Annotated in this window: 43 protein-coding genes, 1 tRNA gene, 2 rRNA genes and 26 pseudogenes (1 of these 72 cut by a window edge); 43 read left to right on the top strand and 29 right to left on the bottom strand. The window is 59.7% G+C overall.

What is annotated here, in order from left to right; translation table 11 throughout:
- Positions 1-156: 156 nt before the first annotated feature.
- Positions 157-1407, bottom strand: a pseudogene (locus ACW4PC_RS14660) (glycosyltransferase family 4 protein).
- Positions 1408-1451: 44 nt separating this feature from the next.
- A pseudogene (locus ACW4PC_RS14655) lies at positions 1452-2022 on the bottom strand (MarR family transcriptional regulator).
- Between the two features lie 211 nt (positions 2023-2233).
- On the opposite strand from ACW4PC_RS14655, the pseudogene ACW4PC_RS14650 reads away from it, so the two are divergent.
- The 10 genes and pseudogenes from ACW4PC_RS14650 (at position 2234) to ACW4PC_RS14605 (ending at position 15092) form a co-directional block, all read left to right on the top strand.
- Positions 2234-4001 (top strand): annotated as a pseudogene (locus tag ACW4PC_RS14650) (type I secretion system permease/ATPase).
- Positions 4002-5410: pseudogene (locus ACW4PC_RS14645) on the top strand (HlyD family type I secretion periplasmic adaptor subunit).
- 283 nt (positions 5411-5693) lie between these two features.
- The gene (locus ACW4PC_RS14640) at positions 5694-6353 is read left to right on the top strand and encodes a calcium-binding protein (protein WP_455874261.1); all 660 of its coding nucleotides are present in this window, start codon (positions 5694-5696) and stop codon (positions 6351-6353) included.
- 66 nt (positions 6354-6419) lie between these two features.
- Positions 6420-8738: pseudogene (locus ACW4PC_RS14635) on the top strand (glycosyltransferase family 2 protein).
- Positions 8713-9525, top strand: a complete 813-nt coding sequence (locus ACW4PC_RS14630; protein ID WP_455875019.1) for a class I SAM-dependent methyltransferase — start codon at positions 8713-8715, stop codon at positions 9523-9525. Before ACW4PC_RS14635 ends, ACW4PC_RS14630 begins: the two are co-directional and overlap by 26 nt.
- Positions 9522-10773 (top strand): annotated as a pseudogene (locus ACW4PC_RS14625) (glycosyltransferase family 4 protein). Before ACW4PC_RS14630 ends, ACW4PC_RS14625 begins: the two are co-directional and overlap by 4 nt.
- A gap of 8 nt (positions 10774-10781) precedes the next feature.
- Positions 10782-11514: pseudogene (locus tag ACW4PC_RS14620) on the top strand (hypothetical protein).
- Between the two features lie 18 nt (positions 11515-11532).
- Positions 11533-12732, top strand: coding sequence for a hypothetical protein (locus ACW4PC_RS14615; RefSeq protein ID WP_455874260.1), 1200 nt, complete (start codon positions 11533-11535; stop codon positions 12730-12732).
- A gap of 91 nt (positions 12733-12823) precedes the next feature.
- Positions 12824-13663, top strand: coding sequence for a glycosyltransferase family 2 protein (locus ACW4PC_RS14610; protein WP_455874259.1), 840 nt, complete (start codon positions 12824-12826; stop codon positions 13661-13663).
- A gap of 105 nt (positions 13664-13768) precedes the next feature.
- Positions 13769-15092, top strand: a pseudogene (locus ACW4PC_RS14605) (glycosyltransferase family 4 protein).
- A gap of 231 nt (positions 15093-15323) precedes the next feature.
- Here ACW4PC_RS14605 and ACW4PC_RS14600 read toward each other — a convergent pair.
- Positions 15324-16281, bottom strand: a pseudogene (locus ACW4PC_RS14600) (hypothetical protein).
- 567 nt (positions 16282-16848) lie between these two features.
- On the opposite strand from ACW4PC_RS14600, the pseudogene ACW4PC_RS14595 reads away from it, so the two are divergent.
- Positions 16849-17017 (top strand): annotated as a pseudogene (locus tag ACW4PC_RS14595) (TauD/TfdA family dioxygenase); the annotation flags it as partial.
- A gap of 343 nt (positions 17018-17360) precedes the next feature.
- Here ACW4PC_RS14595 and ACW4PC_RS14590 read toward each other — a convergent pair.
- The 8 genes and pseudogenes from ACW4PC_RS14590 to ACW4PC_RS14555 all read right to left on the bottom strand — a co-directional run bounded on the left by ACW4PC_RS14590 (position 17361) and on the right by ACW4PC_RS14555 (position 25213).
- Entirely contained in the window at positions 17361-18983 is a 1623-nt protein-coding gene (locus ACW4PC_RS14590) for a GMC family oxidoreductase (RefSeq protein WP_455874258.1), read from the bottom strand.
- A gap of 162 nt (positions 18984-19145) precedes the next feature.
- Entirely contained in the window at positions 19146-20042 is an 897-nt protein-coding gene (locus ACW4PC_RS14585) for a dihydrodipicolinate synthase family protein (protein ID WP_455874257.1), read from the bottom strand.
- Positions 20043-20060: 18 nt separating this feature from the next.
- Positions 20061-21662 (bottom strand): annotated as a pseudogene (locus ACW4PC_RS14580) (dipeptide ABC transporter ATP-binding protein).
- The gene (locus tag ACW4PC_RS14575; RefSeq protein WP_455874256.1) at positions 21659-22243 is read right to left on the bottom strand and encodes an ABC transporter permease; all 585 of its coding nucleotides are present in this window, start codon (positions 22241-22243) and stop codon (positions 21659-21661) included. The pseudogene ACW4PC_RS14580 and the gene ACW4PC_RS14575 overlap by 4 nt, the downstream one beginning before the upstream one ends.
- Before the next feature lie 113 nt (positions 22244-22356).
- Positions 22357-22596, bottom strand: a complete 240-nt coding sequence (locus ACW4PC_RS14570) for a hypothetical protein (RefSeq protein WP_455874255.1) — start codon at positions 22594-22596, stop codon at positions 22357-22359.
- Positions 22593-23493: pseudogene (locus ACW4PC_RS14565) on the bottom strand (ABC transporter permease). The gene ACW4PC_RS14570 and the pseudogene ACW4PC_RS14565 overlap by 4 nt, the downstream one beginning before the upstream one ends.
- A gap of 459 nt (positions 23494-23952) precedes the next feature.
- A pseudogene (locus tag ACW4PC_RS14560) lies at positions 23953-24165 on the bottom strand (ABC transporter substrate-binding protein); the annotation flags it as partial.
- Positions 24149-25213: an ABC transporter substrate-binding protein gene (locus ACW4PC_RS14555; protein ID WP_455874254.1), complete on the bottom strand. Its 1065-nt coding sequence runs from the start codon at positions 25211-25213 to the stop codon at positions 24149-24151. The pseudogene ACW4PC_RS14560 and the gene ACW4PC_RS14555, both read right to left, overlap by 17 nt.
- 69 nt (positions 25214-25282) lie before the next feature.
- Between ACW4PC_RS14555 and ACW4PC_RS14550 the strand changes: the two genes are divergently transcribed.
- From ACW4PC_RS14550 to ACW4PC_RS14470, 17 genes and pseudogenes are all read left to right on the top strand, one after another.
- Positions 25283-25657, top strand: a complete 375-nt coding sequence (locus ACW4PC_RS14550; protein ID WP_455874253.1) for a hypothetical protein — start codon at positions 25283-25285, stop codon at positions 25655-25657.
- A 198-nt stretch (positions 25658-25855) separates the two neighbouring features.
- A complete protein-coding gene (locus tag ACW4PC_RS14545) occupies positions 25856-26629 on the top strand; it encodes an amidase family protein (RefSeq protein ID WP_455875018.1) in 774 nt (257 codons plus the stop codon).
- A gap of 274 nt (positions 26630-26903) precedes the next feature.
- A pseudogene (locus ACW4PC_RS14540) lies at positions 26904-27071 on the top strand (hypothetical protein); the annotation flags it as partial.
- A gap of 201 nt (positions 27072-27272) precedes the next feature.
- On the top strand, positions 27273-27395 hold the full coding sequence (locus ACW4PC_RS14535) for a hypothetical protein (RefSeq protein ID WP_455875084.1): 123 nt from the start codon (positions 27273-27275) through the stop codon (positions 27393-27395).
- A 28-nt stretch (positions 27396-27423) separates the two neighbouring features.
- A pseudogene (locus tag ACW4PC_RS14530) lies at positions 27424-28320 on the top strand (FAD-dependent oxidoreductase).
- Positions 28254-28490: pseudogene (locus tag ACW4PC_RS14525) on the top strand (oxidoreductase C-terminal domain-containing protein); the annotation flags it as partial. The pseudogenes ACW4PC_RS14530 and ACW4PC_RS14525, both read left to right, overlap by 67 nt.
- A 138-nt stretch (positions 28491-28628) precedes the next feature.
- Positions 28629-30165, top strand: a pseudogene (gene pdxR / locus ACW4PC_RS14520) (MocR-like pyridoxine biosynthesis transcription factor PdxR).
- Between the two features lie 164 nt (positions 30166-30329).
- A complete protein-coding gene (locus tag ACW4PC_RS14515; protein ID WP_455874252.1) occupies positions 30330-30536 on the top strand; it encodes a rubredoxin in 207 nt (68 codons plus the stop codon).
- Between the two features lie 78 nt (positions 30537-30614).
- The gene (locus ACW4PC_RS14510; RefSeq protein WP_455874251.1) at positions 30615-30728 is read left to right on the top strand and encodes an FMN-binding negative transcriptional regulator; all 114 of its coding nucleotides are present in this window, start codon (positions 30615-30617) and stop codon (positions 30726-30728) included.
- A gap of 17 nt (positions 30729-30745) precedes the next feature.
- Positions 30746-30994 (top strand): annotated as a pseudogene (locus ACW4PC_RS14505) (FMN-binding negative transcriptional regulator); the annotation flags it as partial.
- Positions 30969-31538, top strand: a complete 570-nt coding sequence (locus tag ACW4PC_RS14500; RefSeq protein WP_455874250.1) for an FMN-binding negative transcriptional regulator — start codon at positions 30969-30971, stop codon at positions 31536-31538. The pseudogene ACW4PC_RS14505 and the gene ACW4PC_RS14500, both read left to right, overlap by 26 nt.
- A gap of 48 nt (positions 31539-31586) precedes the next feature.
- A pseudogene (locus tag ACW4PC_RS14495) lies at positions 31587-31847 on the top strand (FAD-dependent oxidoreductase); the annotation flags it as partial.
- Entirely contained in the window at positions 31805-32137 is a 333-nt protein-coding gene (locus ACW4PC_RS14490; protein WP_455875017.1) for an FAD-dependent oxidoreductase, read from the top strand. The pseudogene ACW4PC_RS14495 and the gene ACW4PC_RS14490, both read left to right, overlap by 43 nt.
- A 127-nt stretch (positions 32138-32264) precedes the next feature.
- The gene (locus ACW4PC_RS14485; RefSeq protein ID WP_455875016.1) at positions 32265-32765 is read left to right on the top strand and encodes an oxidoreductase C-terminal domain-containing protein; all 501 of its coding nucleotides are present in this window, start codon (positions 32265-32267) and stop codon (positions 32763-32765) included.
- Positions 32765-33065: pseudogene (locus tag ACW4PC_RS14480) on the top strand (flavin reductase family protein); the annotation flags it as partial. The gene ACW4PC_RS14485 and the pseudogene ACW4PC_RS14480, both read left to right, overlap by 1 nt.
- 80 nt (positions 33066-33145) lie before the next feature.
- Positions 33146-34213, top strand: a pseudogene (locus ACW4PC_RS14475) (IS630 family transposase).
- 44 nt (positions 34214-34257) lie between these two features.
- The gene (locus ACW4PC_RS14470; protein ID WP_455874249.1) at positions 34258-34647 is read left to right on the top strand and encodes a hypothetical protein; all 390 of its coding nucleotides are present in this window, start codon (positions 34258-34260) and stop codon (positions 34645-34647) included.
- Positions 34648-34660: 13 nt separating this feature from the next.
- Here the strand turns inward: ACW4PC_RS14470 and ACW4PC_RS14465 are convergent, their stop codons facing one another.
- From ACW4PC_RS14465 to ACW4PC_RS14455, 3 genes are all read right to left on the bottom strand, one after another.
- Positions 34661-35191: a GNAT family N-acetyltransferase gene (locus ACW4PC_RS14465; RefSeq protein WP_455874248.1), complete on the bottom strand. Its 531-nt coding sequence runs from the start codon at positions 35189-35191 to the stop codon at positions 34661-34663.
- A gap of 20 nt (positions 35192-35211) precedes the next feature.
- Positions 35212-35364 (bottom strand): hypothetical protein, encoded by a 153-nt coding sequence (locus tag ACW4PC_RS14460; RefSeq protein WP_455874247.1) that lies wholly within the window; start codon positions 35362-35364, stop codon positions 35212-35214.
- Between the two features lie 376 nt (positions 35365-35740).
- A complete protein-coding gene (locus ACW4PC_RS14455) occupies positions 35741-36019 on the bottom strand; it encodes an ATP-binding protein (protein WP_455874246.1) in 279 nt (92 codons plus the stop codon).
- Between ACW4PC_RS14455 and ACW4PC_RS14450 the strand changes: the two genes are divergently transcribed.
- On the top strand, positions 36018-36305 hold the full coding sequence (locus ACW4PC_RS14450; protein ID WP_455875083.1) for a hypothetical protein: 288 nt from the start codon (positions 36018-36020) through the stop codon (positions 36303-36305). The genes ACW4PC_RS14455 and ACW4PC_RS14450 overlap by 2 nt on opposite strands.
- On the opposite strand, the pseudogene ACW4PC_RS14445 reads toward ACW4PC_RS14450, so the two are convergent.
- From ACW4PC_RS14445 to ACW4PC_RS14435, 3 genes and pseudogenes are all read right to left on the bottom strand, one after another.
- Positions 36264-36434, bottom strand: a pseudogene (locus ACW4PC_RS14445) (histidine kinase dimerization/phospho-acceptor domain-containing protein); the annotation flags it as partial. The gene ACW4PC_RS14450 and the pseudogene ACW4PC_RS14445 sit on opposite strands and share 42 nt — an antisense overlap.
- Positions 36382-36903 (bottom strand): hypothetical protein, encoded by a 522-nt coding sequence (locus tag ACW4PC_RS14440; protein WP_455874245.1) that lies wholly within the window; start codon positions 36901-36903, stop codon positions 36382-36384. The pseudogene ACW4PC_RS14445 and the gene ACW4PC_RS14440, both read right to left, overlap by 53 nt.
- A 222-nt stretch (positions 36904-37125) precedes the next feature.
- Entirely contained in the window at positions 37126-37797 is a 672-nt protein-coding gene (locus ACW4PC_RS14435) for a heavy metal response regulator transcription factor (protein ID WP_455874244.1), read from the bottom strand.
- Positions 37798-37983: 186 nt separating this feature from the next.
- Between ACW4PC_RS14435 and ACW4PC_RS14430 the strand changes: the two genes are divergently transcribed.
- The 3 genes from ACW4PC_RS14430 to ACW4PC_RS14420 all read left to right on the top strand — a co-directional run bounded on the left by ACW4PC_RS14430 (position 37984) and on the right by ACW4PC_RS14420 (position 40037).
- A complete protein-coding gene (locus tag ACW4PC_RS14430) occupies positions 37984-38589 on the top strand; it encodes a hypothetical protein (RefSeq protein WP_455874243.1) in 606 nt (201 codons plus the stop codon).
- A gap of 53 nt (positions 38590-38642) precedes the next feature.
- Positions 38643-39248, top strand: a complete 606-nt coding sequence (locus ACW4PC_RS14425; protein ID WP_455874242.1) for a cytochrome b/b6 domain-containing protein — start codon at positions 38643-38645, stop codon at positions 39246-39248.
- Positions 39249-39389: 141 nt separating this feature from the next.
- Positions 39390-40037, top strand: coding sequence for a molybdopterin-dependent oxidoreductase (locus ACW4PC_RS14420; RefSeq protein WP_455875015.1), 648 nt, complete (start codon positions 39390-39392; stop codon positions 40035-40037).
- A gap of 150 nt (positions 40038-40187) precedes the next feature.
- On the opposite strand, the gene ACW4PC_RS14415 is transcribed toward ACW4PC_RS14420, so the two are convergent.
- The 5 genes and pseudogenes from ACW4PC_RS14415 to hmpA all read right to left on the bottom strand — a co-directional run bounded on the left by ACW4PC_RS14415 (position 40188) and on the right by hmpA (position 42504).
- Complete coding sequence (locus ACW4PC_RS14415) at positions 40188-40475, bottom strand: nitronate monooxygenase (protein ID WP_455875014.1); 288 nt, start codon at positions 40473-40475, stop codon at positions 40188-40190.
- On the bottom strand, positions 40399-40770 hold the full coding sequence (locus tag ACW4PC_RS14410) for a nitronate monooxygenase (protein ID WP_455874241.1): 372 nt from the start codon (positions 40768-40770) through the stop codon (positions 40399-40401). The genes ACW4PC_RS14415 and ACW4PC_RS14410 overlap by 77 nt, the downstream gene beginning before the upstream one ends.
- A 101-nt stretch (positions 40771-40871) precedes the next feature.
- A complete protein-coding gene (locus ACW4PC_RS14405) occupies positions 40872-41153 on the bottom strand; it encodes a hypothetical protein (RefSeq protein WP_455875082.1) in 282 nt (93 codons plus the stop codon).
- Positions 41154-41190: 37 nt separating this feature from the next.
- Positions 41191-41235, bottom strand: a pseudogene (locus ACW4PC_RS14400) (hypothetical protein); the annotation flags it as partial.
- Positions 41236-41292: 57 nt separating this feature from the next.
- Positions 41293-42504: pseudogene (hmpA, locus tag ACW4PC_RS14395) on the bottom strand (NO-inducible flavohemoprotein).
- A gap of 139 nt (positions 42505-42643) precedes the next feature.
- Here hmpA and ACW4PC_RS14390 point away from each other — a divergent pair.
- Entirely contained in the window at positions 42644-43435 is a 792-nt protein-coding gene (locus ACW4PC_RS14390) for a LysR family transcriptional regulator (protein ID WP_455874240.1), read from the top strand.
- A gap of 95 nt (positions 43436-43530) precedes the next feature.
- On the top strand, positions 43531-44724 hold the full coding sequence (locus ACW4PC_RS14385; RefSeq protein ID WP_455874239.1) for a YbfB/YjiJ family MFS transporter: 1194 nt from the start codon (positions 43531-43533) through the stop codon (positions 44722-44724).
- An 87-nt stretch (positions 44725-44811) separates the two neighbouring features.
- Here the strand turns inward: ACW4PC_RS14385 and ACW4PC_RS14380 are convergent, their stop codons facing one another.
- Together ACW4PC_RS14380 and ACW4PC_RS14375 are read right to left on the bottom strand one after the other, a co-directional pair.
- Positions 44812-45405, bottom strand: a complete 594-nt coding sequence (locus ACW4PC_RS14380) for a LysR substrate-binding domain-containing protein (protein ID WP_455874238.1) — start codon at positions 45403-45405, stop codon at positions 44812-44814.
- Position 45406: 1 nt separating this feature from the next.
- Positions 45407-45688, bottom strand: a pseudogene (locus ACW4PC_RS14375) (LysR family transcriptional regulator); the annotation flags it as partial.
- A gap of 168 nt (positions 45689-45856) precedes the next feature.
- Between ACW4PC_RS14375 and ACW4PC_RS14370 the strand changes: the two are divergent.
- From ACW4PC_RS14370 to ACW4PC_RS14345, 6 genes and pseudogenes are all read left to right on the top strand, one after another.
- Complete coding sequence (locus tag ACW4PC_RS14370; protein ID WP_455874237.1) at positions 45857-46723, top strand: NAD(P)H-dependent flavin oxidoreductase; 867 nt, start codon at positions 45857-45859, stop codon at positions 46721-46723.
- 149 nt (positions 46724-46872) lie between these two features.
- Positions 46873-48399, top strand: a complete 1527-nt coding sequence (locus ACW4PC_RS14365; RefSeq protein WP_455875013.1) for an MFS transporter — start codon at positions 46873-46875, stop codon at positions 48397-48399.
- The gene (locus ACW4PC_RS14360) at positions 48323-48715 is read left to right on the top strand and encodes a tautomerase family protein (RefSeq protein ID WP_455874236.1); all 393 of its coding nucleotides are present in this window, start codon (positions 48323-48325) and stop codon (positions 48713-48715) included. Before ACW4PC_RS14365 ends, ACW4PC_RS14360 begins: the two co-directional genes overlap by 77 nt.
- 114 nt (positions 48716-48829) lie before the next feature.
- A pseudogene (locus ACW4PC_RS14355) lies at positions 48830-49156 on the top strand (alpha/beta hydrolase); the annotation flags it as partial.
- A 58-nt stretch (positions 49157-49214) separates the two neighbouring features.
- Positions 49215-49727: an alpha/beta hydrolase family protein gene (locus tag ACW4PC_RS14350; protein ID WP_455875081.1), complete on the top strand. Its 513-nt coding sequence runs from the start codon at positions 49215-49217 to the stop codon at positions 49725-49727.
- 138 nt (positions 49728-49865) lie between these two features.
- On the top strand, positions 49866-50030 hold the full coding sequence (locus tag ACW4PC_RS14345) for a hypothetical protein (RefSeq protein WP_455874235.1): 165 nt from the start codon (positions 49866-49868) through the stop codon (positions 50028-50030).
- A gap of 368 nt (positions 50031-50398) precedes the next feature.
- On the opposite strand, the gene pdxR (ACW4PC_RS14340) is transcribed toward ACW4PC_RS14345, so the two are convergent.
- Positions 50399-52057, bottom strand: coding sequence for a MocR-like pyridoxine biosynthesis transcription factor PdxR (gene pdxR / locus ACW4PC_RS14340; RefSeq protein ID WP_455874234.1), 1659 nt, complete (start codon positions 52055-52057; stop codon positions 50399-50401).
- Between pdxR (ACW4PC_RS14340) and ACW4PC_RS14335 the strand changes: the two genes are divergently transcribed.
- Genes ACW4PC_RS14335 through ACW4PC_RS14325 form a run of 3 tightly spaced genes read left to right on the top strand, consistent with a single transcriptional unit; the run spans position 52038 to position 54349 of the window.
- The gene (locus ACW4PC_RS14335; RefSeq protein ID WP_455874233.1) at positions 52038-52727 is read left to right on the top strand and encodes a B3/B4 domain-containing protein; all 690 of its coding nucleotides are present in this window, start codon (positions 52038-52040) and stop codon (positions 52725-52727) included. The genes pdxR (ACW4PC_RS14340) and ACW4PC_RS14335 overlap by 20 nt on opposite strands.
- A 57-nt stretch (positions 52728-52784) precedes the next feature.
- Positions 52785-53423 carry a LysE family translocator gene (locus ACW4PC_RS14330; RefSeq protein WP_455874232.1) on the top strand — a complete coding sequence of 213 codons (639 nt, stop codon included), beginning with the start codon at positions 52785-52787 and terminating at the stop codon, positions 53421-53423.
- Positions 53424-53440: 17 nt separating this feature from the next.
- Positions 53441-54349: a dihydrodipicolinate synthase family protein gene (locus tag ACW4PC_RS14325; protein WP_455875012.1), complete on the top strand. Its 909-nt coding sequence runs from the start codon at positions 53441-53443 to the stop codon at positions 54347-54349.
- Positions 54350-54897: 548 nt separating this feature from the next.
- Here the strand turns inward: ACW4PC_RS14325 and ACW4PC_RS14320 are convergent.
- From ACW4PC_RS14320 to ACW4PC_RS14305, 4 genes are all read right to left on the bottom strand, one after another.
- Positions 54898-55422: a hypothetical protein gene (locus tag ACW4PC_RS14320; protein WP_455874231.1), complete on the bottom strand. Its 525-nt coding sequence runs from the start codon at positions 55420-55422 to the stop codon at positions 54898-54900.
- A 28-nt stretch (positions 55423-55450) separates the two neighbouring features.
- Positions 55451-55527 (bottom strand) — tRNA-Met (locus ACW4PC_RS14315).
- A 111-nt stretch (positions 55528-55638) separates the two neighbouring features.
- Positions 55639-55753: ribosomal RNA gene (rrf, locus tag ACW4PC_RS14310) — 5S ribosomal RNA — on the bottom strand.
- Positions 55754-55859: 106 nt separating this feature from the next.
- Positions 55860-57671: ribosomal RNA gene (locus ACW4PC_RS14305) — 23S ribosomal RNA — on the bottom strand; it runs 1143 nt beyond the window's last position.

Here is a 57671-nt window from a genome sequence, read left to right as displayed (position 1 = left end):
AACAAAAAGCAAAGGCGCCGAATAATCAGATATTTATTCAAATCATCCCGCGCCATATACCGGGAGCCTAACAACTAACATTGCAGTGCACAATAATAAAAATTAGCCGTCGTAAAGAAAAATATTTCATATATACTTTAAAAATCAAAGTAATAATCATGAATTCATCTCTACATTGCGGCGAAGTAACTTTCCAGTCAATTTCTCAATAAGATACTGTTGGCGATCGAGGCAGTCCGTCGAGTCGAAAACGCCTCTCCACCGTCCGGCGCGCCGCGGCACGCATCCCGAAATGCCGTTCGGGACTCTTCAGGGCGCCGAGAATGGCCTCAGCGAGTGCGTCCGTATCGAAGAACGGCACCAACAGGCCGTTCCGGCCGGAGCGTATAACCTCCTGGACGGGCGCGGTGTCCGATCCGATGACCAGGGCGCCGCACGCCATCGCCTCCAACATCGACCACGACAAAACGAACGGATAGGTCAGGTAGAGGTGCGCGGCCGAGATCTGGAAAAGCTGCCGCAAAACCGAATGCGGCACCGCGCCGGGAAAGAGGATATTCTCCCGCGGTATATCAAGGGATTTGAGGAGATGATCCTTCCACGCCCCGCCGCCGGGCGGCGGCACACCATAGCTGACGCCATCCCCTCCGACGCAAACGAACAAAGCATCGGGGCGTTGGCGCACAACCTTGGCGGCAGCCTCCAAGACCTGTGGAAATCCGCGATACGGCTCAAGGTCGCGCGCGACAAAGGTGACAATGGGAGAACCACCGGCGCTGAGCACACGCCCGTCCGAAAGCGTGACCGAAGTTGATGGGTCCGGTCGAAACCGCGCCGTATCGATCGCCCTCGTGGCATACCGAAATGCGCCGGCTGGGCGTCGGCGGGGTACAGACTTCTCTGCCAATGGGTGGGGCTAATGCCGGCCTCGATGGCCTCAAGGGATAGGAGCTGCGCGATGTTGCGCAGCCGCAGCCTCTTGCGCGTCTCCAGATCGGGCTGATCGTCGGGGGAAAACCCGATGTCCGCCCCTTCCGATCGGTAAAAGAACTCGCAATACCCCAATGCGGGCACCCGCGGCAGCACGTCCTTGAAGAACATCATGCTTCCCCAACCGATATGGCCAACGACAACGTCGGGCACCAGCCCTTGCCGCGCCATTGCGTCGAGCGTTTCGGCAACGCGATGGCCGATTCGCGCATGGTGATCGGGAGTGCCCATGTGTCGGGCCATATGCGGATCTGCGCGCGGGCCCGATTCCGCTCGATGTCGAACGACGCGAACGGATGGGATCTTCTGGTCTATGGTCTCGGTGATGAGGCTAACCTCATTTCCCGCCTGCGCGAGCTGAGCGGCCAAGGCAGCGAACTGGCCGAAGCCCCGCCGATGAACAAACGCCACGTGCATCGCCTTTAGCCCGCCCCTGCCAGGTGCACGGCATCACTCACCGCTTAGACGCCGTACCGTGAAGCGCTGCCCCAGGCCAGTTCGAGCTGGTGCAGCGTCTGGAAAGCCGTCTCAAGCATCCGCCGGTCCTGGTCGCCACGATTTACCGCGCGCTCATAGGCCATCGCCGCGTCGCGGAGATTTGCCCTGAGCTGGCGTCCCTTCTCTGTCAACTTGATGCGCGCCGACCGCTTGTCGCGCTGGGAGGCAACGCGATCGATGTAGTCGCCGTCTGCCAAGCTGCTTCAGATAGTAGGAAACGTTGGAGCCGACATAATGCCCACGATCCAGAAGCTCGGCGACCGACAGTTCCGAGTCGCCGATTGCCAGCAGAATCATCGCCTGAGCCGGCCCGATATCGTCGACACGAAGCTTGGTCAGCTCCGCACGGATCAGGCCCGAAAAGCGCCGGCTTGCCCGCTCCATGAGGCGAGCCAGCTCGAAATATGTAACCTGCCGGAGGTCACTAAGCTCGGCATCCCTGAGGAATGCCGCGGGGTCCGTTTGTACTGTCTGGCCGTTATTTCGAAGACTTGGATCGTCATTCAGTTCTGCCAGCAAACTGAACATACTCATTTTCTTTCATTTCACTCTCCGATTTCAGGAAAAGTACTTCAAAATTTGAAGTAATTTTCAAATATGCTCATCACCGCCTGATCACCACGAGCTTGCACAAGCCCTCCGTTATGTGCCAGATTGGTCGACGCAATACTATCACTTAGGCTCAGTTACAACCAAATCTGCCCTCCAGACAGATGGCTCTAACGTTAACTCAAGGCAAATCACCATGCGTGATACTGTTCAAAATGAGACAAGAAGCAAGAGTCAAATCTGGGGAGGCCAAAGATCAAAACAACCCGAGGTTGCTGATTGTCGCAAGCAAAGCGTGTCTTTTTGTTCGGGTTGCTTTATGCGGCCGCGCTGAGCGTGTGTCTGAATATGCTACAACTCACGATGCCTCTGTTCATGCTGCAAGTTCATGACAGGGTACTCAACAGCCAGAGCATGGACACGCTCGTCAATGCTCACCATTTTGGCCGATCGGCGCCCTTGTGGTGCTCGGTGTTCTGGAATTCATCCGTGCCCTGTCGTTCCAAGCCATCGGAGGCGCGCTCGTGCGCCGGCTGAACATGCCAGTCCTGGCCGCCGCCGTTCAGGCTTCTGTCGATCAGGGCCTGTCGCGCGCGACCCAGTCGCTTCGGGACATCGCAGAATTGCGAAGCTTCCTGACCTCGTCAGCGGTCAGCGCGCCCCTCGACGCGGCCTGGTCACCGATCTTCCTCGGCGCCCTTTTCGCTTTTGCATCCGCTTTTCGGCCTTATCGGAGCCGTCTCCGCCGCACTGCTCATTTGCGGCGGACTGGTCACGGACATGTTGACGCGCCAACTCACCAAGGAAGCAAATCAAACAAATATCGAGGCCGTGTCCAAGATTGGCGCATCGCTGCGACATGCCGAGGCCATCGAGGCGATGGGCATGCTGCCAGCTCTGGCGAATCGTTGGCGCGCCCTGCAACTGCAGGCTCTCAGCGCCTTTGAAACGAGTGGGATGCAGGAGCAAGGCGATGTCGTCCATCACCCGCAGCCTGCGCTATTCCATCCAGGTCGTGACGCTTGGCAGCCGGAGCCTATCTGGTGCTGGAGCAGGAAATCACGCCCGGCGCGATGATGGCATCGAGCATTCTTGTCGGGCGCCTACTGATCCCCTTCGATTCGATCATCGAGAATTGGCGGCAGTGGGTGCTGGCGATCGCGGGCTGGCGTCGCCTCGAGGCCCCTCTCAAGGCGGATCTTGCAATCCGCCAAACGATGCCCACGCCGCATTCGTCGGGCGACATCGTGGTCGATAAGCTCGTCTACGCAGCCCCGGGACTGGATGTGCCGATCATCAAGGGCATTTCTTTCTCCCTCTCTCCGGGCGAAGTTCTTGGCGTGGTCGGTCCCTCCGCAGCCGGCAAATCGACACTCGCGCGGCTGCTGGTCGGAATCTTGCGCCCCACGTCCGGCGGCGTCTTCCTCGACGGCAACAACACCTATCTCTGGGAGCGCGGCTCGTTCGGCCAGGTGGTCGGATATCTGCCGCAATCCGTCTCGCTTTTGGAAGGCACCATCCGAGAAAACATTGGGCGAATGGCCGAAAGCGATCCCTACAAGGTGCTGGAGGCGGCGCGACTGGCCGACATCCACGACATGATCGGACGCCTGCCACTCGGCTACGACACGCCCGTCGGCGACGGACACCTGACCCTTTCGGGAGGGCAGCGGCAGCGCATAGCGTTGGCGCGCTGCCTCTACAACCAGCCTCGCCTCATCGTGCTCGACGAGCCGAACGCAAACCTGGACGCGATCGGCGAGCGGGCCCTCATCCGCGCGATCCAGCGCGCGCGCGACGACGGCGCGATCGTCATCATAATCGCTCACAGGCCAGCCATCATGCAGGTCGCCGACAAGCTGCTCGTGCTCGAAAACGGCCGCGTCACACAGTTCGGACCGCGAACGGCCGTGGTCACAGCCACGATGCCGGGCGAACCACACCGCGAGGTAGCCGCAATATGACTGAAAAGAAGCCCTCTTGCGGTCCGCTCCGATCTCTCCGAACGTCGCCTGCCAGCGGCATCAGCCGGCATCGCGGGATGTCAGCCCCTCGGAGCTTGGAGTTCGACCGGTTTGATACGCCGCTCGCCGCTTCGTCGTCTTGTCGTTGCGGGGCTCGCCACGGTCCTTGTGTCCTTCGGTGGATTTTTTGCCTGGGCCTTTTCGGTCGAGCTCAGCAGCGCGACGGTCGCCAACGGCACGGTCATCGTCGATTCGAAGCGAAAGACCATCAGCCATTTCGAAGGCGGCGTGATGAGCCGACTGCTCGTTCAGGAGGGCGACAAGGTTTCCGCCGGTCAGCCCCTGATCGAGTTGGAGGATACGCGCGCCCGCTCCAGCCTGCGGTCGCTCCAAATCCGGCGCATTGGCCTAATCGCGAAACTGGCGCGACTGAAGGCCGAGCAGACCGACATGCCCGCAGATCAGCTTTCCACGCGATTTCGGCTGACAGCCCGGGACGCCGCGGTCGACGACGCCGTCAGGGCGGAGACGATTTTTTTCGAAAAGCGGCGCGAGACCAAGGGCGGGCGCGTCGAGGTCCAGCAAAAGACCATCGAGGAGCACCTCGAACAAGCGAACGTCGCTCGGCATCCAGATCCAGGCGACCGACCAGCAAATCGATCTCATTAACGAGCAGCGGACGGCGATGGCAACGTTGGTGAAAAAAGGCGTCTGCACCGCGCACGCAACTCATCGACATCGAGTTCCGAGCTAAGCGAGCTTGCGCGGGAACGGGGCGAGCTCGTCGGCGACAAGGCCCAGGCAGAAAAAGCCGGAGCGGGCGCGCAGCTTGCGCTGACCGGGATCGAAAGTGACTTTCAGTCGACGATCGCCGGCGAAATCACGACGGCACGCATCGAGCTCGCGGATGTCGAAGAGCAGATCATCGCCTCGAAGGACGTGCTGCGGCGCCTTGAGATCCGCTCTCCGCAGGATGGCATCATCAGCAACATCTGGCTGCGCACCCCTGGCAGCGCGGTCACGCCCGGCCAGCCGTTGCTCGAGATCGTTCCGGAAAATGAGCCCCTGCTGGTCGAGATGCGCGTCAATCCTCGCGACATCGACAGCATGGCCGTGGGCTCGCAGACGCAAATCCGGCTGACGGCCTATAATCAGCGCTCCCGCCTGCCGATGGAAGGCGACCATCACATATGTCGCCGCAGACCAGTCGGTAGATGAAAAGTCAAACAGTGCGTTCTTCGTCGCGCGCGCCAAACTCGATCCGGCATCGCTCAAGGCAAACCCGGATGTCCGCCTCTATCCCGGCATGCCCGCGGAGGTGCTGATCATCCACAAGTCACGCCGTGCGATCGACTACCTTACTTCTCCCGTCCGTCGAGAGCTTCAATCGCGCCTTCAGGGAAGACTAGACGATCCAGGAAACTGGAATGCTGCATCAGCAGAAATTGTTTCAAATTTTGAAGTTATTCCCAAGTAAAATAATTTGCATATTACTTTATGATACCCGCGATATTATCGAAATAATGTGCCAATAATATTCACATTATGGGAAATATATTTCTCATGACAGGACGATTTTATATTCATTAGATATGTTGCACTTCGGTTTTTTTGCAGTGCACATTTCAGGCGCGCAATCGTCGCACCCTGCGCCGAAGACGCATGCATATCAAACCTGAAGAGGAGAGGCAGATGGCCACATTGGAAGGCGGCGCATACGACGATGCGCTGTTCGGCTCCCGCTTCAACGACTTCATTCGCGCCCATGGTGGCGCTGATTTCGTGAGCGGCGGCAACGGGCACGACCTCGTGTTCGGTGACGACGGTGACGACCTGCTGTTCGGCGGAAAGGGAAACGATACCCTGTTCGGCGGCGATGACAGCGACTTGCTGAACGGTGAAAACGGGAACGACAACCTCGTCGGCGGCTGGGGTGACGACCTTCTGTACGGCGACAAGGGCAACGACACCCTGCTCGGCGGCCAGGGAAGCGACCTCCTGTCCGGCGGCAAGGGCGCCGACATACTGCATGGCGGCGATGGCGCCGACATCATTGACGGCGGTGCCGGCAACGACGTCCTGGCAGGCGGTGCTGGCCACGACATCTTCGTCTTCGACGGCGGCGGCGGGAATGACGTCATCCTCGACTTTACCGCAGGCGAGGATCTGCTGCAGATCTCGAAGGGCATCAATGGCCTCGACGTGTCTTCGCCCGAAGACCTGGCCTCGCGCGTCACGCAGGTCGGCGGCAATGTCGTCGTGGATCTCGGCCATGGCGATACGCTCACATTGGTAAATGTCGATGCCGACGACATCCAGGCCAATCCCGAGAACTACTTCACCGTTCACTGAGCACTGAGCTCGGCGCGCCCTGCCTCCTCCCGTGGGGCGCGCTCATTCCGATTCAGAGGATAGCGTGTGACGTTCGACGATTCGATAGGCGCCACTGGCGTTTTCAGGAACGCAAAGATCTTTCGGCTCGGCACGGAGCTGGCCGTCCTTATCTGGGACCTCCCCCCAGCCCTTCCCGCCAATACGAGGTGCCTGTTGTCCATGGAGCAGTCGCCGGTACCGCTCGTCAGCATGATGCTGCCGCTTGGCAACGGGGGGCAACGCATGTTCTGGGCGATGAGACCAGAAAAGCGAGCCGTGAATGTCGGATATTTGCACGGCGCACGGCAGCACCATCGAAACCGTCGTGATGCAGCCGGCACGCGCGCTCTGCAACCCTCGATGTGGAGGCCCTGTTCGCCGATCTTGCGCCTGAAGCCCGCATCAAGTTCGTCAGCAACCTGCTGACTGTGTGGCGAAGCGCCTTTCGCATCGCCGGCGACCATCTTTTCAGCATGGTGGTCGAAGACGCCCTTCACGCGCTCGTGCCCGAACCGCAGGCCGCCAGCATCGTGCTGCCAGGTTGCGCAAGGGCGCCATCTGATTGAGACGGCCGTCAATCCGGATCTCGGGCGAGATCACAGCGATCTATGCGATCGGCGCCAGCTTCGATCACACGCGTGGCCGACAGGCTCGTCCTCGGGCGCAACGCGAAAAACGGCCTACAATCGTGCCATTTCATCGCAGGCGCGCCTTCCCCTCCGTTTCTCATCGTTCTCCTGAGCAAGAGCGGCCTCGCCATTCGCCAGCTGCCTGACGCGCAAGCCGCGCCATCCCAGCCTTCAGGGTTGGTGGAGCAAAAACCGCGAGGCGGTGGAACTGCGCGAAATGATCGTCCGTCAACTCGCCACTGTTGCCGGAGGGCGGCGCCGCCACGGCGATCGATCTTCAAACGTCGCGCCCCGCTGGCGGCGAGCCGGATTGCCAAGTCGTCGATGCACCCGTCCGGTGAGGTCGATCTCGCACTGGCGCTCGACGGCGGCCTTCTGGCCGGCGGCTGGTTCCATGCGCCATCATCGGCCTTCGCCGGCATCGACTATGTCAAGGAGGACGGCACGGCCGTGCCGCTCGACGGAAACAGCTACAAATTCCCGGCATGGGCGCAAGGGAAGGACGAAAAGAGCAAGACCGATGTGACCGGTTTCGTTGCCTGGATTCCACTCGCGGAATCCTCCCGGACCGCTGCTGCAACCGCGATTTCAGATGCGTCTCGCTTCAGGAGCGGTCAGGCCGCTGATACCGAAGCCACAGCCTTTCGAGCCCGCAACCCAACGAAACCACGTCCTGCGCGCCGTGCCGCCACAGCATGCAGTCGACGATGCCTTCCGCACGATTCTCGCCCCTGCCCTGCAGGACATTGAACGACGATTGGGCAAGACCATCGAGGTCGACTAGCACAAAGGACTACAGCCTGCCCAAAAGCGCGCCGCTCGTTTCCATTGTCGTGCCCCTCTACAAGGTTCTCGATTTCCTGCGTTTCCAACTGTCGGGGATGGCCACGGACCCTTGGCTCGCAGCCAACGCGGAGGTCATCTACGTCCTCGATTCACCGGAAATCCAGGATGAGACGGAGCATCTGCTGGGCGGCCTGCATCTTCTGCACGGGCTGCCGATGAAGCTGGTGGTCATGAACCGCAACGGCGGTTACGCGCGCGCCTGCAATGCCGGCGCGCGTTTTGCACGCGGCTCCATCCTGGTCATGCTCAATTCGGATGTCGTACCTTGCGAGCCCGGCTGGCTTCAAATCCTTGTCGCGGGCGCTGCTGGAAGACAAGACGCTGGGCGCCGTCGGCCCGAAACTGATCTTCGAAGACGGATCGCTGCAGCATGCCGGGCTTTATTTCGGCCGCGACCAGCGCGGGATCTGGCTGAACCACCATTTCCACAAGGGCATGCCTGGCGACTACGGGCCGGCGCAGCAGACCCGCGACGTACCCTGGCGTCACCGGCGCCTGCCTGGTGACCCGCAGGGAGACTTACGAGCGCGTCGGCGGTTACACCGAGGACTACGTGATCGGCGACTACGAGGACAGCGACCTCTGCCTCAAGATCCGCCGCCTCGGGCTTCAGATAGCCTATGAGCCGGCGGCGTGCCTCTATCATTTCGAGCGCCGCTCGATCCGCCGCAGCCAGGACTACATGCGCGGCGTTGCCAGCCAGTACAATTCATGGCTGCACACGCAGCGCTGGGAGGACGACATCACCGAACTGATGGCGAACCAGCTCGATAGAGACCCACGATCGCGCCCGCCGCCAGCGGGTGTGAAGAATCCGGAAGAGGAGCGCAGCATGACGCAAGCGGCACTCCTGCACGCCGCACCTGCAGCCGGCCCGGCTGATCGATGAAGACCGTGTTCGCTGGCTCATCGAATCTGTTCGGGGCAATCGTTTCCTGCCGCAACCGGAATCCACCAACGTCTTCGTGGGAGATGGGGATTTTCGCGCGATAGGAGCGGAGTTTCTCGGTTACTTCATTCGCATCGGCGGCCTGCGCGAAGACAGCCGCGTGCTCGACATCGGCTGCGGCATCGGCCGGATGGCCGTGCCGCTTACCCAATATCTCGATCCGCAAACGAGCCGCTACGATGGTATCGATCCAGTCGAGAGCGGTATTGGCTGGTGCCAGCGAACGATCACGCCTGCCTACCCCAATTTCGCCTTCCAGCAACTGGACATCGCTCACGAGCTGTACAATCCGAGCGGCAAGATCAGCGGCAAGGCCTTGACGCTGCCTTTTCCGGATCGCCATTTCGACTTCGTCATCATGACGTCCGTGGTCACTCATCTGCCGCCCGCGGAAGTCCTCGTCTACCTCGCCGAGGTCCGCAGGATCCTGTCACCCGGCGGGCGCCTGTTCATGACCGCCTTCGTGGTCGACCAGATCGCGGCGGCAAACGAACACGGGCGGCGCGATCCGCGTCTCGCCTTCCGCCGCTATGGCGAAAGCCCATGCTGGTTCGTACCCAACCAGCCGCCGCTTGCCGCAGTCGGTTTCGAAGACGGCTTTCTGGACAAGGCGCTCGAACGGGCCGGCCTCTCCGTCGCCTTGAAATCGCTTGGCCATTGGCGCGGCACCAAAGCGGGCCACCATCAGGACTTCATCGTGGCGAAGCGCCGGGGAAGCGGTCGATGAGCAAGCGCATTCTGGTGGCCGCCCACAACCATCCGTCCCTTCACCCGGGCGGAACGGAGATATTTGCGCACGACTTGTTTCGCGCCTACCAGCGCGAGGGGCACGAAGCCCTGTTTCTCGGCGCCACGAACCAGATCCACCGCGAAGCGAGGCCCGGCACGAGCTTTCAGAGCATCGGCTCGGCGGGAGACGAGGTCCTGCTTGTGGTCCGGACACTTCGATCGCTTCTTCATGAGTCAGATCGACCTTTATGGTGTTGTGCCGGACATAGCGGAGTTGCTGCGCGATTTCCGACCAGATGTGGTTCACCTCCATCACCTGCTGCTGCTTGGCGCCGAGTTCCCTCATATCGTCCGCCGCACCTTACCCCACTGCCAGATCGTCATGACGCTCCATGACTACTACCCCATTTGCCACCATGAAGGCCTGATGGTACGCACCGGCAGCAAGGAGCTTTGTCACCAATCCAGCCCGGACCGCTGCCATGGCTGTTTCAAGGACATTCCGCTCGATCGCTTTGCCTTGCGCGAACGCCACCTGAAGGCCCTGCTGAGCACGGTTGACCACTTCGTCTCGCCAAGCGCTTTTTTACGGGAGCGCTTCGTGCGGTGGGGACTGGACGAAGATGCGATTAGCGTCATTCCCAATGGTATCCCCACCCGAAATGCCGGCGCGCGAAGGGAGCTGCTCCAGGGCGGGAGACCGGTCTTCGGATATTTCGGAAATCTCAACCCCTGGAAGGGGGTGACCGTATTGCTCGACGCTGCTCGCCAGCTTCTGGCCGATGGCCTTGATTTCGAACTCCGCATCCATGGCGGAGCGCCCTTCCAGAGCGAGGCCTTCGTCGATGAGATCAATCGGCGCTTTGCCGAAACGTCGGAATCGGTGCAGTCCAGAGGCCCCTATCGACGCGAAGATATTGGCGATCTGGTGGCCGCGGTCGATTGCACCATAGTTCCTTCCGTCTGGTGGGAGAACGCGCCGCTTGTCATTCAGGAAGCCCAGGCTCAAGGCCGTCCGGTCATCGCCAGCAACATCGGAGGAATGGCTGAAATGATCGAGCATGGCGTCAACGGCCTGACTGTTCCACCCAACGATGCCCGAGCGCTCGCCGCGGCGATGCGGAACATAGTGGAAGAGCCGAACCTGCTGCACCAGCTCTCCGAAAACGCTCGCAAGCCCGACGACATCGACACGACCGCCCGCCGCTACCTCAAGTGGATGGAGACGGCACAGGCTCAGGCATAGGAGAGCTTATGACCAGTCCCGCTGAACGACCGGATGCCGCATCAGAACAGGACAACGCCAAGCCGATGAACGGCCGGGTGGATGCCGTTGACATGGGCCGGATCTTCGGCTGGGCATTCGACCCGATGGCGCCGGATCAACGGCTGACCATTCGTGTCCTCCTCGATGGCAAGGTGATTGCCGAGGCTGTTGCCGATCGCAATCGTCCCGACTTGCGTCGCAACGGTATCGGCGACGGCAAACACGCATTTGAGATCGCGCTGCCCGATCCCTTCCATTCTCGCGCGAACGATATTGTCGTCATGGCGCGGAATGGAAGCGGTTCCGAGCAGGCCCTGCGCGTTCCCCAGCCAGACGAGCAGGCCGCCGAGGCTCTTATCGCCGCACCGCTGGCGAAAGTGCTCGATAAGCTCGATTTGCTGATGGCGGCGCAGCGGCAATTGCAGGTCTCACAGCGCTCGCTGCAGCGCGCACCGGAAATCGACGCCGACAAGACCGAGACCGCCGGGCCCACCGATGTCAGCAAGGCCGTCGAAAGCCTCAAGGTGGATATCGAGCCAACGGCTGAATGATTTCGATGTCCACCTGATGCGGCTGGATGGGGTTGTGGCAGGAATGGAGAAGAACCTGAATGCGTTGCAGAAGCGTGCGAACGGCGAAATGAAGCCCCTGCTGCTGCTGCTGTTCGTTCTCGTGGGATTTGCCGCGGGCGCCAGCCTTACGCTGGTTGCCAGAATCTGATCCAGGGAGGGTAAAAGCGTGCTGGTGCGAGAACAATCCCCCGCTGTCATTAGTCCCTCGGCAGGCGGGCATGGGGCGAGCAGGGCAATGCGTTTTGGAAGGGTTATCGGTTGCCGCGTCGACGAGACAACCTGGCTGATCATCGGCCTCGGCCGTGTCACGGCCGGCGACGTGGTGGTCGGCCTCGGTGAGGATCAAGCAGTCACGCCAAGCTTGTTTGTCTCGGAATGGCGATTGGCCGCATCCTCACCGCGGGCCAAGCACGGCTTCGCGGCGCTCCTTCCGGATGTGGGCACTGACCTGGCCATGACCACGATCCGGTTCGGAAAGGAGGAGACGGGCGCACGCTACGTCTTTGCGCCCCGGCTTGCCTCCGCGGAGGAAGCAGCCGCGCTTGTGGTCGAATCCGCGGGATCTCAGTCAGCCGCGGTCCTCGACCGGCTCGTGGACGCTTTGATGGTCGGCAATGTCAGCCGCCGCAGACTTCTGACCATAACGGCGCTTTTGCAGTCAGCCCACGCCAGCGATGGGTTTATCGAGTTGATTGGTGAGAGCCATGATGGCGCGACATTCCTGCAGGGCTGGAGCCGCGCCATGGCGCCGGGGCCTTGCCGGGTGTCCGTGGTCGGCAACGTGGCACCGGTGGTCGCGGAGTGCGGTATCGCCATCTTTCCTCGCCCGGACGCTCCCGATGGCGCCTCTGGTTTTGTCGGCCTTCTCGAGTCCAGTCAGGCTGCCCTCGGCCTCGACATCCAAGGTCTGGTTTTTCGGGGGCGCGCCGGTTGGAGGTATGTTGCGGTCCACCCTCGAAAGCGCATCGCCGGCCCTCTGGAAACGCCCGAACATATCAGGTCGATTCTGCTGCGGACCCATGGCGCGCCGGACGTGCTCCTGTCCCTGCGAGCAGCCGCCAACAGTTTTGAGGGCAAAGAAACCGTCTCCAGCCTGCCGTATCCCGTCCGGATGGGTATAGACAGCACATTTGAGGCCGATGGAGGAAACCTCCTCGTCTCCGGCTGGCTTTATGACCCCGATGGCCACGTCGCAACGGTAAGACTGCGTCGACGCGATGCTGCGGCTGGCCTCGACGAACGCTGGACGCGCTTCGATCGCCCCGATGTCACGGACAGTTTCAACGACCAGCAGCACTTCACGCCGAGCTTTCGGAGCGAACAGCAGCGCGCATGGCTTCATCGCCCACGCCCAATTGCCGAATGAGGATCCTGGTGCGCCCCTCTACTTCGAACTAACCCTGCACGATTCGCGCCGTGCGTTTCTGCCAGTGAAAACAACGCGGGTTTCTGCGCGCTTGGCGGCATTGCGCCAGATCGGCTCCATCGATCCGGCAAACTGTGCGCTGCCGGCGATAGTCGATTCACAAATTGTCCCGTTCCTCGGACAATCCGGAAGGTTTACGCCGGTTATCGAGACAATCCTCGACGCCGGCTCCTTCGATGAGGAAAACAGCCCGCCAATCGTCATCGGCGCCGGGGAGGGCGAGGAGGACGTTTCCCCGCTGCTGGCCTTGCTTGCGCTCGATCCGGAGACGCGGCACACGCCGATCGTGATCGCCATGCCCGCGGAGCGCTTTCGCAGGCAGGCTGCTCGCCTCAGGGAACTCGCGCGGTTCTATAGCCTTTCGGCCAGGCTGGTATCGGTGAAGGGAACAGGCGACGTCCACGACATGCTGGAAGCAGGCACGCAAGCACTCTCCTGTGAAACGGTCGTGTCGCTCTCCGCTTCACTGATCCCGCGCGGGACAGGCTGGTATGGCAAGCTCTTGGCCACGGCCGCGACGCTCAAGGGAAGCATTGTCTCGCCCGTCCTGGTTTACGAGGACCATTCCATTCGCTGGGCCGGAAGCTGGATCGATGACGGCAACTGCGACGAACCGGTCGTGGGCCGCTATGCTGGATATCCTCTCAAAGCGGTTGCCGACATGAAGCTGACCCGTATCGCGGCGGCCTCGCTCGAGTGCTGCGTCATGCCCCGCGATGCCCTGTTGCGCGCCGGCGGCTTTTCCGGCGGCTATCTGGGCGCGCAGGAAAAGGGTCTGGATCTCGGCCTCCGTCTCAGCCGCTCCGGGTATCGACTCCTATTTGCTGCCATCGGTGCAGATGTGGGGCTGCGACGACGCAGGCAACGGTGATAGTCCGGCGATGGCGGCTCTGGTGGAGGAGATCGATCGAAAGATCTTCAAGAGCCAATGGTTGCCGATCCTCACCGTTGAAAAGCACCCGGAAAAGAGGCCCGCATGAACGAGCAGCTTCGCGTCCTTGTCGTCTCGCATGCGCACCCGACGGTTTCGCTCGGCGGGGCGGAAATCGCCTCTCACAACCTGCATCGCGGCCTGAACGCATTGCCGAACGTGCAATCGGTTTACCTGGCCCGGGTCGGCCATCCGGTCCCGCGGCATGCCTGCGTCCGCGCTGATGAGCCTTCGCCTTGCCGAGGATGAGTTGCTGTTCCACGCGGACGACTACGACCATTTCTTTTTGTCCAACGGCGATACCCAGGCGATCAGCCGAGACCTGTTGCGTTTCGCGCGCGATCTCAGGCCCCATGTCGTGCATTTCCATCACGTTCTCGGCATCGGCCTTGAAGCCCTCTACGCCCTTAGAGAAGCATTTCCGCACACGGCGATCCTCGTCACGTTCCACGAGTACCTGTCGATCTGCCACAATCACGGGCAGATGGTGAAACGGCCTTCCGGTCAGCTCTGCGAAACAGCATCTCCCGTCGCCTGCCACGGCTGCTTTCCCGACATCCCCGTCTCACGCTTCCTGAAGCGAGAGCAGTTTGCGCGCGGGATGCTTGGCCTTGCCGACGCTTTCGTCTCCCCCAGCCGGTTTCTGGCGGAGCGCTACGTCGCATGGGGGATCGAAAAGGACAAGCTCAGCGTGATCGAGAACGGCATCACCGTGGAAACAGCTGCGCCCGCGCGAGAAGCTGCAAGGTCACGAGCCCGCGCCGCAACCGCTTTGCCTATTTCGGACAGATGACGCCGTTCAAGGGGGCCGACCTCCTGATCGACGCCGTTTCGCGCATCCCGAAGGAGATATGGGGCGAAGACTCCTGCCTGATGATCTTCGGCGGCAACCTCGAGCGACAGCCGATCGAATTCCAGGAGCGGATGAAGAAGCTCATCGCAGACGCCGGCCACCGCGTCCGTTTCTACGGCGCTTACCAGAACGCGGACCTGCCGCGTCTCATGCGTTCGGTCGACTGGGTGGTTATGCCGTCCGTCTGGTGGGAAAACTCGCCCGTCGTGATCCAGGAGGCCCTGCTCCATCGTAGGCCGATGATCTGCTCCGACATCGGCGGGATGGCCGAGAAGGTGCGTGACGGAAAAGACGGCCTGCACTTCCGCGCAGGCAGCAGCCAGGATCTCGCGGACCGCATCGTCAGAGGTCTTGGACGATAGCCAAATCTGGGACCGGCTGCGCGCTTCCATGCGACAGCCCGCCGACCGCCTCGGCTGCGCGCGCGAACACGTCAAACTCTATCGCGCGCTGCTGCGGCGGAAGCTAGATGCGGCGATGACCGAGAGCCCCACGCTTCTCGCGCACTCGCTTTAACGACGGCTGGCCCTGTGAAGCGCTGAATGGGCTTCGACCAAGAGATGATCGATCAACCAAACTCTTGAGAAACCGTTCGCAAGGTCGCACCGGAAGGCTCACCTACATGCACTCGAAAGTCCGCAAGACCATCATCCCGCCGCCGGTTTGGAACAAGGACGCTGTTGGACCTGAAATAGGCTGTCACGCTTCAGCAAGGCCATCTGTCAAGTAGGCTCGGCAACATTCGGATCACAATTGCGCGGCGTCCTCCGCCCTGAGGCGGCGCGCGATACGGCCGTCCAGTTCCGCTATCCGGCGGGCGAAACCAGGATTTTCCGGCTGATATGTCATGGCGTCCACAAGCATGGTGCGCGCCGTCGCAAGCTCACCGTCGAGAATGTGGCGGTTGGCCCGATGATAGAGGAAGTTTGCTCGCTCGACCGGAGAGAAAGCCGATCCGAAGCGTGCATGAAACCGGTCGGCCCAGGCCCGATGCCGGGTGATCGCGGTCACAGCGATCTGATAGGGACGCATCGGCGCCGTAACTCGGGCTGCGCGAGCCAGAGCGCGTAGACCCGGAAGATCGTCTTCGCGGCAGGCTTCGATCAGCGACAGGGCGCGTGCCGTTCCGGTGAACGCCCGAACGGTGCCATGGCCTGTCATGTGGACCGGCACGAGGTGCGTCCTCGCCTGCAGCGTCGCGATTCGAACCGCGTGCTGGTGATCGACGGCGTGGAACGGATCGAAGAACAGATAGGCCCGGCCAGCTGCGTGATCGGGCGCGATCCTCATATTGGCGTGGAGGTCGGGCGAGAAATGGCGTGCAAACCTGCCATCGAAAGGAACGGCCTTCGGATCGATCGAGACTCTGAGGGCAAAAAGCGATGGCAACGGCAGCGTTGAAGCGCCTTCGGTACCGCAACGCCGCGTAGCCGCCCTGCGAGTGCCCGTAAAGGATCCGCTCCGGTGCTGCGCGGAGGATGGGCGCGGTCGCCTCGACCGCCTTGACAACGCTCGCCGCCGGAAACCAGTTCGGCCGTCGGCTGATGAAGCCAAGCGCCGAAATGTCAGCTTTCTCGCAGAACCGCTGCCCCCAGAAGCGGCTGCCGTTCGCCTTCATTTCCATCTCGTTAAAGGTGACGAGAAGATAGGGAGATGATCCTGAACGATGTATCACCTCCAAATTTTCATCTGAAAATACGAGCATGCGGCGATCCATCAGCAATTACGAAACAAATATACTTCAATATTTGATATATACTATCCATGATAGAAATATGCGTAAAAACAGGCTTAAAATCAACTCCGTATTTATTATACCCGCGCTTGGACGATATATTTCGTAATCGCTTACTCTGAGTTACAGAAGAGACTTATCCAGTTCGTCGTGGTATTACTCACGTCCAGCGTTCACGCATGACGTGTCTCTCCTGCACGCGGCTTTACTTGAGAAGAGAGACAGGCGTAGTTGCGACGACGCAGGAAAGCCCTCCCGCTGACCTGCCATCGCCAGATTGGGTATGCATCGCTACGTCGCTAACGACGTCGTTAAACACGTGTCTTACCCCATCACCCGGTCGTCCGGCAGGCGGTGGCAATCGGTCGTTTACTTTGGCACGCAAAATGGGCTCCGAGTTTCCTCGGAGCCCATTGAGTTTGTCGTAGTATTTGGTTGCGGGGGCTCACAACCAACGATTCCTGCGATTGGTCGAGCACCGCATACCGAAGTTAGCGGCATAGTATTCAAACGTATTGTGTAGAAAACTTGCTCCCTTCACTCTTCCCTAATCGCGCGACCCAGCACTACGCTGTCAACGAGTACGGCGACTAGCACCGGGTCACGTGCGCCGCGCCACCGTTGACGGTGACGTTCCGGTCAGTGTCGACGGCCGCCGTAGCGTGACCCATATAAAGACAGCCAACCGGCAGCGAAGGCAGCCTGAGCGAGCCAGAACAGGGAAAAGACCAAACTGAATATCGCTGCGGCGCTTGCCGCAGTTCTCGCCTAGAGGTCGGCTCGGTCTCTGCCGAGGAATTGACCATCCGCTTCGGCCACCCCGGAGTTGGCCTTTCGCGGGCCCGGGAGGTCGTTGAGAAGGAATTCGCCGCAGCCAAGGACATCAAGATTGAGTGGCACTTTCTTCCGCGGCGCCGGCCCGGCGATCAACGAATCAGTTGCAGCAAAAACAGCTCGATTTCTTCCTGCTCGGCGACCTGCCGGCGATTGTCGGCCGGTCATAGACCATAAAATGCTCCGTGGACTGCAAGGACGCGGTGGCCAACGCATCAGGCGAGGCCATCTTCTATGATCATGGCTGCTCCTTTTGCGGCGATCATGGCGGTCGGAGTGTTCGTATTGCCGGACGTGATCGTGGGCATGACCGATGCATCCACCACACGAAGCCGATCGATTCCATGAAAACGAAGGCGATCGTCCACCACGGCCATCGGGTCGCTCGCTAGTCCCATTTTGGCCGTTCCGACAGGATGAAAGATCGTCGTACCGATGTCGCCGGCGGCCTTTGCCAGAGATACTTCATCATCGCCTACCGCGGGACCGGGCAGATATTCCTCGGGACGGTAGGGCCGAAGCGTCTGCTGAGCCATGAGCTTGCGCGTGACGCGGATCGCATCGGCAGCCACCCGCCGGTCTTCGTCGGTAGAGAGATAGTTTGGTCTGATCTCAGGTGCTTCGGAGACCACATGCGATTTTAGTCGGACAGTTCCGCGAGATGTCGGGCGCAAGTTGCATGCTGCGACAGTGATGGCCGGGAACCGGTGCAGGGGCTCACCGAATTTTTCCAAGGACAGCGGCTGAACGTGGAACTGGATGTTAGAACGCTCCTGCTTGGCGTCCGAGCGGGTGAATATCCCAAGCTGCGATGGTGCCATCGTGAGAGGTCCGCGGCGGCGCAGTGCATAATCGGCTCCCATCCACGCGCGATAAGCCAGCGAGTAATAACTCTCGTTGAGCGTCCGGATACCATGAACCTTGTAGATCGCCCGCTGCTGGAGGTGATCCTGCAGGTTGCGCCCGACCCCTTGTTTGTCGAGACGAACGTCGATGCCGAGCGGCGCGAGCCACTCGCCGGGGCCGATTCCAGAGCGATGCAGAATTTGCGTCGATCCGATCGATCCCGACGAAAGGATGACCTCGCCCCCGGTCCGCACTTGGAGGACTTCGCCTCCGCGTGAGAATTCGACGCCGACCGCCCGTCCGTTCTCCAGGATGAGACGATTGACAGTGACATGGGTTTCGAGGCGCAGGTTCGGGCGTGACAATGCGGGTTTGAGGAACCCCCGCGCCGACGACCAGCGCCGTCCGCATTTTTGGTTGACGTGAAAGTAGCCGACGCCCTCGTTGTCGCCAGTGTTGAAGTCAGCGACCCTTTCAATGCCCATATCTGCCGCCGCGCTGGCGACCGCGTCCAATACTTTCCAGGAAATGCGGGGGGCCTCGATCCGCCATCCGCCACCAGTCCCGTGATGTTCGCTCTCTCCGAGGAAATGGTCCTCGAGCCGCCTGAACACCGGCAAGACGTCTTCCCATCCCCAACCGTTCAGTCCCAACTGCTGCCAATGATTGTAGTCTGCAGCCTGCCCACGCATCGATATCATGGCATTGATCGCGGACGAACCTCCGATCACCTTTCCGCGCGGATAGGCTAAAGCCCGGCCGTTGAGGCCCTGCTCCGCTTCAGTTTTGAACAGCCAGTCGGCGCGGGGGTTACCGATTGCGAACAAGTATCCGACCGGGATATGGAACCAGATCCAGTTGTCCTGGCCGCCGGCCTCCAATAGGAGCACGCGCTTTCGCCGATCCTCCGAAAGCCGGTTGGCGACGATACAGCCGGCTGTCCCGGCACCCACGACGATATAGTCATATTCGCCCTCGAGCACTTTCATCATGATTGTCCTCCCTCGCCGTCACTTCGTTATTGAGGGGAGCCCATCGGTGGCTCGCACCCTACAAGCTGAGTGTCTGGCTTCTATCCTGCTCTTGTTTGTTCGATTGCCGCCCGAAGAGGCGGGCGTGATGATATGGTCCGGCTCCGGATCAGTTCCGCCCGTTTAGCGAAGGCTGGCATGAAGCCCGGCGAGCGCAGCCTCGACCTTCGCTCTTGCCGGCGGCGCGAGGGGCAGGATCGGCCGAGGCGGCTTTGCATGTATAGCGCGATTGAACTCGGCTATCGTGTAGACCACCCGCAGGCTTGAGAACTCCTTGAACAGCGACCAAATCGGCTCAAGCGTGGCGTTAAGCCGTCGGGCCTCACCAGTGTCATTTCGTTGCGCCGCCCGAACCATCGAGAGGCAAGTGTGTGGGAATATGCCGCCAAGGACGCTGTACCAGGTCGATGCGCCGGCGATCAGACCCTCGATGGAATTCCAGTCGCCACTGTAGCCAAGGGAGAAGCCGCCGCGAACGGAAGCGGCGAGTTCACTGTGGTGCGACCCGATTTGCGCAGGGTCGGGCGCCGGGCTTTTGACGGCCACGATGCCCTCGGTTCTGCTCAGCCGACCGATAAGACCAGACGTGAACCTAAAATGTGTGGTCCCTGGGTTGTCGTATATGCACAGGGGCAGTCCACCCTCGCGTGCGACAGTGGAAAAATGCTCGAACACTTCGTCGTCGGTGAGTGGCGTATAGGAGACCGGTGCTAGAAGGCCGGCCGTTGCGCCTGCCGCCCGTGCATCCTGAGCCAATCGCACTGCGTCATCCGTTCGCAAGGCACCGATGCCGGCGATGATCGGTACAGGACCGGACATATCTGCTGCAACTTCAATGGCACGGCGTCGCTCTGCACGTGACAGGTACATGTAGGTTCCGGTGCTCCCCAGAAGCCCGATCGAATCAGCTCGGGCATCCAGGAGCGGGGAGAGCAGTTGACGAAGGGCACCCAGATCGATGCTGCCGTCGTCGTTGGCCGGAGTGATTGGAAACGCAGAGAGACCGTCTGGATATGTCATTTCGTAACCCCTTGGCGTTCATGCCGGTAGTAAGCTGGCGAATTCGAATGACTGACCGGGAGCGGCTTCGAACAGCGCTTTGGTGTATGGGTCCTTTGGAGCCGCAAAAAGCTCTGCTGTCGGGCCGTGCTCAACCACGCAGCCGCTTTTCATGACAAGGATGCGATCGCAAATTTGGGCTGCGACCCGAAGGTCATGCGTGATGAACAGCATGGCGAGGTTGAACCTCTGGCGCACGTCTTCGAGAAGCTCGAGCACCTGCGCCTGGACGGAAACGTCGAGTGCGGAAACGGCTTCGTCAGCGATAAGGATCTCCGGCTCCATCGCCAGGGCGCGCGCAATGCATATGCGTTGCCGTTGGCCGCCCGAGATCCAGCGCGTCGGGTGAAAGACCGACGAGAGACATCAACTCGCGCGCGCTGTTGCGGGCGTGGTCCGGCGTAGCACCAAAATTGATCGGGCCCTCGACGATGGAAGCGCCCACCGTGCGGCGCGGATTGAGGGATCGGTAGGGATCCTGGAAGACGATCTGACAGCGCTGGCGGTGGGCCCGCAATTGCCTTTCTGGAAGATTCGCAATGTCCGCTTCGCCAGTAATGATCGCACCGGACGATGGATCGACAAGTCGCGCGATACAGCGTGCAACGGTTGACTTTCCGGAGCCTGACTCGCCGACAATGCCCAACGTTTCACCGGCTCGCAACCTGAGGTCGACGGAATTCACCGCATGGACCCCGGCGCCCTTCTTGATCAAACGGGGTGCGCCGTAAAATTTCGAGAGCTTGACCGTCTCCAGTCGGATCGGCCCGGTGTTTTCAATTCGGTTCGGGGGATTGAGCTTCGGGACAGCGTCAATCAGCATCCGGGTGTACGGTTGGCTGGCGATACTCAACACCTGGGAAGCGGCACCCTGCTCCACCAGTTTCCCTCTTTGCATGACAACAACGCGGTCAGCGATGTCGGCGACGACACCGAAGTCATGGGTAATGAAAAGCACACCCGTGCCACGGCGCTGCTGCACCTCCGCGATAAGCTTGAGGATCTGTGCCTGCGTCGTCACGTCGAGCGCGGTCGTTGGTTCATCGGCGATCAACAAGGCGGGGTCAAGAATGAGCGCCTGGGCAATCATGATGCGCTGGCGCTGGCCACCGGAGAGTTGGTGGGGATAGGACGCGTACATTCGCTGCGGATCAGGAAGGTGGACCGCTTCCATGATTGCGAGCACTTTTTTTTTCGTTCAGTAGAATTGAGATCCGTATGAATTCGCAGGACCTCGTCAATTTGCTCGCCGCAAGGGACGACCGGGTTGAGAGCAGTCATTGGCTCCTGAAAAATCATGGCCATGCGAGTTCCGCGAAGCGCGCGAAGACGCGCGGGGGAGGCCTTGAGCACATCTTCGCCCTGAAGCAAGATTTCACCTGCTCCCACCGTCAATCCTTTCGGAAGCAGGCCCATGACGGCGTGCGACGTGACGGACTTGCCCGAGCCGGACTCGCCCACAACGCAAACGATTTCCCCTGGCCCGACCGTGAATGAGATGGCCTCAACAGCGTGCGGGCGATCGGCGGATTGCGGTAGATCGACCATGAGGTTCCTGATTTCAAGAAGCGGCTTGTTCATGCGCGTTTCTCCATTTTTGGGTCGAGCACGTCACGCAGACCATCGCCGAGAATATTGATTGCAAGAACCGTCAGGCCGAGAAAAATTCCCGGAAACAGAATGTTGTGCGGGAAGAGCCGGAACAATTGCCGTCCCTCCGCCATGATGTTTCCCCAAGTGGGTATTTCTGGTGGGATGCCGATGCCGAGAAATGACAGGATCGCTTCTACCAGGATTGCCGAGGCGCAGATAAAGGTGCCTTGGACAATCAACGGCGCGACCGTATTCGGCAGGATGTGCCGGATGAGCAGAGGGAGAGTACGGGTCCCGACCGTAATTGCTGCCTCGACATAGGGTTCATGGCGCGCAGAAAGCACAACAGAACGGACCAACCGGACGACGCGCGGGATTTCAGGAACTATGATGGCGACTATGACCGTCAGTATTCCCGCACTCGACAAAGAGACAAGCGCGATCGCAAGCAATATTGCTGGAATTGCCATCAGACCATCCATTATACGCATGACGATCATGTCGAGCCATGGGAAATAGCCGGCGATCAGACCGATGGCTAATCCGAGAGTAATCGACACGACCGCCACGGTGATACCGACGAGCAGAGAGACCCGGGCGCCGTATAGAACGCGGCTGTAAACGTCCCCGCCCGAGCGAGTCCGTGCCCATCAGGTGCACGACGGTTGAACGCGTCCCGTCGTCAAGCCGCTGACTGCTTTCCGCCATGGGGACGCGGTTTCTGGCCGTTTGGGTCGATCGCGATAGGATCGACGTTCGCTAGAAGCGGTGCGGCAAGGCCGATGACGAGCATCGCGAGCACGATAATCGAACCCGTCACAACAGAAGGGTTGCGGAGGAGTTTGGAAACGAGCGCGGAACGCACGCTGAGGGGCTTGATTTCCGGTTCAGGCAAGGAGCGGACTGAGGTGTGTGCGGTCAATGGGTTATCCTCGGGTCAAAGATCGTTGTATGAGAGATCTACGATCAGGTTGATCAGGACGTAGACAAAAGCGAAAAGAAGAATGATTGCCTGGATCACCGGAAAGTCTCTGGCGAGCACTGCATCCACGGTGAGGCGTCCGAGGCCGGGTATGGAGAAGACACTTTCAGTCACGACGACACCGCCGATGAGCAGCGCGACACCAAGCCCCACCACCGTAACGATGGGCACGGCGGCGTTTTTAAGCGCGTGTCCGAAGAGCACTTTCGCTTCTGTCTGCCCCTTCGCCCGGGCAGTGCGGACGTAATCCTCGGAGAGGACCTCCAGCATGCTCGTCCGCGTCATGCGAGCGATTAGCGCGATGTAAATAACGGACAATGTTATGGCCGGCAGAACAAGGCTCTTGAACCAGGGACCGATCCCTCCCGTAATTCTCTGATAACCCTGGACGGGGAGCCATTTTAGTTCGATCGCGAACACATAGACTAGCAGATACCCGATAACTTCGAACACCGGGATCGAAAATCCGAGCACAGAGACACTCATGACAACCCGATCCACGATCGTACCTTGTCGATATGCCGCTATCGCGCCAAGCGGGATCGCGACCGTGACCGCGAGAAGAATGGTCACGACAGAGAGTGATAGTGTCGGTTCGATCCGATCGGAAATGAGGTCCCAGACCGTTTTCTTAAAAAAGAAGCTGTCGCCAAAGTTGCCAGTGACGATCTGACCGAGCCAAACGAAATATTGGGTGACGACCGGTTCTTCCAGACCAAGCTTCTGGCGAATCTCCAGGAGCTGTTGCGGCGTGGCATTGTCGCCGGCAATGATGGCGGCAGGGTCTCCAGGTGTCAGCCGCAGCATCAGGAACACCAGCGCTGCCACAACCAGCATTACCGGCACAGTCGGCAGCAAGTCGACGAAGAGTATATTGAATTCATGGGAAATACGCCTTTCCACGGAGGGAGAGAGGATCGGCCTGATCGCCGGCCGACCGACTTTTCTCACTCGTCGATTTTTTCGATGTTCCAGAACACAGGCGCTGCTGCCGGAATCCGATCCCGCCACATTCGATCGAGCGGCCCCAGGCAAGTTGAATTGTCCGAGAACGATATGTGTCGGACTTTCCGCCTCCCGAAGCTGCACAGCTTCGGCAGTGCTTTTGCGTTCTTCCGGCGTGCCCGCGAGAGCAAATTGCCGACGCAGCTCCTCCATCTTCGGGTCGTTTGGCCAGCCGAAGGCCGCTTTGTCGCCCGAGGCATTGAAAAAGGCGCCCATTACGGGGTTCAGAACGTCGGCAGACGACCAATAGGTCACCATCGCGTTCCAACCACCCTGGGACGGCGGATCCTTCCGAACGCGGCGCGAAAGAACGGTCTGCCAGTCCATCGACTGCATATCGACTACAAAGCCGCCACGCTCAAGAAGTGACTTTGCCACCGGTGCGATATTGGTCAGCACCGGGAGATCGGTTGAATGAAGAAGAACGACAGGTTCTCCTTTATAGCCAGCTTCTGCCAAAAGCTGCTTCGACTTCTCGAAGTTCGAATCAAGCTTGTCTTCCATGCCTGCGGTCGTTTCGAGCGCCGTTCCGCAAACAAACATGGCTTTGCACGTTGTAGAAGTCCGGATTGCCGATCGCCGCTTGGAGGAAATCTTCCTGGTTCAGCGCGTAGAGTGCCGCTTGACGGACCTTCGCATTGTCAAAGGGCTTCACCGCGTGATTGAAGCGCAAATTGTACTGATAGCCGTACGGGTTCCAATCGACTATTTTGACCGATGGATCGTCCTTGAGCAGCGGAAAGAGGTCGGGCCCGGGCTGTTGGATGATGTCGATCTCGCCATTGAGGAGCGCATTGACCGCCTGCTGCTGATCGGCAATCACCCTCCACTCCACGCGCTTGACTTTGGCGACCTTCCCGCCGGCAAGACCCGATGGAGCCTCGGAGCGAGGCTTGTAGCCTTCGAATTTCGTGTAGACGGCCTTGTCACCGGGACGCCATTCGTCGGCCCTGAAAGCAAACGGACCGGACCCGATGAACTCGGAAATCTGAGTGTTCGGATCTGTCTCGACGATGCGCTTGGGCATCATGAACGGTACGTTCGACGACGGCTTGCCAAGCGCGAAGACCAGAAGGCCCGTCGGCTCCTTGAGCTTGATCTCGAAGGTCAGATCATCCTTGGCTTCGATGTTCGCCACGAAGGTCATCACGGTTTGCCCGAGCGCATCGCGTGCCGCCCAGCGCTTGATCGAAGGGATGATGTCAGCCGTTGTCACAGGCTGGTTGTCGTGCCAGAGCAAGCCGGAGCGAAGGGTAAACGTGTAGGTGAGCTTGTCCTCGCTCACGGTGTAGCGATCCACCATCTGTGGCTGAATCTCGCCGTTCGCGTCCATCGCAAACAGCGTGTCGTAAATCATGTAGCCGTGATCGCGGACAATGTAGGCCGTCGTCCAGATCGGATCGACAATCCGAACATCCCCCTGCATGACGACGCGGAGCGTGTCCTTGTCGTCCTCGCCCTCAGCGAGGACGAATGCCGGCACGGACATCATGCCGCCGGTAGCCGCGAGCGCAGCGATGAAGGATCTGCGAAGCATTTTCATTGATGGCATAGCTGGTTCCCCTTTTTATTTCTATGCGAGTGAAAATTTCTCGGTATTTTGTCTTGGTAGGCGCCTGTCTTGCGCGAGATTTCGCTCCTTGGATTGCGATTTGAAGCATCGATAAGGTCGCTCGATCATGAGCGCCATTGTTCTCCGGCGGCCGATCCTGATTGGAGGCAACGTCTTGCCGGGCTGCGCGCAAAAGCTGCTGGACATCGCATCTGGCGGTTCATTTGGGTTTCCAATTTCTGGACCGTAAAATCATCACGCTCCACCGCGTTTGGAGATAGGTCCAGAATCGCGCGTATTTGGCTCCGCCCGATCCGAATCTGGTCCATCGGCAGTGTGCTTGCCGCGTATCCGCAAAAAGACCACGGCTGCCGCTACGTGATGCAGGGCTTGCCACTGTTGGGATGCAAGTCTCTTCAACTCGCCCGAGTTCTGGCCCGGTGAATTTGCCGTTATCTGGTGCTGCAAATCATGGGGCCGGCCTGTCAGTTTCTAAGACTAGGCGGAGAGGGGGCATTTCTTCCAACTTCGACCTGTTGGAGTGATCTGCCGCCGTTAATGGGGAGCATGTTATGGCTGAATTGGCATCGATGTCCGCGCTTTCACTATCGAAGGCTTATCAGAGCGCGCGAATTGTCGCCCGTGGAGGTTTTGAGTTCTTGCCTGGAGCGGATCGAACGGTTCGAGCCAAAGGTCAACGCCTTCGTTGTTCTTGATCGCGAGGGCGCGTTGAGAGCCGCGCAAGCGTCGGAGTTTCGCTGGCGCCGCGGCGAGCAACTTGGTCCCGCCGATGGCGTGCCTGCGACGATCAAAGACAACATTGCTTGGCGTGGGCTTCCCAATCGGCAAGGCTCGCTCCTGACGACAGATGCACCGGCCGCTTTCGATGCGCCGGCGGTCGCCCGATTGAAAGAAGCGGGCTGCGTCCTCCTCGGGAAAACCACGATGCCAGAGTTTGGATGGAAGGGTGTGGGCGATAGCCCGCTGACCGGCATCACCCGAAACCCATGGGATCTTTCGCGAACAAGCGGCGGATCCTCTGCCGGAGCTGCAGTTGCAGCCTTGCTCGGCATGGGCATCTTGCATCTGGGGACCGATGGCGCCGGATCAATCAGAATCCCTGCAAGTTTTTGTGGGGTCGTGGGTTTCAAACCCTCCTACGGCGCGGTTCCATCTTATCCTCTGTCCGCAATGGGTGGGCTGGCCCATCTTGGTCCCCTCGCCCGAACAGTTTCAGAAGCTGCGTTGATGCTGTCGATCATTGGTCGACCGGACCATCGCGACCCGACAGCATGGAATGAAATCCTCCGGCTTACCACGAAGGCCTGGATAAGGGAGCGGAGGGCTTGCGCGTCGGTTACTCCGTTGATCTGGGCTATGCGGATCATCTCGATCCCGAAGTCATTTCCGCCGTGAGGCGCGCGGCCGACAGACTGCGAGCCCATGGCGCTTTCGTCGAGGAGGTAAACCCCGAGCTTGATGACCCAAGCGATGTGCTCGCGACACTTTGGGAGGCTGGTGCAGCACTCATTTTGCGCACCTTTTCTGAAAGAAGACCGGTCACGCTGTGATCCCGGTATGGCAAGAGCGGCAGAGCGAGGAGAAAAAGTCGACGGTGCGAGCGTTATCGAGGCGATAACCCGCAAACGGATAGCTCTTTCGGCCAGGCTGAACCAGCTGTTCGAGCACTATGACCTCCTCGTTACGCCACAAATGCCGACCGTCGCTCTTCCTGCAGGAGCGGATACGCCACCGCCCGGGTTTGCCGGCAGGCAGGAGTGGGCAACAGACTGGTATCGGTCGGAGTTCCTTCACCTACCCGTTCAATATCGCGCAGTTGCCAGCGATTTCGGTTCCGTGCGGCTTTAATAGCGAAGGTTTGCCAATCGGAGTTCAGATTGTTCGCCCCGATTGCGCGCGGACGCGCTTGTTCTGCGAGCAGCCTGTGCTCTTGAGGCCACCATGCCTCCAGCAGCATTCGATATTTCCAGGGGACAAACCCCCATGCGTCGCTTTAAGCGGCTGTCGGCGCCGCGGCTGCGGGAGCAGGAGGGATATAATGCCTGAGGGTCTGATAATAATCGGTGCGTCACATGCCGGCGTGCAGCTTGCGGTGAAGTGCCGCGAGATGGGCTATCAGCAGCCGATCACCTTGATCAACGGGGAGAAAGACCTCCCTTAATCAGAAGCCGCCACTCTCCAAGGGCTTTCTGACACAAAGCCTTTCGACAGCAGACATCGCGCTGCGCTCCGATCGGTTCTTTGCAGAGGCCAGGATTCGAGTTCTTTCCGGAAAGCGTTGTGTAAAACTCGACCGACAGGCGCGCGCCGTGGAGCTTGAGGGCGGACGGCAGCTTCGGTATGACGCACTCGCCTTCGCGACCGGGAGCAACGCGCGAAAGCTTGCCCCAACGCTTCGGCGCTGTGCCATCTGGCGTGGTCAACCTGCGAAGTCTGAATCACTCACGGTTCGTGCAGAGTATGCGCTGACCTCCCCCAAAAACGTGGTGATTGTGGGTGCCGGTCTGATCGGCAGGCTGGAGGTGGCGTCAACGCTTGCGAGCATTGGACGGCCGCGTCGCTCTCATCGAGTTTCAGAGTAGCCAGGCGTCATGGCTCGCTCATGCTCGCCGCATATGGCTGGGGAAAATCGAGCGCCTCCATCGCACCGCCGGTGTCGAAATGCACCTCCAGGCCGGAATTTGCAGAGATCCACGAGAGGGCGGGCCGACGTAGTAGGCGTTACACTTACGAACGGGCTAAGGCTGGAAGCGAACATTTGCCTGTTCGCAATCGGTGCATCCCCCAACATCCATCTGGCACGCGATGCCGGGCTTGCCTGCGAGAATGGTATTCTCGTCGATGAATTCATGAGAACGATCGGCACCCGGGTATTTTGGCAGTGGGCGATTGTACGGCGTTTCCCAGTATACACTTTGGCGTTCCGATACGGCTCGAATGTATCCAAAACGCGCATGAACAAGCGGCCTCGGCCGCCGCAACGCTCGTTGGAACCGGCAGACCCTACGTTTCTACACCGGTGTTCTGGTCAGATCAGAAGGTCTGCAAGTTTCAGATGGTGGGATTTCTTGATGGAGTGGATATGACGGTTAAGCGCGAGGGAAAGGCGGGCGCATTCTCCCTGTGGCACTTCGCTGATCGGCATCTGCGTGCAGTCGAAAGTATCAACAACACCCATGAGCACGCGCTGGCGCACCGGATCCTGGCAAAGCAAGCACACCCCACCCCCGAGCAACTTGCCGATCCGGGCTTCGAGTTACGCGCTGCCTTGCTGGTTAGGGATCATCGCTCTCCATTTCCATTGCATTCTTGCGATTGGAACCACTCTTCATCTTCAGGAGATCTTGGCCTACAGTCAATGCTCATATCGTCACAGAACAATGGACCAGAAAGCATGGCGCGGCGGCAAGACGTTATCACAATACCTTCCCTCAGGTCCTTCGACCGGACCACCGGCCGCATCGGTCAGCAATTCACGCAGGCGCTTCGCGACGCGATTGCAAAGGGGCATCTCTAAGCCTGGTCAGCGGCTGCCCTCGACCCGAGCTCTATCTGTCTCTCTCGGCATTGCACGGGGAACAATCGTTGAGGCATTCGACCAGCTCTACGCGGAAGGCTATCTCGCGACCCGCGCTAGAAGCGGAACCATTGTTGCTAATGTTCATGAAGGCGCTTCAGAGGTGACTTCACAGGACGTGACGGTTGACATCGCGGCGCCTGACCTGCCGCTTCCGGAAAACGTCGGCCGGCTCGCTGCCGTTGGGAAGGCATTGCGTCCGCAGGGATCCCTACCGTTCGCAATCGCACATCCGGCCGGTGCTGTTGCTCCCGACGACAAATGGCGGCGCCTGGGCAATCGGGTGCGAGCAACCCGCCCCGCGGCACCTTCGGGATACATCGACCCAAGGGGACTGCCTGAACTGCGCTTGGCGATAGCCGATTATGTCCGCAAGGCGCGGGCGGTATAGGTGCAGCGCCGAACAGGTCATCATCACTGCGGGAACGCAACAGGGGTCTGTTCCTGGCGGCAACGGTGCTGCTGACCAGCGGCGATTCGGTTTGGGCCGAGGATCCGGCTTATCCGGGGATTGAGGCCGTGCTCGGCAACTTCAGCGTCACGAGCCTGTCGGGTCCCCGTCGATGGCCAGGGCCTCGACGTCAAGGAGGGCGATCCTACGATGTCCCGGCGCGCGCGCAGCCTTCGTCACGCCCTCCCACCAATATCCGCTCGGCATGCCGCATCAGCATGCCGCGACGTACGTCACTGCTTTCATGGGCACGCAACAACAATGCCTGGGTCGTCGAAGACGACTACGACAGCGAACTGCGATACGCGGGACATCCGTTCCCCTTCCTTGCAAGGGCTCGACCCGTCCCGGGTCGTCTACCTCGGCACCATGAGCAAGATGCTGTTCTCATCGCTCCGCCTCGGCTATGCGATCGTGCCGGAGCCCCTGATCGATGCCTTCGCCGGGAGCGCGCGCGATGATCGACCGCCATTCCGCCACGCCCGATCAGCATGTCCTGGCGAGTTATATGCGCGAGGGCCTCTTTGAGGCGCATGTCCGCCGAATTCCGCGGCGTGTACGCAGAGAGGCGGGCAGCGCTGATCGAGGCAATCGAACAGGAATTTCCCGCCTGGGCGACACTGCAGCCGTCGGATCAAGGCATGCATCTCCTGCTTTGGCTGCCGCTCGGTGTCGACGATGTGAAGATTGCCGACGAGGCAGGCAGGATCGGCCTGGTCGTCAGGCCGATTTCGCCGATGTTTGCCAGTCCCCCGGCCCGGTTCTGGCCTGATGCTGGGGTTTGGCGGCTTCAACCCCTGCCGAACTCCGTCGCCGCCGCGCGGCGGCTGCAAGACCGTCCTCGATGCCTCCGTCGGAGCGATACGCTGGTCCGCTTACCAAGCCCCCACACCTTGCGGCTGAGGCCTAATGCGATCCTCGCGTCGGCTACGTCGCTGCCATGACAGCTGATGCTGGTTCAGCGAAAATGACGGATACTGGTCCTGTGAAATGGACCAATTTGGGTAAAGGATGCTCCAGAAAGTACGAGCGAGCCCATTTGGCGGGTCCGAGAAATGGAGCATCCGATGAGCGACCAAGCCATCCAGACGCTGGAAGAAACCGTCGGAACCCCGCCCTTCAAGACGTGGCTCTGCGTCCTATGCGGCCTCGTCTACAGCGAGCGAGACGGCTGGCCCGACGACGGCATCCCGCCGGGAACGCGCTGGGAAGACGTGTCCGGAGGACTGGTGCCTGTCCCGACTGCGGCGCGTCCAAAGCCGATTTTCAGATGACCGAGATCTGAACCCGCCTTCAGCCCCATACAATCCACCACAGGCAAGCCGCCGAAGCACTTGCCGCCAGGAGTTCACATGTACGTGCCGCCGCACTTTGCCGAAAACCGCCCGGAGGTTCTCTTCGACCTGGTCGAGAAGAATCCGCTCGGCATCCTCGTCACCAGCGGCCAAGTCCGGCCTCGACGCTAACCACCTTCCGTTCGAGAGTGAACAGGACCGAGGGGGAGAATGGCATCCTCCACTCCCATGTCGCGCGCGCCAACCCTGTCTGGCAGGACGTGTCGACCGGCGACGAAGTGCTCGTCGTGTTCCGCGCCGCCGACGCCTACATTGCTCCCAACTGGTATCCGAGCAAGCGCGAGTTCAAGAAGCAGGTCCCGACCTGGAACTACCTCGTGGTCCACGCACACGGCCGGGTCACGATCCGCGATGACGAGCGATATGTGCGCGGCCTGGTCGCCCGCCTCACCCGCACGCATGAGGCGGCACAGGCGGACCCATGCGAAGATGACCGACAGTCCCAAGGACTATATCGACATGATGCTGAAGGCGATCGTCGGCGTCGAAATCGAGATCACCCGCCTGACGGGCAAGTTCAAGCTGAGCCAGAACCGCGAGGCGCGGGATATCCTCGAGGCAGGGAGAGATGCTGCAGAAGCAGGGAGACGAGCTGATCGGCGAGCAGCATGGTGGCCTTCGGCACGGAAAAGGCACGTCAATCCTGAGGCTCGGCCCGAGTTCTGGAGTAGTCCTATCGTGAACGCGCAATCTGTAGTTATTGTCGGCGCCGGCCACAGCGGCGCGAAGGCGGCAGCCGCCCTTCGCAAACACGGTTGGACCGGAGAACGATCACGTTGCTCGGCGACGAGCCTCATGCCCCCTATGACCGCCCGCCTCTGTCCAAGGCTGTGCTTCTCGGCAAGAAGACCAGCGAACAGTGCGCCTTCTTTCCGGCCCACCTGGTTTGGCGAAAACGATGTCGGCCTTCATGCTCGATAAATCGGTCGCAAGCATCGATCGCCGGAACAAGCGCGTCGTGCTGCGCCGATGGTCAGGACCTGCCCTACGCGAAGCTTGCTTTTGGCGACGGGCTCGGCGATCAATCGGTTGACGACACCCGGAGCCGAGCTGGACGGCGTCTGGCCGCTGCGAACGCCCCAACACGCGGAGGCGATCGCGCGCTCGTTCCGAAGCGGGCAAAAGGTCGTCGTGATCGGAGCCGGCGTGATCGGGCTGGAAGTCGCCGCGGCTGCGGTCGAGCTCGGCTGCGTCGTGCACGTCCTCGAAATGGCGCCTCATGCCATGGCCCGCAGCCTGCCGTCTGGCCGTTTCGGAGGTACTGGTTTCCGGAGCATCGTCGTCGTGGCGTGGATCTTCGCTTCGGCGTCGGGGTGGCCGCACTCGGAAGGCACGGGCACGGTCTCGTGCCGTCCGTCTTCGAGGGCGGCGACGTCATCGCCTGCGACGTCGTCGTCTACGGCGTTGGCGTCCGGCCGCGAACCGAACTGGCCGAGGCGGCCGGGCTCGCCGTCGACAACGGTATCCTCGCCAATCGGTTCCTGCAGACGGCAGGACCCCGACATTTTCGCATGCGGTGACGTCTGCCGATACGAAAGCCGCCTTTTCGGTGGCTGCCTCTGCGACTTGAAAACTGGCGCAACGCCGAAGATCAGGCGGACACGGCGGCGCGCAACATGCTTGGTCGAAGCAAAGGCGTTCGACGAGGTGCCGTGGTTCTGGAGCAATCAGTATGATTGTGCGCTTCAGGTTGCCGGCCTGCCGACGCATGGCGAAATCACTCGTACGCGGCGACGTCCGGCGCCGCGCGTCTCTTCCTGTCCCTCACAGCCGACGCCGTACGCTTCGCGGCGCAAGCGCCCTCGGCCCGGTCCGCGACGTTGCAAGCCCGATCAGAAAGCTCAAGGCAGCGATCGCTTCGGCTCCAACGATCGACATCGGGACAAACGGGAGCCCGCCAGCGAGCGATCGATGCCCTTCTGGAGAACTAGCCAAGTTCACAAACTCCGCTGCAGACGAAGCAGCGATCCGGGACCAATCGTCAGCGCCGAAATAGGCCTCGTAAGGTGGACACGTGCCAGTTCGGCACCTGTTCAGCTTGGGCAGGAGCTACAGGCGGCTACGCCTCCGTCATTCTATGCGTCAGTAAGACGCCGTCGCATCACTGGCGAAGGCCAGAAGGCAGTCACAAATATGAGGTACCGGTAATGTTAAGCGGTTTACAGCCCGATACGAAGAACTTGACACCGTCCACGATTGCAGTCGACCCTGCGATTCTATACATGGGGACGCCTGTCGTTCTTATTTCCTCGTTGAATCGAGAACGGAACGGCAAACTTGGCACCCATGTCTTCGGCATGGTGGCTAGGGTGGGGCTGCATGCTCGGCTTGAATGGCAGTTCGAAGACCGTTGAAAATATACTGCGAACCGGGCAATGCGTCCTCAACTTGCCGTCGGAAAAACAGGTCAGTTCGGTTGATCGGCTTGCCCTCACAACAGGCAGTAATACCAAGGCCCGATGAAATTGACTCACGGGATTCCGTTTTCGGGCAAATCATGATTCAACATGGCGGAAGGAGATTTCGCCATGGGAACGGCCCTCAACATCCGTCAGGACTACACGGCAGATGATCTGCGTCAGCTTGCCAGAAAGAGCCGGGACGCGGACTGGTCCCGCCGATTGCTTGCTTTGTCGGTGATCTACGAAGGCGGCTCCCGGAGCCATGCCGCATCGATTGGTGGGGGGTTGGTTTGCAGATCATCCGCGATTGGGTCGAGCGTTTCAATCAGCACGGTCCAGACGGCCTGAAGACCGGAAAGGCCAAGGGCCGTGAGCCGTTGCTGAACGACAAGCAACGCAAGGCGCTCATCGAGGCGGTCGAGAAAGGTCCCGTTCCCTATCTCGATGGTGTCGTGCGCTGGAGGCTCGTCGATCTGGTGCAGTGGCTTTGGCAGGAACACCGTATCTCGGTGAGCCGTCGCAGACGCTCGGGCGCGAACTGAATGCGATGGGCTATCGCAAACTCACGGCCCGGCCCAAGCATCATGCGCAGGATAGCCAAGCGATTGAGGAATTAAAAAAACTTCCCTGCTGCTGTGGCAGAAATTGCCGCCGGAGCAGCCCGAGGAAAACAAGTAGAGATTTCCTTCCAGGACGAGGCTCGGATCGGCCAGAAGAACAAAATCACGCGCCGTCGGGCCAGGCGCGGAACGCGACCTTCAGCACCCCACGACCAGCGCACAAAGTCGGCCTACATCTTCGGGGCGATTTCGTCCGAAGCTCGGCAAGGCAGCAGCGTTGGTGGTCATGCCCTGGTGCGACACCTACGCGATGACACGGCATCTGACCGAAATCTCCCGCCATGTCGAGGAGAACGCGCACGCCATCCTCATCATGGATCAGGCGGGCTGGCACATGTCCAACAACCTCGTTGTGCCCGGCAACATCAGCATTCTGCCGCTGCCGCCGAAATCCCCGGAACTGAACCCCGTTGAAAACCTCTGGCAGTTCATGCGCGACAACTGGCTCTCAAACCGGGTCTTCAAATCATACGAAGACATCGTAGACCATTGCTGCGACGCCTGGCGGAAACTCGAAAGTCAGCCATGGCGCATCATGTCCATCGGTCACCGCAAATGGGCCAATGAGTTCTGATCATTGAGCGATGGTATAATCCTGTTCCGAGCAACAAAGCTCCAATGGGTTTCCAACATGTAGAGGATAAGTTCAGTCTTGCTGGCCTGACCCCGATTGATTCTCATCTCGTAGCGCCCCCACGCGCATCTGAGCGTCCTGTTCAGTTAGAAGCAGAACTCGCCACAGTTCATGATTTCGGTGTCGGCAACCCGCGAATTCGCTCGCCCATGAAAGCAATTGAGGTGCGAATTGTTCGCGTGCACGCTGCCGAGAACATCTTGCGTGAAGATAACAAGGATCGGATCGACCCGGCGAAATGGCGGCCCCTGATCATGAGCTTTCGAGAATTTTATGGGCTCGGAAGCAATTTGCATCATTCGCGCCTCGGTGAGTTTCCCGAAGAGCTTTTTAAGCCGGCCGAATTTCGGCGTAGCGCTTCTAGGCCCACATAATCGCTGTTCGCGGTCAGATAACGGCCAGGGTGCAGACGGCTGCCCTGTCGCGAGTAGGCACGAGGTGGCGCTCGAAAAACTGCGGGAGATCGGAATATGTTGAAGCTGGATCGGAGGAGCATGTACCGACTGTGCGGCAGCATCGTCTGGACGTGCCATGCGCCGGTTCGGCGTAATCAGGAGTGGCCACTATAGGGTGGACAGCCGAGAGGGCCGCTTCTGGCCTTTCGACCTGAATTGAAGGCGTCATCCGAGAGGACGTTGGTTGCCGTCCTCTTGTCACCTCGCCGGCCAGCGATTTTGTAAAGCGGACGCCAGTGCCAGAAAATCCAGCCGTTTCGTAAAGCCGACGCGCGGCCTGTCGATAGTTGCTTCGATTCACCACGACGTTGACCGCACCACGCTCATGAAGCCAGCTTTCGCCATGCTCGATGAGTTGTCGCCCTAGTCCTTGGCCCCGCGCGGCCTGCGACACCACCAAGGTTGTGATCGCCCCTAGGAGACCCGCGCGGTATAGGGATGGCAGCAGTGTAAGGCAGATCACACCTGCTGCCTAGCTTCCGCTCACAGCGATGAAGATCGGCGGAATTCGTCGCGATTTAGAATGGTATCGAGACGGGCGGCCAGGTCAGCTTCCGCGGTCGGGTAGCCACGTTCGCTAAGCAGCGGCACAAGTTTTGCGCAATCTTCGGCACGCGCCGTCCGAATGTCGAACATTTGCAGTATCTCATTCTTAAACAGGTCGGCGGGTGATACTCGCCGTGTATGTCACGATAATGAAAATCTTACGCCAATCCTTCTACTGCGATCCCGGTTAAGCGGGCAACTGATGGACCATTAGGTTAGCGAAATCAGCACGTGCTGTAGTCGGATTGAGCGCGCCACCTGTGCTGGCAAATCAGACCCAAGTGCTTGAAACGTTCTGAGGCCACGGCAAAGGGAGGAGACCAGTGTTACTTTGTAGCTGGCGAGCAGCTAGGGCCCCGCCTGTGCCATCGCCGCAGCCTTCGTTTAGAAGGGGCCGGCATCCTTGGCGAGGAACCAGCCGGAAGTTGATTCCATCCTGCTCCCATGAGACGCGCGGAGCGCCAACTTACATCGGGAAGGAGAGACGAAAGCGGATCATCCCCTCCTCTGGGCATGAAACCTCCGCCACGCCCGCATGCAGCCGCATGATGGCATCGACGATCGCGACCCCCAGTCCGTGTGAAGACGAACTGCCGCTACGGGCCGCATCTGCCTGGTAAAAGCGATCGAACAACCGGTCCAACTGGTCCGGTGCCAGGCTCACACCCTCGTTCTCGACCTCGATGATCGCGTTTATCACCAGCACTGCCTGACCGCAGCCGGACCGTTGTACCTTCCCGACCATGACGAATGGCATTAACGACAAGATTGCCCACGGCCCGACGAAAAAGGTCGGCGTTGACAGTTGCAACGCCCGCAGCCTCGATGCTGAAGCGCATATCGCGCTCCAGGGCAAGGCCTTCGAAATAATCGGCAATCTTGTGAAGTTCACGGTCCATGTCGAGCGTGACTTTATCGACCACCTGTCGTCCCTCGTCCGCCCTTGCAAGGAACAGCATATTCTCGCTCAAGCGGTTGAGGTGCTCGAACTCCTCGAGGTTCGATTCCAGCACGGATTTGTATTCATCTAGAGACCTTGGCTGGGCAAGCGTGACCTGGGTCTGGCCGATCAAAACACCAAGGGGCGTGCGGATTTCATGCGCGAGATCAGCCGAAAACTGGGACAGACGCTGGTAACCATCGGTAAGCCGGTCCAGCATTGCGTTGAAGGCACCGGCCAACGCACGCAGCTCCGTTGGAGCGTCGAATGACATCCAGCCGCACATGCAGTTGCCCGGGATGAACCTCGGCAGCTTTGGTGGCCATATCCCGAACCGGCAGCAAACCACGCCGCAAAAGGGCATAGGCGATCGCGGCGGCAACGATGACACCAGCAATGGTCGCCATCAGGAAACGGTCGCGAAACGTCGCCAGCATGGCCTGTTCGTCGGTCATCGGGTGACCGGCCACAACCTCGATCGGCTCGTTGGTATCCAGTGCCTTGGTCTGCACCGAAGTCCAGTAGACCTCAATACCGGCGCTGGTGACTGTTCTGGCATTGGACGACGCAGCGGCGGTGGGCGGGGGAAGTGGGATCCCGTCTGGATTGACCTCGATCACGACCTCTCCCGAGGGATGGCGGAAAGCAAGGACGTCGCGCTCGGCGCCGAGCATCTTGGCAATAAGCAACGGCCGCTCCTTCAGTTCGCCGAGAGGATACATCTCGCTGACAAGCCGAGCATAATAGCTGGCCCGGCCCGAGACGATCGTCTCGATGCGCTGTTCCTGTGAGGAGCGCACCGAGTGATAGAAATAGATGCCAAGCGCACCGGTCAGAACGCAAAGGACTGAAGACCTGGGAGGCCATAAGCCGCAGGATGAGCGAGGATGACCTTTGACTGTTGCGCCGGATCATGCGTCGAGGCTCAGGCTGTATCCGACACTTCGGATCGTGGAAATCAGTTTTCGCCCGAAAGGCGCATCGACCTTGGCTCTTAGCCGCTTGACTGCGACGTCCACGACATTCGTATCGCTGTCGAAATTCATGTCCCAGACTTCAGAAGCGATCTGCGTGCGTGACAAGACCTCGCCCTGCCGCTTCATCAGCAGATGGAGAAGCATGAATTCCTTGTTGGTGAGCGCAATTTCGACCCCGTCTCTCGTCACTTTGCGTCGCAGCACATCCAGCCGCAGGTCCGCTACCTCGAAGACATCGCTTTCGCGCGCCAGGCCGCGACGCAGGATCGTACGGACGCGCAGTTCCAGTTCGACGAAGGAGAAGGGCTTCACCAGATAATCATCGGCTCCGAGCCGTAAGCCACGAATGCGATCGTTCACATCATCGCGCGCAGACAGAAAGATGACGGGCAGATCGCGCTGTTCACGAATGCGGCGGATAATCTCCCAGCCGTCGATGGCCGGGAGCATGACATCGAGAAGGATCAGGTCATAGACCTGCTGCATCGCCAGATGCACGCCGTCGGTGCCGGTACGCGCCAGATCCACGGCATAACCGCTCTCCCTCAGCCCCTTGCGGAGATAGTCACCGGTTTTGGGATCGTCCTCGATGATCAGGATTGCCATGTTTCTTCCCGCCCCCTGCCCCCTCTATCTCAAATCATTGTCTTCTAGCAATTCACGCGGGGCAATTCAGTGAAAGATGAATGACGAAATTGTCATTCTGGCGTCACCGCGGAGAGCGGGCCGCCGGTCTAGTTTCACCGCATCCCTTTCACCTGATAGCGAGGCTTGCAAACAATGCACCAATCCATGAAATCGACTTTCCGGTCGGCAGCACAGGCACTTACACTGCTCACCATCTTGGCCGGCGCTGCCAGTGCGGCAGATCCGGTACGCGTTCGCGGCGCCATCACCGAAGTGACGGAGGATGCAATCCACGTCAAGGCGCGAGACGGCAAGGACATTGCCGTAAAGCTCTCGGCCGGCACCATGTTCATATCCGTCGCGCTCACCGATCTGAGCGCGATCAAGCCTGACAGCTACATCGGCACGGCTGCTGCGCCGCAGCCGGATGGAACGCTGAAGGCTCTCGAGGTGCACATCTTTCCCGCCTCCATGCGTGGCGTCGGCGAGGGCTCCAGGCCATGGGACGGCGCCAAGGACAGTTCGATGACCAATGGTGCGGTCGGCAGCATTCTCGGCACCGACGGCCGCACGCTGACGGTCAAGTACGAGAACAGCGAGAAGAAGGTCTTCGTGCCTGCCGATGTTCCGATCGTCAGCCTCGAGCCGGGCGACCGCGCGCTCCTGGCAACCGGCGCGAAGCTTGTTCTGCTCGCCACGAAGGCCGAGGACGGCTCGCTGACGGCGATATCCATCAGCGTCGGCGCTAACGGCATAGCGCCACCGATGTGAGGCGCAGGATGCGACAAGAAAAGAAGGATCCACGGTCGGCAGGTCATCCTGTTGTGGTTCGCCTCACGCACTGGATCAACGTCTTTGCGATGGTGTGTATGGTGATGAGCGGAATGGGCATTTACAATGCCCATCCCATCCTGCCCTTCCGCTTCCCGGAGGAAATGACGCTTGGCGGTTGGCTTGGCGGCTCCACCGCCTGGCATTTCGCAGTGATGTGGCTCTTTGTCGGCAACGGCCTCGTCTATCTCGCCTTCGGCACGGCAAGCAATTACCTGCGTAAACGCTTGCTGACGTTGCGCCTGAGCGATCTCCTGCGCGATCTTCGCCTGGCACTGACTTTCAACCTCCGGCACGAATTCCACAGCTACAACGCCATTCAGAAGGCCATGTACCTTGGGGTTCTTCTTCTCGGCGTGTTGATGGTTGCGTCTGGCATGGTCCTCTGGAAGCCCATCCAGTTTGGCTTGTTGACGGCGCTTCTCGGCGGATTCGACTCCGCCCGTATCGTGCATTTCGCTGGTATGGCGGCTCTGTTGGGCTTTCTCGTCATCCACGTCGTCATGGTTGCCCTTGTTCCGAAAACACTGCTGTCCATGGGTTTTGGAGCGGGACTTTTGAAGGGAAGAAAGGAAAAGAGTGATGGCGGAGCAGCCTGAGCCGAAAAAGTGGCGCCCGCCACTCTGCTGGGGCGCAAACGACAAAAGAGCGGAGTTGCGCTCGGTGATCATCGCCCTCAACTGGAGAATATCAGCCGACGCCTGTTCTTTCGCCAAGGCCTGTCTTTGGGTGCTCTGACCATGCTGTCGGGCTGCAATCTCCAGGACGACACAGCTGTCGACAAGGTGCTTTGGGCGATGTCCCGTTGGAACGACCGGGTGCAGGCGCTCCTGTTCGACCGCAATCGGCTAGCGCCAACCTACCGGCCAGAAGACATCACCGACCCGTTTCCGTTCAATGCCTTCTATCCGGAAGACAGCGCGCCGGAGATCGACCTCCTGGATTACAGGCTGCAAGTCTCCGGCCTCGTCGACAAAAAGGCATCGTGGAGCCTCGATGACCTGCGCCGCTTGCCGCAGGTCTCCCAGATCACGCAGCATATCTGTATCGAGGGCTGGAGCGCGATCGGTGAGTGGAGCGGCGTTCCCCTGAGCGTCTTCCTCCAGCATGTTGGCGCGGACATGACAGCCAAATATGTCGGCTTCAAATGCGCGGACCGCTACTATTCCAGCATCGACATGCCGACAGCACTGCACCCGCAAACCATCCTGGCGCTCGACTTCGGCAAGGATCCCTTGCCGCTGAAATATGGCTCGCCCATGAAGCTCAGGGTGCCGACCAAGCTCGGCTTCAAGAACCCCAAGCATATTGTTGAGGTGTTCGTTACCAATGATTATCCGGGCGGCTACTGGGAAGACCAGGGCTACAACTGGTTCAGCGGGCTTTGAACAGCTCCGCCGCCAGCCCGAGCGCCCTGAACTTCCACGATCGACTGATAGGCTGTTGACCAACTGCGGGTGTACCCTCGGCAATCAGCACGGCAACCCATCCGATGGGGCACTCGGCCTGCTGCGGGTCACCGTCGACGACAGCCACACTTACTGATCTCGATTTGGTTGTTGAACCTCGGTCTTAAGAGCAGCAGTGCTGATCTCAAGCTCCGTAACCAACGTCGAAATGAGTTTGGCCGCGGGCATGGCACGCGCAAGCGGAGCACCCTGCCCGGCCCATTGCGCCCCGAAGCCGTGCTCGTTCCTTGCTTTTGCGGCGGCATGCAGTGCCTTTCCAGCATCGTAGGCGATGGGATAATCAGGAGGGAGCCCGTCGAACGTTTCCTGCAGCGCCGTGAAGCGGTTTGCGAGTGCGCGTGCCGGCCTGCCGGAGATCAGCCGTGTTAGGCGCGTGTGATAGGCAGCCCGGCCCAGTCAGCGCCTTTCGATATGCCTCGTCAGCACTCGATTCGGGACACGCGACAAAAGCCGTGCCGAGCTGGGCTGCGATTGCACCAAGCCCGAGCGCCGCTGCAATTCCTGCTCCGTCCATGATGCCGCCGGCGGCGATCACGGGGAGCGTGCCTTCGCGAACCAGGAGCCTCACAAGTGCGAAAGTGCCCAAACCGTCATCGGGCAACGACGGATCGAAGACGCCGCGATGACCGCCGGCCTCAATGCCTTGCGCCACGATCACATCTATACCCGCCTTTTCGACACTGCCGTGCCTCTTCAGGACTGGTGGCGGTCGCAAGCAGTGTCGTCCCATTCGCCTTCAAGGCCCGGATAGCCTCAGTCGGATGGTAGACCGAAATGGAAGCTGATGACGGGCGGCCTCGTTTCAAGCAACATCGACAGCATCTCGGCGTCGTCGGCAAAGCTCTTGTAGATCGTACGCAGAGCCTTCGGAGGCTCTGCGCCGAACTCTGCGAACAATGGTCCCAGCCATTCGAGCCACGCCGCCTCGCGCACCGGATCGGCGATCGGCGTGCCATGCACGAATAAATTGACATTGAAGGGCCGATCGGTCCGCGAGCGCAACTCCTCGATCATCGCTCTTGCGCACTGCGGCATCGGTTGCTCCAACGCCAATCGATCCCAGCCCTCCAGCGTTCGAGACCTCCGCCGCCAAGGCGGGGGTCGAAACACCCGCCATAGGGGCCTGAATGATCGGAATTGTTATTCCTAGCTTGTCCAACACCGCTTCTTCTCCTCAAGCCGCCAACATTTCGTCAGTCGGGCCAAAAAATTCATAATGGATGCGGTCAGTGCGAAACGCCCGCTTGCGCCAGCCCCGAAACAAAGAAGCGCATGAATGGACGAGGACCGCAGATGTAAAAGTCAGCTTCCTTGAAAGGCGTGTTTGCGAGTAGCCATTCGAAGGAAATGTAGCCGCTATGAACTTCCGCCTCATCGCTCGATTGATCGTAGAAGGTCGCAACTGAGGTCGCTTGCTGACGCGCCGCCAGGATCCTCACGTGGGCGTCGAACGCGTGGGTGGCCCGATTTGCGGTACCATGGATGTAGAAGGTTGGATGCCCCGCATGCTTTTCTGCCAGCGTCTCCAGCATGCTGACCATCAGGCGTCAGGCCCACGCCGCCTGACAACAGCACAACGGCGCGCTCGTGGCGTGTCCGCCAGGAAGAAGTCGCCGGCTGGCGGCGTGCATTCCACGACCGTTGCCGGTGCAGTCGCTGTCGTCATGGAGGATAGACCGAAGCGTCGCCTTGCAGGCTCGCGCTTCACGCTGATCCGGTAATGCTCATCGTTCGGGCGCACAGGAGATCGAATAGTTGCGCTTCAGGCCCGCGACGTCCGGCAACATCGAATCGGAACGTCAGATATTGGCCGGGTTTGTGTCGAAGCACCCGCCCACCGTCCTCGCGGCCGCAGGATGAAGGAGGTGATCATCTCGCTTTCCTTGCCTTGCGCTCGGCAACCACGAACCTGCCGCCATCCGGTCCAGCCTCCCACCTGCGTGACGAGATCATCCCGGATCTGCCGCCTCTCGCGACCCTTTAGAATATCAGCCAGGAACCAGTAGGCCTCGCCCCAGGCCGTCAGCACGTCCGGCGTTGCCGCCCCGCCAAGAACCTCTTCGATCGCACCAAGCAGCGCAGTTGCAACATGCGGGTAATGTTCCGGGAGGATTGCGTAGCCAATGTGCTTCTGGGCGATCCGCTCCACAGCCGGTCCGAGAGCAGCCAGACTTTCAATGTTGCGGGCATAGGCCAGGATCGCGGTGGCTAAGGCATGGACCTGCGCCCCGCTCTTCTGGTTGGCCTGATTGAACAACGCGGCAATCTCGGCGTCCTCGAACAGCCGTCGATACATGGCCGCAGTGATCACCGCGCCGTGTTCAGCGAGGGCGGGTATTGTGGCTTTCACGATCGTGATTGTCTCTGGCGAGAGCGGTTTCGTCATTTGGTCCTCCAGCTTTAGGCATTCATGTGTTCCACAAGGCACGCGCGGAACGTAAATTCTCTATTTAAGAATCCATGTTGACTTGATTTCTCGAAAAGAGAATACATATCTTGAACAATTGCGCAATGGAGAATTTGTTATGGACCTCGCATCGCTCGCGATGTTTCGCACAGTGGCCAAAGAACAAAGCGTCACACGCGCCGCGGAACTGCTCGGGAGGGTTCCTTCGAACGTGACCACTCGCATTCAGCAGCTCGAAGCTGAGATCGGTGTCCCGCTTTTCCAGCGAGACAAGAAGGGGATGGCGCTGACTTCAGAAGGCCACGCCTATCTCGACTACGTCGATCGCATCCTGAATTTGGCCGACGAGGCTAAGCAGGTTGTCAATCCGACCGGCCCCACTGGCGTGTTGCGGGTAGGCTCGATGGAATGCACGGTTGCCAGCCGGCTCCCTGTTCCACTCGCCGAATACAACAGGAAGTGGCCCGAGGTGACGATCGATCTGTCGACGGCTCCGACACGGCAACTGATCGATTCGTTGCTCGCGCACCGCATCGACTGCGCTCTGATCGCTGTACCGTCGGGGGAATGGTGGCTGGGGGCAAGCGAAATTGACAGGGTCCCGGTATTTCGGGAGGAACTGGTGCTTCTCTTGCCACCTGGACATCCCGAGGTGCGTTACCCCGACGACATCAAAACGAAGTCGCTTGCAGCCTTTGCGCCCGGCTGCACCTACCGGATGCTCGCGGAGGAATGGCTGACCGAGCTCCGGAACACGACCGGCACGTTTCGCAATCCAGGATGTAAAATCCTATCACGCAATGTTCGCCTGTACGGCCGCCGGTTCCTGCGTCAGCATCATGCCGCGCACGGTCCTGGACCTGATGCGTCATACTGCTTCGGTCGTCGAAAAACCGCTGATGACGGTTGATACCTATCTGGCTTGCCGGCCGGGCTTTGCGACACCGGCCTTCGTCGAGTTTCGCGATGCGCTCGCCCGGTTCTCGGATATCAAGGACGAGGCCAATGCGGCAGTCTGAGACAGGCGCGACCATTGCCGCGGCCATTCTGCTGGTTGTCGGCATGGGTTTTGGCCGGTTCGCCTTTACTGGTCTCTACCCGCTTATGGTCGCCGACCAGCAGATATCGGTCGAGGGCGGTTCATATGCCACCTCCGCCAACTATGCCGGCTATCTGGTCGGCGCACTTCTCGCCGCTCTGCTTTCGGGGATACCCAACCGAAAATTGTGCACGTTCGCCGTTGTGACGGCGGTTGCAAGCCTGGCACTGCTGGCACTCCCAATGCCGGCATGGCTGATTGTCACTGTCCGCGGGTTCTCCGGCGTCTCAAGCGCAGTCGCGATGGTGGCCGCTTCGAACTGGCTCATCCACGAGCGCAGGCATCGTCACGGCACTCCGGCGCTCTTCGCTGGCGTTGGGGTCGGCATTCTCGTCTCGGCGGAAATGATCGCGATAGGCCATGTGGCGTCGAGCCATGCGATCTGGATGGTGCTCGCGCTCGGCGCGCTAACTCTGACGGTTGTTTCGATCATCATGCAGGCCTCTGCGGATCGGCTGAAGCTGGCGCCGATGGCCTCCCATAGCGGCTCCGATGAACAGGCTCCGCCACCTTTTGGTGCGACAAGGCTGATCCTCATCTATGGGCTCGCCGGACTAGGATACATCATCACCGCCACCTATCTGCCGCTCCTTGTCCGCAGCGCCATTGCAGTCGATCCGGTGCATATCTGGGCAGTCTTCGGCCTCGGCGCGGTACCGTCCTGTTTTGTTTGGCATGCGTTGCACGAAAGGCTGGGAACCAGCCGTAGCCTCATCGGCAATCTGACACTGCAGGCGGTCGGCGTAGTGCTGCCGGTCTGGCATACGCCATCGGCCTATATTCTCAGTGCCCTTCTGGTCGGCGCAACTTTCATGGGAACGGTCACGATCGCCATGCCGGCTGCCCGGAGGGTGGCTGCAAGGGTTCGCTTTAACATGTTGGCGATCATGACGGCTGCTTACGGAATAGGACAGATCATCGGCCCCCTCATGGCCAACGCCCTTTATGCAAGGACAGGCAGCTTTGATCTCCCGCTTGAGTTGGCGGCTTCCGCCTTGGCGCTTGCGGCGTGCTTATGCATCGGCAGGCCCAACAACAAAAGCTCACCGGAGCGTTTCGCACACGATCGGCAGATGGTCCTCAAGCCCGAGAGGCGATAGCGCGTTAGCTTTGTTGCAAACGAAGCCCTCAGATCCACGGTTCAGGCTCCGCGCATGATCGCTGCTGTCTGTTTTGCAATGCGGTTCCTATGCCTGCTGCAATTGTCTGACCGGCTCCGGCCTTGTCGGCTGAGGCCGTGAATGCGCCTCAGAGGCCACCGTCATGAACGTCTGAAGTGCCGCGGAGAGATACTCGTCGCTCCGCGTCACGAAAACAGTCGGCGCCGACCGCAGATTGTCGGGAAGCTGGTGAATGATGACCCGTCCGTCGGCTGCCGCATCCTGAACGACCCCCCGAGGGAGCATGGCCATCCCTACCCCGGCGGCGACGCAGCCGATGATCCCGTCCATTGTTCCGAGTTCCATCCAGCGGACATTCGTTACCCCGCACGACGCCAGGAACGTGTCCATGCGCCGGCGATAGGAGCAGCCCGATCGAAAGGCGAGGACCTTCAGGGCCGGCGATGCGGCCAACGCCTTCAGATCCGAAAGCTCGTGAACCCGCGGCGATGAGATGACAACGAGCTCCTCTTCGATAATCGAAAGGCTCTGCAGTTCGGGATGAGCGATGGGGCCGGAGACGAACGCGCCATCCAGTTTGCGAGCGACAACCTCGCTGACCGAGCTGCTCCGTCGGTGAAGCCTCCACCAGGACGTCGACCTCCGGATATTCTTCAGCATAACGGATCAGGATGGGCGGAAGGCGAAGCGCTGCTGTGGTCTCCATCGAGCCGATCCTCAGTAAACCGCTCGGCGTATCGCGGTCCGTGACGACGCGCTTGGCTTCGTCCAGAAGCTCTCCGACGCGCTCGGCATAGGGCACGAGCTGAATGCCGGTGGCCGTCAGTGTAACCCCTCGCCTGGAGCGGTGAAAAAGCGGCGCGCCGATTTCTTCCTCAAGCGACTTTATTCGTGCGGTGACGTTGGATTGGACCGTGTGCAGCACCTCGGCCGCGCCCCCCATACTGTTTGCTCTCACCACCGCCTGGAAAAACTTGAGATCGACGCTGTTCATCAGCCATCTCCTTTTCTGATGGAAAACATCTGATCTAATCGTTTGTCATTCGTCAAGCGTCACAATAGCGTCAAAGAAAAATTAACCGGGAACATTCCTCTAACTGGGAGCAGTACGATGACGAAGATACGAACGCGTCTGACAGAATTTTTCAATATTGAGCACCCAATCATCCTGGCACCGATGACCCCGGCGGCGGGCGGCGCGCTTGCGTCCGCCGTCGCCGATGCCGGCGGCTTGGGTCTTTTGGGCGGCGGATATGCTGATCGCCCATGGTACGAGGCGGAGTCATCGCTGATCACCAACGAACGCGTTGGCTGCGGGTTCATCACCTGGGCGGTAGAGTCCGACCTTGATCTGTTTGACCGTGCGCTCGCGGAGCGTCCTTCCGCGATGATGCTCTCCTTTTCCGATCCGGCCAGGCTCGCCGCCCGCGTCAAGCAGGCGGGTGTCCCGCTGATCTGCATGATCCACACGCTGGAACATGCCCGGCGCGCAATCGACGTTGGCGCCGACGTGCTTATCGTTCAGGGGACCGAGGCCGGCGGCCATGGCCTGGTCGCGCGCTCGACGATGCCCTTCGTTCCCTCGGTCGTGGATCTTGTGGCGAAGATTGCGCCATCCGTCATTGTCGTGGCCGCAGGCGGCATTGCCGACGGCAGGGGCCTTGCCGCTTCGCTGATGCTCGGAGCAGACGGGGTCCTGATGGGCACCAGGTTCTGGGCGACGCGCGAGTCGCTCATCCATCCGGCAGCCAAGGACAAGGTTGTCGCCGCCTCTGGCGACGAGACAATCCGGACTTCAGTTTACGACATCGTCCGTCAGAAGGCCTGGCCCGCTGGCTATACCGGCCGACTGCTCAAAAACGGCTTCATCGACAAATGGCATGGCCGAGAAGAAGAGCTGCGTACGCTGCACACCGAAGAATTGTCGAAGGTCGAGGTCGGCTTGGGCCTCTGGCGGACTACGACACGGCCAACGTAACCGTCGGCGAGGCGGTGGGCCTTATCAATGATCTGCCGTCGGCAAAGGACATCGTTCGCCGAACGGTGCGCGAAGCAAGCGAACGACTTGGCCTCTACGCATTCGATCAGCGCATCGCGAGCTGATCTACCACGGTCCAAAAGGGCCGACTGCTTTCAAAAACAAAAAAGGGGACTGCAGCATGCAACAGCTACAGGACAACGGACGATTCCGTCCGCAAACCAGGCATCTGGACCGTCGTTCTCGCATCAAGCGCCGGCACGGTCATAGAATGGTACGACTTCTATCTCTACGGAAGCCTGGCCATCTTTTTCTCGACACTCTTCTACCCAGCCAATGAGCCGACGGCAGCCGTTCTGATCAGCGTCGCGACCTTCGCCACGGGATTTGTCGTGCGCCCGCTGGGAGCCCTGCTGTTCGGCAGCATCGGCGATCGTTTCGGACGCAAGAGCACGTTCTTGATGACGCTCATTCTGATGGGCGTTGCGACCGCGCTCGTCGGCATCTTGCCAACCTTTGAGACCGCGGGATATTTCGCGCCGATCGCGCTCGTCGTCCTCCGGCTGATCCAGGGATTGGCAATCGGCGGTGAATACGGTGGCGCCGCCGTTTACGTTGCGGAACACGCACCGGCGAACAGGCGCGGTTTCTTCACGAGCTTTATCCAGACAACGGCAACCGTCGGCTTTTTCCTGGCGATTGTCGTCGTTCTTACGTGCCGGCTGTCGCTCGGCGAAGAACTCTTCAAGCAATGGGGCTGGAGAATTCCGTTCCTGCTGTCATCGGTTTTGATCGTCCTGTCGCTCTATCTGCGCCTCAAGCTGAGCGAATCCCCGGTGTTCGAGGAGCTTCGCAAAGGCGGAAAGACCGCAAAGAGCCCGATCCGCGAGAGTTTCGCCACCGGTCATGGTGCGCGCTATGCAGCCTTCGCGCTGTTCGGGGCGACCGCGGGCCTCGGATGCGTGTGGTATACAGGGCAGTTTTACGCCCTCTATTTCTTGCAGAGCGTGCTGAAGCTGGACTTCCTGACAGCGAACCTTTGCCTTGCGGCTGCTTTGGTGATCGGAACGCCGCTCATCGTTTTCTTCGGCGCCTTGTCCGACCGGGTCGGCCGCCGCAAGTTGATTGTCACCGGCTTCATTCTCGCAGCCGTATTCTATGTTCCGATCTATCAGGGCATCGCCGCCGCCGTCGCTGCCCAGAACTTCGTGCTGGTCACAGCCCTGATCGTCGCCCAACTCGTCTTCGTCGGGCTGGTCTACGGGCCGATGGCAGCCTTCCTCGTCGAGCTCTTCCCGGCGAAATTGCGCTACACCTCGCTCTCGCTTCCCTATCACATCGGAACAGGCGTGTTTGGCGGCTTTGTTCCCCTCATCAGCCTGTCGCTGGTTGCCTACACCGGCAACATCTATGCGGGCCTGGCCTATCCCATCGCGATCGCGATCATGAGCGCGGCCGTAAATGTGCTCTGCTTCCCCCGTGCCCTGGCTGGGGAGCGTCGAGCCTGCCGCAACCGGCCTGCCGGCGAAGGCAAACTGAACGTCACGGGGCGACGCCGAGTGCGCGTCCCTGCCCTCTTTCCTATTTCCGAGGACGACCATGCCGCTGATAAAAATCAACCTTCTGAAGGGCCGATCGCCTGGGGAGCACGACAAGATCCTCGACTGCATCCATGAGGCGGTGGTCAGGGCTTTCCATGTACCGCCAGCCGATCGCTATCAGATCCTGATCGAACATGAGAGCTCGCATGTGCGCGCGGAGGATACCGGGCTTGGTCTTTCTCGCAGTGACAGGCTGATCATTATCGAGGTGATCTCGCGAGCGCGGTCAGCTGACGACAAACAGGCCTTCTATCGTTTCGTTGCCGCAGGACTTTCGGATGCGTGTGCGATCGACCCTGCAGATGTTGTGGTCAGTATCGTAGAAAATGGTGATGCGGATTGGTCCTTCGGCCTTGGTCGAGCTCAATTCATAACCGGCGAGCTTCGCTGAAATCAGGCATCCGCGGCGGTGAAAGACATCAACGCCGAGTGCCAGTCCGATACGGCCGCGCCATCGGCTTTGACCGGCCGAGCGCAAATTCAAACAACAAAGAGAGAAGCAGCTATGAAACAGCTACACCGAACCGTCGCCGCGTCACTGGGGATGCTGATGACGACTTTCTTAGTTCCGGCGCAAGCCAAGGAGACCATCGTCAAGCTCCAAGTCGAAGGCCAGACAATCGTAGGCACGATGGTCACGCCGGATGATGTCGCGAATCCTCCGGTCGTCCTGATGCTTCACGGTTTCACCGGCAGCCGCAACGAATGGAGTTCGGAAGCAGTCAAGGAAGGCCTGTTTGGGCGAGCTGCGCCGGTGCTCGCAAAGAACGGCATCGCTTCGCTGCGGATCGATTTCCGCGGCAGCGGTGAAAGCAACGGCAAATTCGAAGACATGACAGTCGAAACCGAGATAACGGACGCACAAGCGGCGCTCGACTTCCTATCGACGAATGACAGCGTCGATAGGCAAGCGGATTTCGGTGATGGGAATGAGCCTGGGCGGTGCGGTCACGACCGCAGTCGCCGGCCGGACGCAAACCCCTTTGAAGTCTGTCGTGCTCTGGAACCCCGGCATCAATCTTCCGGCAGCGTTCATCTCCATATTTGGCGAGAAGCAGATGGCGGAAGCTGTGACAGCGGGCGACAAAGTCTATCCGGCCAAGCGCGTCGGCGATGGGAAGGAAATTCCCTTGAAAGGCCGCTTCTTCGAGAGCTTATACGCAGTGCAGCCTGCCGGCGAAATCTCGCGCTACAAAGGGCCGCTGTTCCTGGCGGTCGGCAAGCGCGATAGCATCGTCTTTCCCCAACCCGTTCTCGCCAAGTCGTTGCTATCTTATCACGACGGTCCGGAGGAACTGTGGGCTGAACCCGTTGATCATGGTTTCGGCGTTGGACAGAGTGCCAAAACCGTGGACAAGCTGATCTCAGCGACGGTCGCCTTCCTAAAGGCCAACGACGAATAATCTGCGCCTCGAACGGCGCTCGCTCGGCCGCCAATTCCGCCGGAATTGGCGGCGTCTTCGCGAAAGCGGCACCGCTTCATCGCCTGTCCGATCTGCGGCTCTTTATACCGCTGGCAATAACCCCTTCGCGAATCTGCCATGGCACGGCATATCGCGGTACCGTTCGAGGACGTTCCAGCCGACGCCAAGGAACTGACTGGAGATTACGCCGGGCGGCTGAAGTCATTGATCCTGCTTTTTGCGAGCGCGTTATGGAGGACCGTAAAAAAGAACCCGGGAGCTGCTTCGCTTCGCTATCTCTGAGGGTGTGCGTTTCCCCCAGCTCATTGATGACCACTACGCAGAGCTCATCGTGCCGATCCTCGTCACGGGGCAGGCGCTCATCGACGAAGGTGTCCGTCAGGGTAAGTTTCGGGACGGGGCCTGCGGCCGTTGCACGCGTCATACTTGCGCCTGCGTTGGCCCTGATTGTCGAAGCACTGATACACGACGTCGTCTCGATCTTGAAACGCCGAGATTATATCGAGGCCCATCTTGATCTGGTCTTGCACGGTCTCGCGGCCGCTAGCAGTTGATCAGGCGCGACGGGCGACTCGCATGGTTGATATAACCGCCCTACCGGAAAACGCTTCCCTCTCCGAGTTACAGAAACAGCGGCGGCCTGGCGTGCTTCACGTGATGATCGAAAACTTCCCGTTGTCGCCCCCCAGCCCGCTTGGAGGGGCCGCTTCGCCGACGAAGCCGAGATATGCGCGATGTAACTTTTCCACTCCTTTGGCGAGTTGATCGACAGACATGGATGCATAGCCAAAGATATATCCGGCTCGTTCATCAGTCGGCAATGAGAACAGGCGAGTGATGGGATAGATTCCAATGTCGTGGCTTCGAGCGATATCTGCGAAACGCGCCTCTTGTCGGGAGGAAATGGTGTTGAACCACACGACGACGTGAAGTCCCGCAGTCGTGCCGACGATCTCGATGTCGTCCACAAAAGCGCTGGTCATTGACGCTAAGAATACGGCGCGTCGCTCTGCGTTAAGCCTCCGCATTTTGCGGACATGCCGCTCGTATGCACCGGTCTCGATCAGCGCGGCTAGAGCCTCCTGCCCGAACGCGGATGTGTGCCGATCGGCAATCCGCTTGCATTCGAGGAAAGCCTCGACGAGTGGATGCGGAATTATGATGTATCCGAGCCTGAGCGTCGGTGACAGCGTTTTTGAGACCGTTCCGACATAGATGACGCGCCCTTGCCCAGAGAGATAGAGAGGCGGAATGGGGTCAACGTCATACCGATACTCGCTGTCGTAGTCATCCTCGATGACATAAGCGTTCGCCGACATGGACCACTCCATCAAGGCTTGGCGATGCGCAGCAGTTAAGACTCCTCCCAGAGGAAACTGGTGGCTCGGCGTCACATATGCCACCGCGATGTCGCCAACCTCGGGAAGCTTCGTGGTGTCTATGCCATGAGCGTCGCAGGGTATGGCAACGATGTTTGCACCGACGGCGTGCATGACGTTCTTGGCCATGGCATAGCACGGGTCTTCGACCACGACACGGTCGCCGGGATTGACAAGGACCCGAGCGCATAGGTCCAGCGCCTGCTGCGATCCGTTCACAACGATGATCTGTCCGAGATCGCAACTGATGCCCCTTGACCGCCAGACATAGCCCTGCAATGTCTCCCGCAAGGATCGGCTTCCTGCTGGATCATCGTATCCTAATCTGTCGCGATGCCTGAGGAAGGCGGTATTCAGCGCTTTTCGCCAGGGGGCCTTTGGAAAGTCCTCTGCGGCAATATCGCCGTAGCGGAAATCGAATTTGAGCGGCGGCCTCCCGGCGGTGCTGTTCGACGGCAGAGCCATCGCACGAGTTGCATAGGCGGAAAGCCGGCGAGCGGGGATCGCCGAACAGTCGGGCGGAGCGCCCTGGCGCGGCCGCCCTGTTGAGGCAACCGAAGCTTTCTGTCCCTGCTGTACCCGGACGTACCCCTCCGAAATAAGCTGGTCGAATGCGGCGGTCACCGTCGTCCTCGAAACACCCAGTTCTTCCGCAAGCGAGCGACTTGAAGGTAGAGCGTCACCGACACCATAGACGCCAGCCTCGATCTGCTTGAGCAGGGAATGATAGATCCGGCGCGTCGCTCCTGTCCTGCGAGATCCTTGCCTGTACTGGACCAATGAAAATCTCCAAAACTGGCAGTTTAGTTTGTGCCAATGAACTGCAATAGGTCGCCTACAGTCAAGGAAAGATAAATCACCGGTCCGCTGCGTGAGGATTGCTTCTGCGTGAATTGATGGAGTTGCCTGGATGTTTGAGGCACCCGTCATCGACGGCCGAATTCGCAAAACTGCGCCGGGATTTAGAGCAGTGAGCATCCACGTCGATGCCACTTCGGCCGGAGAAGGAATCCTGGATCGTCCATTGCTGGCGGAAGCCTGTGCTTGCGTCTTGGCCGGCGACCCGGCTTGGGCGGAAACGCACCTGGCAAGTTGGTCCGACGCCTACGTCCGCTTTGGCGCGAAGCCGAACCGTACGCCCTGCTCAGCCCAGGCCCTTAGAAAGCGGGTTCTCAAGGACGGTGCCATTCCGTCGATCAACCCCATCGTTGATCTCTACAACGCCATCAGCTTGAAATACGCCATCCCGGTCGGCGGAGAGAACCATGACGCCTATGTCGGGCGACCCTTTTTGACAATCGCAGACGGGACGGAAACGTTCGACACCGTAATGAATGGGGAGGAAGCCAACGATCCTCCTCTATTGGGCGAGGTCATCTGGCGCGACGACGTTGGCGTCACTTGCAGACGCTGGAATTGGCGACAAGGAACTCGAACCCGCCTGGCGGCCGCAAAAGGCCGGATGTGGTTCGTATTGGAGGCCTTGGAAGCCATGCCGGACGTAGCGCTGGCTGAGGCAACTGACGCCCTGATCGAGGGCCTGAAAGCGCTGATGCCGGGCTGCACGATCGTGAGCCAAGCGATCGACATCGCCCAATAACTTTCGGTCGAGTGATAGCATCTTTCGGGTTGGATAAGATTTAACGAGCGTCAAGGAATGAATGCCGATCTGCATCAATTGCTCATAGTCTATGCAGCATATGTCATCGCCGCTGGTAGCCCCGGCCCGAGCAACATGCGCATCATGGGCGTGGCGATGGCTCGCGGCAGAGGTGCTGCGCTCATGCTTGCCTCGGGCGTTGTCAGCGGCTCGATCTTCTGGGGTCTGATGGCCTCGACGGGCATCTCCGCCTTGTTGGCCAGATACGCCCAAGCCCTGATCGTTCTCCAGATTTTCGGGGGCTTGTATCTGCTGTTCCTCGCCTTCAAAGCGGGACGGTCGGCGCTGATGTCGAACGAGAAACTGGCGGCGCGCGTGTCGCCGGATGAAGTTCCTCTTTCTCGGGTTGCCCTCTACCGGCGGGGTCTCTTGATGCATTTGGCGAACCCAAAATCCGTGCTGGCATGGATCGCGCTGGTCACGCTGGGCATCGGCCCGAATTCGTCATGGCAAAGCATCGCGGCCATATTGGGTGGCTGCGCTGTCTTGAGCGTCGCGATCTTCTGTGGCTACGCCATTGTCTTCTCCACGATGCCCATGGTGGCTTTGTACCGCCGCTGCCGCCGTTGGATCGAAAGCCTCCTGTCGCTGTTCTTCGCTTTCGCGGGGCTGCGCATGCTGCTCTCCCGTATTTAGTTTCGAAAGGATAGATGATGACTTTTTTCCGTGGCCTATCAGCGTTCCCCCTTACTCCAACCAATGCTGAAGGGCGCGTTGACGCCGAGGCGCTGGCTCGTTTTCTCGAGCGTATTCATCACGCGGGAGCAGATTCCATTGGATTGCTCGGCAGCACGGGTGGCTATGCGTACCTCACGAGGGAAGAGCGCAAGCGAGCCGTGCAGATTGCCGTTGAATGTATCGGCGGCAAGACCCCTCTTGTGGTGGGGGTAGGAGCATTGCGTACCGACGAAGCTCAGGCTTTGGCGCGCGATGCCAGATCCGCTGGCGCTAACGGTCTGCTCCTCGCGCCCATGTCATACGTTCCCCTGAACGAGGACGAAGTCTTTCAGCACTTCGTCGCTGTGGCCGAGGCGGGGGAACTGCCATTATGCATCTACAACAATCCAAGCACCACGCGGTTCACATTCAGCGATGCATTGATCGCCCGGCTGTCAGCGGTGTCCAACATCGTCGCCGTGAAAATGCCGCTGGCGGCAAGCGACGATTACGCGGGGGAACTCGCACGCCTGCGGCAGATTACCCCTGACACGTTCACAATCGGATACAGCGGCGACTGGGGGGCGGCCGATGCCTTGCTTGCCGGATGTGACACCTGGTACAGCGTTGCAGCAGGTCTGCTGGCGGGCCCGGCGCTTGCGCTGACGCGTGCTGCGCAGGCCGGCGACATTGTCGAGGCCGCGCGATTGAATAAAGCCTTTGAACCGCTCTGGACCTTGTTCAAACGCCACGGCAGCTTCCGCGTTATGTTCGTCATTGCGGACCTCTTCGGTCTGGCGCATGTCCAGCCGCCGCGTCCGGTTTTGCCGTTGCCGAAGGGTGCCAGGGATGACGTCAGGCTGGCATTCGAGATGATCGAGGGCGCGGGCCGGCAGAGGCTTTAGTGTGCCGGGCGCGGTTGGCGGACATCTTCCATATCTGCCTTTGCTCAGCCGAGGTTCCGAGCTAGGTCAGCTCGAACATGCTGGCATTTTGCCGGGTCTTCTTGCCGCATTGCAGGCAAAGCGGGGAGTCGCCGGATCGAGCGTCCTAAGGCTTGCCCGCCCGTGTGGCTTACCGTCTGAGGGTCAGGCCCTTGGTAGCGTTGGCGCGCTGCCGTGGGCCGCTTTATGTCTGGTCTTCCGAACGGCCCTAACCTTGCAGGACCGGCGACCGGGCTCAAGGACCCTGTCGGTAAAAAAACAAAGACGGTACAAGGTTAGCGGTGGGCTCACGAAGCTCAGGCCGATGAAGGGATCCAGCCATCGGCCCGACTTGGCCGCGCGTTTCAGTTCGCCTTGCAGCAGCAAAAGAAAGGGCCGCAGCGCGGCCCTCAGACCGCTGTCAAACCCGTCGATATTTTCGGCGGGTTTCGTTTTTGCGGATTGGATTTTTTGGGCTGCAGAGGTTTGGCTGAGGGAAAGAGGGGCGTGTCGGCTCACGCCATGGCCGGTTACGGGCCTTTTGTGAGGGCCATTGCGATCTTCTTGATGTCTTGGGCGGCTGCAGCCACCTCGCCGCGTCGGTCAGGAACGGACCCGACGAGCGTCAGGGTATTTCCGGGGAATTGAAAGCTGTCGAACGCAAGCAGCGCCAGATCATCCAGCAGATCAGCGATCGCAATGCCGAGGGACGCCCACGTCTGGCTGCGCTCGACGATATGCTCGACCAACTTGAGCAGCGCCGTACCGGTCTCGAAGTACGCCTGAATCAAGCACCAGCCGAAGAAGATTTCGGGGAGAAGATCAAGAAGCTGAAGGCGGAGGTCAGTCCGGAGGCCGTCGAGATGATCATCAACTCCGCCTTCTACTACATGCGCGAGCACGCCGACGCGGAAACGAAGCAACCCTTCATCAATATCGTGCGCCAGTTCATCCGGCACGATTATCTGGAACGGCTGCGCGCCGGCGAACTTGAGACGGAGGCCGAAAAGAAAAAGCTCCTCCAGAGCTATCTGGAGGAGTTCGATCAGAAACAACTTGCCTGGCAAAGTTTGCAAGTTTGTTTGGTTGCGGGGGCAGGATTTGAACCTGCGGCCTTCAGGTTATGAGCCTGACGAGCTACCGGGCTGCTCCACCCCGCGTTATTGTGTTTTTGAGCGGAACGGACCGCTTTTGTTTGCGGCCGGTTTATATCGGCTTATGGCCGTTTTATTGTGTTGAGAAGATTTTGATTTCGTTGTTGCGTTTCGCAGACCTGGCGGCGACCGACTCTCCCGCGTCTTGAGACGAAGTACCATAGGCGCTGGGGCGTTTCACGGCCGTGTTCGGAAAGGGAACGGGTGCAGCCACCCCGCCATAACCACCAGGTCAGCGAAGCGCAACGATTTGAGAAGCTGGTGAAGTTTTCACTTCGTTTTGAACACGTCTTGACCTGTCAGGGTCAGGCTCATTTTGATGAGCATTGTCAATGAGAACGATCAAGCCGATCGAGCTATTAGTACCGGTAAGCTTCATGCATTGCTGCACTTCCACACCCGGCCTATCAACGTGGTCGTCTTCCACGGCTCTGATAGGGAACACTCGTTTTCAGGTGGGTTTCCCGCTTAGATGCCTTCAGCGGTTATCCCTTCCATATGTAGCTACCCTGCTATGCCCTTGGCAGGACAACAGGTCCACCAGAGATATGTCCATCCCGGTCCTCTCGTACTAGGGACAGATCCTGTCAATATTCCTACACCCACGGCAGATAGGGACCGAACTGTCTCACGACGTTCTGAACCCAGCTCACGTACCGCTTTAATTGGCGAACAGCCAAACCCTTGGGACCTGCTCCAGCCCCAGGATGCGATGAGCCGACATCGAGGTGCCAAACAACCCCGTCGATATGGACTCTTGGGGGTCATCAGCCTGTTATCCCCGGCGTACCTTTTATCCGTTGAGCGATGGCCCTTCCACGCGGGACCACCGGATCACTATGACCGACTTTCGTCTCTGCTCGACTTGTCAGTCTCGCAGTCAGGCGGGCTTATGCCATTGCACTCGACGACCGATTTCCGACCGGTCTGAGCCCACCATCGCGCGCCTCCGTTACTCTTTCGGAGGCGACCGCCCCAGTCAAACTACCCACCATACACTGTCCCGGATCCGGATAACGGACCGCGGTTAGACATCCATGACGATAAGGGTGGTATTTCAAGGATGGCTCCACGGAAACTGGCGTCCCCGCTTCAAAGCCTACCACCTATCCTACACATGCCGACACGAATGCCAGTGTAAAGCTATAGTAAAGGTGCACGGGGTCTTTCCGTCTGACCGCAGGAACCCCGCATCTTCACGGGGAATTCAATTTCACTGAGTCTATGTTGGAGACAGCGGGGAAGTCGTTACGCCATTCGTGCAGGTCGGAACTTACCCGACAAGGAATTTCGCTACCTTAGGACCGTTATAGTTACGGCCGCCGTTTACTGGGGCTTCAGTTCAAAGCTTGCACCTCTCCCTTTAACCTTCCAGCACCGGGCAGGCGTCAGACCCTATACGTCGTATTGCTACTTCGCAGAGCCCTGTGTTTTTGATAAACAGTCGCTACCCCCTGGTCTGTGCCACCCCATCCTGGTTGCCCAAAATGGGGTCACGCTTCTTCCGAAGTTACGCGTGCAATTTGCCGAGTTCCTTCAACATAGTTCTCTCAAGCGCCTTGGTATACTCTACCTGACCACCTGTGTCGGTTTCGGGTACGGTCTATACGGTGGAGCTGTTTCCTGGAACCGCGTCCCTGCAAGATCAATCCAATAAGACCTTACAAGTTGAGCAATCCGTCACTACCACCAGGCCCACGAATATTAACGTGGTTCCCATCGACTACGCGTGTCCGCCTCGTCTTAGGGGCCGGCTAACCCTGCTCAGATTAACTTTAAGCAGGAACCCTTGGTCTTTCGGCGAGAGGGTCTCTCACCCTCTTTATCGTTACTCATGTCAACATTCGCACTTCCGATACCTCCAGGATGTCTCACGACTGTCCCTTCACAGGCTTACGGAACGCTCCGCTACCACGTGTATTGCTACACATCCTCAGCTTCGGTGCATGGCTTCAGCCCCGTTACATTTTCGGCGCAAAGACCCTTATTTAGACCAGTGAGCTGTTACGCTTTCTTTAAATGATGGCTGCTTCTAAGCCAACATCCTGGTTGTTTTGGGATCCTCACATCCTTTCCCACTTAGCCATGACTTGGGGACCTTAGCTGGAGGTCAGGGTTGTTGCCCTTTTCACGACGGACGTTAGCACCCG

Source organism: Rhizobium yanglingense, from assembly GCF_977109285.1.
The sequence above is the reverse complement of the archived record's forward strand: the minus strand, read 5'-3'. Positions and strand labels throughout refer to the sequence as shown.

Bases quoted from the DNA above. Each gene is read 5' to 3' on its own strand.
- ACW4PC_RS14330 (WP_455874232.1), top strand. From the start codon at position 52,785: ATGAATGCCGATCTGCATCAATTGCTCATAGTCTATGCAGCATATGTC.
- ACW4PC_RS14385 (WP_455874239.1), top strand. From the start codon at position 43,531: ATGCGGCAGTCTGAGACAGGCGCGACCATTGCCGCGGCCATTCTGCTG.
- ACW4PC_RS14460 (WP_455874247.1), bottom strand. From the start codon at position 35,364: ATGTTCGACATTCGGACGGCGCGTGCCGAAGATTGCGCAAAACTTGTG.
- ACW4PC_RS14420 (WP_455875015.1), top strand. From the start codon at position 39,390: ATGCTGTCGGGCTGCAATCTCCAGGACGACACAGCTGTCGACAAGGTG.
- ACW4PC_RS14455 (WP_455874246.1), bottom strand. From the start codon at position 36,019: ATGGTCGGGAAGGTACAACGGTCCGGCTGCGGTCAGGCAGTGCTGGTG.
- ACW4PC_RS14430 (WP_455874243.1), top strand. From the start codon at position 37,984: ATGAAATCGACTTTCCGGTCGGCAGCACAGGCACTTACACTGCTCACC.
- ACW4PC_RS14555 (WP_455874254.1), bottom strand. From the start codon at position 25,213: ATGCCATCAATGAAAATGCTTCGCAGATCCTTCATCGCTGCGCTCGCG.
- ACW4PC_RS14470 (WP_455874249.1), top strand. From the start codon at position 34,258: ATGGGTTTCCAACATGTAGAGGATAAGTTCAGTCTTGCTGGCCTGACC.
- ACW4PC_RS14500 (WP_455874250.1), top strand. From the start codon at position 30,969: ATGACGAGCGATATGTGCGCGGCCTGGTCGCCCGCCTCACCCGCACGC.
- ACW4PC_RS14360 (WP_455874236.1), top strand. From the start codon at position 48,323: ATGCCGCTGATAAAAATCAACCTTCTGAAGGGCCGATCGCCTGGGGAG.
- pdxR (WP_455874234.1), bottom strand. From the start codon at position 52,057: ATGACGGGTGCCTCAAACATCCAGGCAACTCCATCAATTCACGCAGAA.
- ACW4PC_RS14335 (WP_455874233.1), top strand. From the start codon at position 52,038: ATGTTTGAGGCACCCGTCATCGACGGCCGAATTCGCAAAACTGCGCCG.
- ACW4PC_RS14590 (WP_455874258.1), bottom strand. From the start codon at position 18,983: ATGATGAAAGTGCTCGAGGGCGAATATGACTATATCGTCGTGGGTGCC.
- ACW4PC_RS14435 (WP_455874244.1), bottom strand. From the start codon at position 37,797: ATGGCAATCCTGATCATCGAGGACGATCCCAAAACCGGTGACTATCTC.
- ACW4PC_RS14390 (WP_455874240.1), top strand. From the start codon at position 42,644: ATGGACCTCGCATCGCTCGCGATGTTTCGCACAGTGGCCAAAGAACAA.
- ACW4PC_RS14515 (WP_455874252.1), top strand. From the start codon at position 30,330: ATGAGCGACCAAGCCATCCAGACGCTGGAAGAAACCGTCGGAACCCCG.
- ACW4PC_RS14450 (WP_455875083.1), top strand. From the start codon at position 36,018: ATGACGAATGGCATTAACGACAAGATTGCCCACGGCCCGACGAAAAAG.
- ACW4PC_RS14325 (WP_455875012.1), top strand. From the start codon at position 53,441: ATGACTTTTTTCCGTGGCCTATCAGCGTTCCCCCTTACTCCAACCAAT.
- ACW4PC_RS14585 (WP_455874257.1), bottom strand. From the start codon at position 20,042: ATGACATATCCAGACGGTCTCTCTGCGTTTCCAATCACTCCGGCCAAC.
- ACW4PC_RS14345 (WP_455874235.1), top strand. From the start codon at position 49,866: ATGGCACGGCATATCGCGGTACCGTTCGAGGACGTTCCAGCCGACGCC.
- ACW4PC_RS14370 (WP_455874237.1), top strand. From the start codon at position 45,857: ATGACGAAGATACGAACGCGTCTGACAGAATTTTTCAATATTGAGCAC.
- ACW4PC_RS14380 (WP_455874238.1), bottom strand. From the start codon at position 45,405: ATGCTGAAGAATATCCGGAGGTCGACGTCCTGGTGGAGGCTTCACCGA.
- ACW4PC_RS14350 (WP_455875081.1), top strand. From the start codon at position 49,215: ATGACAGCGTCGATAGGCAAGCGGATTTCGGTGATGGGAATGAGCCTG.
- ACW4PC_RS14510 (WP_455874251.1), top strand. From the start codon at position 30,615: ATGTACGTGCCGCCGCACTTTGCCGAAAACCGCCCGGAGGTTCTCTTC.
- ACW4PC_RS14405 (WP_455875082.1), bottom strand. From the start codon at position 41,153: ATGCCGCAGTGCGCAAGAGCGATGATCGAGGAGTTGCGCTCGCGGACC.
- ACW4PC_RS14535 (WP_455875084.1), top strand. From the start codon at position 27,273: ATGCCTGAGGGTCTGATAATAATCGGTGCGTCACATGCCGGCGTGCAG.
- ACW4PC_RS14640 (WP_455874261.1), top strand. From the start codon at position 5,694: ATGGCCACATTGGAAGGCGGCGCATACGACGATGCGCTGTTCGGCTCC.